This window comes from Jeotgalibacillus sp. R-1-5s-1, from assembly GCF_004405105.1.
In the GTDB taxonomy this organism is placed as follows: domain Bacteria; phylum Bacillota; class Bacilli; order Bacillales; family Jeotgalibacillaceae; genus Jeotgalibacillus.
Genome location: NZ_SORW01000005.1, coordinates 1 through 57671, shown reverse-complemented (window position 1 = coordinate 57671; position 57671 = coordinate 1). Strand labels below are relative to the sequence as shown.

Annotated in this window: 54 protein-coding genes (1 of these 54 running past the window's edge); 16 read left to right on the top strand and 38 right to left on the bottom strand. The window is 43.8% G+C overall.

Annotated elements, in window-relative coordinates; genetic code table 11:
• On the top strand, positions 1–186 hold the 3' portion of the coding sequence (locus tag E2491_RS03505) for a DUF3243 domain-containing protein (protein WP_134372725.1). The gene continues 123 nt to the left of window position 1, outside the view; 186 of the gene's 309 nt are visible here — the last part of the coding sequence; its start codon lies beyond the left edge, outside the window; its stop codon occupies positions 184–186.
• 46 nt (positions 187–232) lie between these two features.
• Here E2491_RS03505 and E2491_RS03500 read toward each other — a convergent pair whose 3' ends face one another.
• Complete coding sequence (locus E2491_RS03500) at positions 233–1411, bottom strand: GTP-binding protein (protein WP_208528029.1); 1179 nt, start codon at positions 1409–1411, stop codon at positions 233–235.
• Positions 1412–1618: 207 nt separating this feature from the next.
• On the opposite strand from E2491_RS03500, the gene E2491_RS03495 reads away from it, so the two are divergent.
• Positions 1619–1927 (top strand): PadR family transcriptional regulator, encoded by a 309-nt coding sequence (locus E2491_RS03495; protein WP_134372720.1) that lies wholly within the window; start codon positions 1619–1621, stop codon positions 1925–1927.
• Between the two features lie 13 nt (positions 1928–1940).
• Positions 1941–3113 carry a chromate transporter gene (locus tag E2491_RS03490; protein ID WP_134372788.1) on the top strand — a complete coding sequence of 391 codons (1173 nt, stop codon included), beginning with the start codon at positions 1941–1943 and terminating at the stop codon, positions 3111–3113.
• 42 nt (positions 3114–3155) lie between these two features.
• Here the strand turns inward: E2491_RS03490 and E2491_RS03485 are convergent, their stop codons facing one another.
• Entirely contained in the window at positions 3156–4070 is a 915-nt protein-coding gene (locus E2491_RS03485) for a F510_1955 family glycosylhydrolase (RefSeq protein WP_134372717.1), read from the bottom strand.
• Between the two features lie 315 nt (positions 4071–4385).
• Here E2491_RS03485 and E2491_RS03480 point away from each other — a divergent pair, with 315 nt between their 5' ends.
• Entirely contained in the window at positions 4386–5747 is a 1362-nt protein-coding gene (locus E2491_RS03480; RefSeq protein WP_134372714.1) for a copper amine oxidase, read from the top strand.
• Positions 5748–6207: 460 nt separating this feature from the next.
• Here the strand turns inward: E2491_RS03480 and E2491_RS03475 are convergent, their stop codons facing one another.
• Positions 6208–6741, bottom strand: a complete 534-nt coding sequence (locus E2491_RS03475; protein ID WP_134372712.1) for a YtxH domain-containing protein — start codon at positions 6739–6741, stop codon at positions 6208–6210.
• 61 nt (positions 6742–6802) lie between these two features.
• Positions 6803–7522, bottom strand: a complete 720-nt coding sequence (locus E2491_RS03470; protein ID WP_134372709.1) for a GNAT family N-acetyltransferase — start codon at positions 7520–7522, stop codon at positions 6803–6805.
• Between the two features lie 88 nt (positions 7523–7610).
• On the opposite strand from E2491_RS03470, the gene E2491_RS03465 reads away from it, so the two are divergent.
• Positions 7611–8099, top strand: a complete 489-nt coding sequence (locus E2491_RS03465; protein ID WP_371414450.1) for a metallophosphoesterase family protein — start codon at positions 7611–7613, stop codon at positions 8097–8099.
• An 11-nt stretch (positions 8100–8110) separates the two neighbouring features.
• Positions 8111–9064: a D-2-hydroxyacid dehydrogenase gene (locus E2491_RS03460; RefSeq protein ID WP_134372703.1), complete on the top strand. Its 954-nt coding sequence runs from the start codon at positions 8111–8113 to the stop codon at positions 9062–9064.
• Positions 9065–9193: 129 nt separating this feature from the next.
• On the opposite strand, the gene E2491_RS03455 is transcribed toward E2491_RS03460, so the two are convergent.
• Positions 9194–9481, bottom strand: a complete 288-nt coding sequence (locus E2491_RS03455) for a rhodanese-like domain-containing protein (RefSeq protein ID WP_134372700.1) — start codon at positions 9479–9481, stop codon at positions 9194–9196.
• 1 nt (position 9482) lies between these two features.
• Entirely contained in the window at positions 9483–9854 is a 372-nt protein-coding gene (locus E2491_RS03450; RefSeq protein ID WP_208528028.1) for a sulfurtransferase, read from the bottom strand.
• A gap of 117 nt (positions 9855–9971) precedes the next feature.
• On the opposite strand from E2491_RS03450, the gene E2491_RS03445 reads away from it, so the two are divergent.
• A complete protein-coding gene (locus tag E2491_RS03445; protein ID WP_134372697.1) occupies positions 9972–10334 on the top strand; it encodes a hypothetical protein in 363 nt (120 codons plus the stop codon).
• Here the strand turns inward: E2491_RS03445 and E2491_RS03440 are convergent.
• Both E2491_RS03440 and E2491_RS03435 read right to left on the bottom strand, forming a co-directional pair.
• Positions 10331–10888, bottom strand: coding sequence for a GNAT family N-acetyltransferase (locus E2491_RS03440; protein ID WP_134372694.1), 558 nt, complete (start codon positions 10886–10888; stop codon positions 10331–10333). The genes E2491_RS03445 and E2491_RS03440 overlap by 4 nt on opposite strands.
• 11 nt (positions 10889–10899) lie before the next feature.
• Positions 10900–11859, bottom strand: coding sequence for a Gfo/Idh/MocA family protein (locus tag E2491_RS03435; RefSeq protein ID WP_134372691.1), 960 nt, complete (start codon positions 11857–11859; stop codon positions 10900–10902).
• Between the two features lie 225 nt (positions 11860–12084).
• Here E2491_RS03435 and E2491_RS03430 point away from each other — a divergent pair, with 225 nt between their 5' ends.
• Positions 12085–12498 carry a GNAT family N-acetyltransferase gene (locus tag E2491_RS03430; protein ID WP_134372785.1) on the top strand — a complete coding sequence of 138 codons (414 nt, stop codon included), beginning with the start codon at positions 12085–12087 and terminating at the stop codon, positions 12496–12498.
• A 127-nt stretch (positions 12499–12625) separates the two neighbouring features.
• On the opposite strand, the gene E2491_RS03425 is transcribed toward E2491_RS03430, so the two are convergent.
• The 4 genes from E2491_RS03425 to E2491_RS03410 are packed head-to-tail and all read right to left on the bottom strand — an operon-like array spanning position 12626 to position 19187.
• On the bottom strand, positions 12626–15808 hold the full coding sequence (locus E2491_RS03425; protein WP_134372688.1) for an ATP-binding protein: 3183 nt from the start codon (positions 15806–15808) through the stop codon (positions 12626–12628).
• Positions 15798–16163 (bottom strand): response regulator transcription factor, encoded by a 366-nt coding sequence (locus tag E2491_RS03420; protein WP_134372685.1) that lies wholly within the window; start codon positions 16161–16163, stop codon positions 15798–15800. The genes E2491_RS03425 and E2491_RS03420 overlap by 11 nt, the downstream gene beginning before the upstream one ends.
• A gap of 14 nt (positions 16164–16177) precedes the next feature.
• Positions 16178–18037: an adenylate/guanylate cyclase domain-containing protein gene (locus tag E2491_RS03415; RefSeq protein ID WP_134372682.1), complete on the bottom strand. Its 1860-nt coding sequence runs from the start codon at positions 18035–18037 to the stop codon at positions 16178–16180.
• A 19-nt stretch (positions 18038–18056) separates the two neighbouring features.
• Positions 18057–19187 carry an HD domain-containing phosphohydrolase gene (locus E2491_RS03410; protein WP_208528027.1) on the bottom strand — a complete coding sequence of 377 codons (1131 nt, stop codon included), beginning with the start codon at positions 19185–19187 and terminating at the stop codon, positions 18057–18059.
• 118 nt (positions 19188–19305) lie between these two features.
• Here E2491_RS03410 and E2491_RS03405 point away from each other — a divergent pair, with 118 nt between their 5' ends.
• Entirely contained in the window at positions 19306–19650 is a 345-nt protein-coding gene (locus tag E2491_RS03405) for a DUF3307 domain-containing protein (RefSeq protein ID WP_134372679.1), read from the top strand.
• Between the two features lie 78 nt (positions 19651–19728).
• Here E2491_RS03405 and E2491_RS03400 read toward each other — a convergent pair whose 3' ends face one another.
• The 7 genes from E2491_RS03400 to E2491_RS03370 all read right to left on the bottom strand — a co-directional run bounded on the left by E2491_RS03400 (position 19729) and on the right by E2491_RS03370 (position 27400).
• A complete protein-coding gene (locus E2491_RS03400; RefSeq protein WP_134372676.1) occupies positions 19729–20610 on the bottom strand; it encodes an EAL domain-containing protein in 882 nt (293 codons plus the stop codon).
• A gap of 112 nt (positions 20611–20722) precedes the next feature.
• Positions 20723–21169: a DUF4385 domain-containing protein gene (locus E2491_RS03395; protein ID WP_134372673.1), complete on the bottom strand. Its 447-nt coding sequence runs from the start codon at positions 21167–21169 to the stop codon at positions 20723–20725.
• A gap of 101 nt (positions 21170–21270) precedes the next feature.
• On the bottom strand, positions 21271–22746 hold the full coding sequence (locus E2491_RS03390) for a glycoside hydrolase family 32 protein (protein WP_134372670.1): 1476 nt from the start codon (positions 22744–22746) through the stop codon (positions 21271–21273).
• A gap of 14 nt (positions 22747–22760) precedes the next feature.
• A complete protein-coding gene (locus E2491_RS03385; RefSeq protein ID WP_134372667.1) occupies positions 22761–24194 on the bottom strand; it encodes a PTS transporter subunit EIIC in 1434 nt (477 codons plus the stop codon).
• Positions 24195–24347: 153 nt separating this feature from the next.
• Positions 24348–25334, bottom strand: coding sequence for a LacI family DNA-binding transcriptional regulator (locus tag E2491_RS03380; RefSeq protein ID WP_134372664.1), 987 nt, complete (start codon positions 25332–25334; stop codon positions 24348–24350).
• A 534-nt stretch (positions 25335–25868) separates the two neighbouring features.
• Positions 25869–26420 (bottom strand): superoxide dismutase family protein, encoded by a 552-nt coding sequence (locus tag E2491_RS03375; RefSeq protein WP_134372779.1) that lies wholly within the window; start codon positions 26418–26420, stop codon positions 25869–25871.
• A 59-nt stretch (positions 26421–26479) separates the two neighbouring features.
• A complete protein-coding gene (locus E2491_RS03370) occupies positions 26480–27400 on the bottom strand; it encodes a proline dehydrogenase family protein (protein ID WP_134372661.1) in 921 nt (306 codons plus the stop codon).
• 159 nt (positions 27401–27559) lie between these two features.
• Here E2491_RS03370 and E2491_RS03365 point away from each other — a divergent pair, with 159 nt between their 5' ends.
• Positions 27560–27994 (top strand): peptidylprolyl isomerase, encoded by a 435-nt coding sequence (locus tag E2491_RS03365; protein WP_134372658.1) that lies wholly within the window; start codon positions 27560–27562, stop codon positions 27992–27994.
• A 600-nt stretch (positions 27995–28594) separates the two neighbouring features.
• On the opposite strand, the gene E2491_RS03360 is transcribed toward E2491_RS03365, so the two are convergent.
• Positions 28595–29098, bottom strand: a complete 504-nt coding sequence (locus E2491_RS03360; RefSeq protein WP_166805776.1) for a DUF1648 domain-containing protein — start codon at positions 29096–29098, stop codon at positions 28595–28597.
• Positions 29099–29111: 13 nt separating this feature from the next.
• Positions 29112–30125, bottom strand: a complete 1014-nt coding sequence (locus E2491_RS03355) for a S66 family peptidase (protein WP_134372652.1) — start codon at positions 30123–30125, stop codon at positions 29112–29114.
• A 334-nt stretch (positions 30126–30459) separates the two neighbouring features.
• On the opposite strand from E2491_RS03355, the gene E2491_RS03350 reads away from it, so the two are divergent.
• Positions 30460–31737, top strand: a complete 1278-nt coding sequence (locus E2491_RS03350; RefSeq protein WP_134372649.1) for a S8 family serine peptidase — start codon at positions 30460–30462, stop codon at positions 31735–31737.
• Positions 31738–31860: 123 nt separating this feature from the next.
• Here E2491_RS03350 and E2491_RS03345 read toward each other — a convergent pair whose 3' ends face one another.
• From E2491_RS03345 to E2491_RS03325, 5 genes are all read right to left on the bottom strand, one after another.
• Entirely contained in the window at positions 31861–33240 is a 1380-nt protein-coding gene (locus E2491_RS03345; RefSeq protein WP_134372646.1) for a Glu/Leu/Phe/Val family dehydrogenase, read from the bottom strand.
• Positions 33241–33351: 111 nt separating this feature from the next.
• The gene (locus E2491_RS03340) at positions 33352–34194 is read right to left on the bottom strand and encodes a DUF1206 domain-containing protein (protein WP_134372643.1); all 843 of its coding nucleotides are present in this window, start codon (positions 34192–34194) and stop codon (positions 33352–33354) included.
• 16 nt (positions 34195–34210) lie between these two features.
• On the bottom strand, positions 34211–36070 hold the full coding sequence (locus E2491_RS03335; RefSeq protein ID WP_244093870.1) for an LTA synthase family protein: 1860 nt from the start codon (positions 36068–36070) through the stop codon (positions 34211–34213).
• A gap of 334 nt (positions 36071–36404) precedes the next feature.
• A complete protein-coding gene (locus E2491_RS03330) occupies positions 36405–36881 on the bottom strand; it encodes an SRPBCC family protein (protein WP_134372640.1) in 477 nt (158 codons plus the stop codon).
• Positions 36882–37010: 129 nt separating this feature from the next.
• Positions 37011–38714 (bottom strand): methyl-accepting chemotaxis protein, encoded by a 1704-nt coding sequence (locus tag E2491_RS03325; protein ID WP_134372637.1) that lies wholly within the window; start codon positions 38712–38714, stop codon positions 37011–37013.
• Between the two features lie 216 nt (positions 38715–38930).
• Between E2491_RS03325 and E2491_RS03320 the strand changes: the two genes are divergently transcribed.
• Positions 38931–39203 carry a hypothetical protein gene (locus E2491_RS03320; protein ID WP_208528026.1) on the top strand — a complete coding sequence of 91 codons (273 nt, stop codon included), beginning with the start codon at positions 38931–38933 and terminating at the stop codon, positions 39201–39203.
• Between the two features lie 262 nt (positions 39204–39465).
• The gene (locus E2491_RS03315; protein WP_134372634.1) at positions 39466–39681 is read left to right on the top strand and encodes a hypothetical protein; all 216 of its coding nucleotides are present in this window, start codon (positions 39466–39468) and stop codon (positions 39679–39681) included.
• On the opposite strand, the gene E2491_RS03310 is transcribed toward E2491_RS03315, so the two are convergent.
• From E2491_RS03310 to E2491_RS03300, 3 genes are read right to left on the bottom strand one after another with little or no spacing between them, the layout of a single operon-like run.
• Positions 39678–40457 carry an alpha/beta hydrolase gene (locus E2491_RS03310; RefSeq protein WP_134372631.1) on the bottom strand — a complete coding sequence of 260 codons (780 nt, stop codon included), beginning with the start codon at positions 40455–40457 and terminating at the stop codon, positions 39678–39680. The two genes, E2491_RS03315 and E2491_RS03310, sit on opposite strands and share 4 nt — an antisense overlap.
• 3 nt (positions 40458–40460) lie before the next feature.
• Positions 40461–41375, bottom strand: coding sequence for a DMT family transporter (locus tag E2491_RS03305; protein WP_134372628.1), 915 nt, complete (start codon positions 41373–41375; stop codon positions 40461–40463).
• Positions 41376–41398: 23 nt separating this feature from the next.
• A complete protein-coding gene (locus E2491_RS03300; RefSeq protein WP_244093869.1) occupies positions 41399–42193 on the bottom strand; it encodes an MOSC domain-containing protein in 795 nt (264 codons plus the stop codon).
• Between E2491_RS03300 and E2491_RS03295 the strand changes: the two genes are divergently transcribed.
• Positions 42184–43602, top strand: a complete 1419-nt coding sequence (locus E2491_RS03295; RefSeq protein ID WP_134372626.1) for an NAD-dependent succinate-semialdehyde dehydrogenase — start codon at positions 42184–42186, stop codon at positions 43600–43602. The two genes, E2491_RS03300 and E2491_RS03295, sit on opposite strands and share 10 nt — an antisense overlap.
• A 439-nt stretch (positions 43603–44041) precedes the next feature.
• On the opposite strand, the gene E2491_RS03290 is transcribed toward E2491_RS03295, so the two are convergent.
• The 8 genes from E2491_RS03290 to desA all read right to left on the bottom strand — a co-directional run bounded on the left by E2491_RS03290 (position 44042) and on the right by desA (position 53955).
• Positions 44042–44854, bottom strand: coding sequence for a GNAT family N-acetyltransferase (locus E2491_RS03290; RefSeq protein WP_134372623.1), 813 nt, complete (start codon positions 44852–44854; stop codon positions 44042–44044).
• The gene (locus E2491_RS17435) at positions 44841–44978 is read right to left on the bottom strand and encodes a hypothetical protein (protein WP_166805775.1); all 138 of its coding nucleotides are present in this window, start codon (positions 44976–44978) and stop codon (positions 44841–44843) included. Before E2491_RS17435 ends, E2491_RS03290 begins: the two co-directional genes overlap by 14 nt.
• A 12-nt stretch (positions 44979–44990) precedes the next feature.
• Complete coding sequence (locus tag E2491_RS03285; protein WP_134372620.1) at positions 44991–47147, bottom strand: ATP-dependent helicase; 2157 nt, start codon at positions 47145–47147, stop codon at positions 44991–44993.
• 145 nt (positions 47148–47292) lie between these two features.
• The gene (cydC, locus tag E2491_RS03280) at positions 47293–49005 is read right to left on the bottom strand and encodes a thiol reductant ABC exporter subunit CydC (protein WP_134372617.1); all 1713 of its coding nucleotides are present in this window, start codon (positions 49003–49005) and stop codon (positions 47293–47295) included.
• A complete protein-coding gene (gene cydD, locus E2491_RS03275; protein WP_134372614.1) occupies positions 49002–50729 on the bottom strand; it encodes a thiol reductant ABC exporter subunit CydD in 1728 nt (575 codons plus the stop codon). Before cydD ends, cydC begins: the two co-directional genes overlap by 4 nt.
• Positions 50730–51125: 396 nt before the next feature.
• A complete protein-coding gene (locus tag E2491_RS03270) occupies positions 51126–51725 on the bottom strand; it encodes a response regulator transcription factor (protein ID WP_134372611.1) in 600 nt (199 codons plus the stop codon).
• On the bottom strand, positions 51722–52855 hold the full coding sequence (locus E2491_RS03265) for a sensor histidine kinase (protein WP_134372608.1): 1134 nt from the start codon (positions 52853–52855) through the stop codon (positions 51722–51724). The genes E2491_RS03270 and E2491_RS03265 overlap by 4 nt, the downstream gene beginning before the upstream one ends.
• A 56-nt stretch (positions 52856–52911) precedes the next feature.
• A complete protein-coding gene (gene desA, locus E2491_RS03260; protein WP_134372605.1) occupies positions 52912–53955 on the bottom strand; it encodes a Delta(5) desaturase DesA in 1044 nt (347 codons plus the stop codon).
• A 186-nt stretch (positions 53956–54141) separates the two neighbouring features.
• Between desA and E2491_RS03255 the strand changes: the two genes are divergently transcribed.
• Together E2491_RS03255 and E2491_RS03250 are read left to right on the top strand one after the other, a co-directional pair.
• Positions 54142–55107, top strand: coding sequence for a M23 family metallopeptidase (locus E2491_RS03255; RefSeq protein ID WP_244093868.1), 966 nt, complete (start codon positions 54142–54144; stop codon positions 55105–55107).
• A gap of 79 nt (positions 55108–55186) precedes the next feature.
• Positions 55187–56323 (top strand): NADH-dependent flavin oxidoreductase, encoded by a 1137-nt coding sequence (locus tag E2491_RS03250; protein WP_134372602.1) that lies wholly within the window; start codon positions 55187–55189, stop codon positions 56321–56323.
• A gap of 501 nt (positions 56324–56824) precedes the next feature.
• Here E2491_RS03250 and E2491_RS17430 read toward each other — a convergent pair.
• Positions 56825–57671: hypothetical protein (locus E2491_RS17430; protein ID WP_166805774.1), on the bottom strand; the 847-nt coding region annotated here is incomplete at its 5' end.

The window sequence follows — 57671 nt, the reverse complement described above, 5'->3', positions numbered from 1 at the left end:
AAGCTCGGTTTAAGTGAAGAAAGTCTGGCTAAGGGTGCTGAGAAAATAGGGGATTACCTGGCTAAAAACGAAGAGCCAAGAAACCGTGAAGAGAAGCTTTTACAGGAATTGTGGAAGCTTGGTGATAAAGAGCAGCGCCATCAATTAGCTCATTTGCTGGTGAGACTTGCACAATCGACTAACTAAAAACAGAAGCCCAAAGCATTCAAAACGCTTTGGGCTTTTATTATTTTTAACGTGCTGAAAAATCAGGAAACGGATCCTCTAATGTTGACCAGTCAGATGCAAGCTCCTCTTCTGTCAGTAGACATGCATCAAGTTCCGCAATGATCTCATCTTTTTTCAGATCAATTCCGATAAAAACGAGCTCATTGATACGGTCCCCCCATTGAGCATGCCATCTCTGCTTCAATTCAGGCTCTTCAGCAAGGGCTGCCCGCTGCTCCTCCTCAGACATTGATGCCACCCAGCTGCCCGCTGACTGAAGCTGAATCGACTTCCCAGCCTGTGACACGAGTCCTGCTGTGTGCTGCTTCGTCGCGAGCCAGAAGAAGCCTTTTGAACGGACAATTTCTTCCGGGAGTTCACTCAGCCACTCATAAAAACGTGCCGGGTGAAAAGGGTGCTGTCTTTTATATAGAAAAGAAGTGATTCCATATTCCTCTGTCTCCGGAATATGCTCTTCGTTTAATTCCTTAATCCAACCTGCAGAATGACTTGATTTTTCAAAATCAAATCGGTGTGTATTTAAAATATCAGCTGCTTCTATCTGACCGTAGCTTGCCGGAATGATTCTTGCGTCAGGATTTAACGTTGCCAGTAATGTGTTGATTTTTGATGCTGTTTCTTCTGATACAGCATCCATCTTGTTCAGAATGATCACATCTGCAAATTCCACCTGATCAATCAGCAGGTCCGAAACATCGCGCTCATCATTCACATCATCCGTCTGCTTTCGGTCAAGCAGTGTTTCCCCACTCTCCAGATCATCAGCAAAACGCATGGCATCCACAACCGTCACCATCGTATCCAGACGGCAGTGCTGTGATAAATCAATACCAGTTTCCTCATCTTCATAAACAAACGTCTGTGCAACAGGGATCGGCTCTGAAATACCCGTGGATTCAATTAATATATAATCAATGTCCCCTTTTTCAGCCAGCCGCTTTACTTCAATCATTAAATCCTCACGCAGCGTGCAGCAAATACAGCCATTCTGCATTTCAACCAGTGTTTCATCCGTTCTTGAGAAATAACCTTTTTTCAGCTGACCACCGTCAATGTTAATTTCACTCATATCGTTTACAATGACAGCCGCCTTCAATTCTTGTTTTGAATGCAGTATATGATTGAGAAGCGTCGTCTTCCCCGCTCCAAGGTAGCCACTCAGGACTGTTACAGGTATTGTCATGAAAATCCTCCTAATAAATCGTAATGATTTCGTTTTAAATAATAGTATAAACTTCAGCGGATGTCACGTTAAACTTTACCCATTTTGTTTTGTTAAGTTTTTGTAAACATAAGCTTTTTCAGTACACAAACGAAACATTCCCTGATAGAATCCACTATAGATTTTCGTTATCGGTTTCCGATATCGAATGACGAGGAGGGTCTTTCATTGGAAGATAAAGTGTTGCGTAAACTGTTTCTTGGTTTTATCCAGATCCATATCCTCCATCACGCTTCTGAACACCCCATTTACGGTGCATGGATGACGGAGGAATTAAGGGAACATGGTTACTCCATCAGTGCCGGTACCCTGTATCCGATTCTCCACTCAATGGAAACAGACGGTTTACTGATCAAGGAGGAACGAAATGTGGATGGCCATATCCGAAAGTATTACACTGCTTCCGAAAAAGGTGTCGCCGTTCTGAAAGAAGCACGCAGCAAAGCTTACGAGCTGTTTAAAGAAATCAAAGATTAGAAGGGAGATTATGATGGAACAAAAAAGAGGATCACTGTTAGAAATTTTAATGGTGTCAATGAGGCTTGGTTTCACATCATTTGGCGGCCCGATTGCACACCTTGGATATTTCCGTGATGAATACGTTCAGCGCAGAAAATGGATGGATGATAAAACGTACGCGGATCTCGTTGCGCTGAGCCAGTTCCTGCCTGGACCTGCCAGCAGTCAGGTTGGGATCGGGATTGGTGTCATGCGGGGAGGCCTATTAGGTGGATTGGTTTCCTTTATTGGGTTTACAATGCCCTCTGTTATTGCACTGATCATTTTTGCTATGATTGTCAATGTCTTTGACGTAACAAACTCAGGCTGGTTACAAGGGTTAAAAATTGTGGCAGTAGCGGTTGTTGCTCACGCAATTATGGGAATGGCTAAAAACCTGACGCCGGACCTTCAGCGAAAAGCCCTCGCATTATTAGCTTTATCGGTTACGCTGTTATGGCAGACAACAGTCAGTCAGGTAGCGGTTATTCTGATTGCAGGACTTGCAGGATTTTTATTATTTAAAGGGGACACGTCAGAGGAAAACCCGACATTCAAGTTTCCGGTTTCCAAGAAGCTTGGCGCTGTTTTCCTGACACTGTTTTTCGCTTTATTAATTATTTTGCCGATTGCAAGAGAATTCACATCCGCGAACTGGATTGCGATGTTTGACAGCTTTTACCGATCTGGTTCACTCGTATTTGGAGGCGGACACGTCGTTCTTCCTCTATTAGAAAGAGAGTTCGTACCAACCGGATGGCTGACTGAAGAACAGTTCCTTGCCGGTTATGGAGCAGCTCAGGCCGTTCCTGGTCCACTGTTCACGTTTGCTGCTTACATTGGAGCCTTCATTGGCGGATGGCAGGGCGGACTGCTGGCAACTGCCGCAATCTTTCTTCCGGCCTTCCTTCTGATTCTCGGTGCTCTTCCATTCTGGAATGCACTGCGTCAGAATCCTAAGATGAAAGCAGCGTTTATGGGCGTCAATGCAGCTGTTGTCGGTATATTGATTTCAGCTTTTTATTTCCCAATCTGGACCAGCTCTATTATTGAGCCGATTCATTTTGTGCTCGCTGCTTTTCTTTTCAGCATGCTTGTATTCTGGAAGCTGCCGCCATGGGTTGTTGTACTGTCAGGCGCTCTTGCCGGACTGATTTTTCTATAATGTAAAAAGAACACGCCGGAATTTCATATTCCAGCGTGTTCTTTAATGTTCATGTCCATCATCATGCGTCTCAGCTTCATTAGCAGTCTGATAAATGACTTCTTCGTTCCATGTCTCTCCACCGTCTGAAGAAAAAGCAGCATCTCCAGCTCCTGTAACAGCAAAAATCTCCTCCGGTTTATCCGGGTTTACAGCGAGATACATCACTGCCTCATCTAGAAAATCAATGCTGCCGATCTCCTGCTGATCTTTTTTCACAAGGTTTCCTTCAACCGTATATAAACCGTCTTCTGTGAAATAAGCTGCAGTGGTTCCCTGACTGTTATCGAGCAATGTAACGGTCTTACCACTGTCAGTTGACTGAAAGAGTCCTTTATCTGTCATAAGCACTAATTCTTCTTTATTAGAAGGGTGGGCTGCAAATCCGAACAGACTTTCAGCTTCGAGTCCCTGAAGCTCCATCGGAATCCAGCTGTCACCTTCATCGTCTGTATAATAAAATCCTGCATCAAGCTCACTGTTTCCTTCCATCAGACCGGTATAGAGCCGTTTTCCCTCCCGGCTGGCAGCCATATAATGATAGTCTGTCTCACCTGAAAAAACGAGCTGTTCCATAGATTCGCCCTGGTCCAGACTTTTAACCAGACCCAGTGGATTCTCCAGGTCAGTAGAAGGATCAGGATGACCACTCGCATAAAAACCGTCCCCGAAAGACGTAAATCCCATATAATCGTGATTATTTGAAGTTGAATGTAACCATTGATCCCCATCGCGCTTAAATAAGCCATAATGTGTAGCGACAATCAGTTCTCCTTCAACAAAGTCCATCCCATGAACATGGTGAGCGCCTGTCTGTTCATCAACCGGTTCATAAAACGAGCTACTTTCTTCAGTAGAGCATCCTGCAGCCATGATCACAGCAGCCAGAATCGTCAGGCCGCTTTTCACTTTTTTCATATCATTTACCCCCAGCACGTATTTCTTTCTCTTTTTTCTCATAAATGCATTCTCAAGTCAAAGTCTAAATCGTGAATATTACATAACTGTCCACGAATCGTCATGCAAAAAAACATCATCATCAAAAAAGTTTTTATTTTTGTGATCCTTTTTTGAAATCGTTCCGTTTCTCTATTTGAATGGCTCAACAGAAGATGAAAAAAAGACCTTTTTTAGAAAAATAAATCTTTTTTCAAAAAAAGTGATCCAACTCTTACTTCTTCCCGTTAGCCTGAACAGAACCAATACTTTTAAAAGAAAAAGGAGAGATTACACATGAAATTGAAGAAGAGTATGTTAGCTGTGCCATTAAGTTTTGCTTTACTTATGCCAACCGCCGCATTTGCACACGATCACGGTGAAGGCTCCGACCACGCTGAGTCAGGTATGGAAGCGAGCACAGCTACACCAGCTGCTGAACTTCGTATCACGCTTGACACTGCATTAACTGAGCACGCATTCCTTGCAATCGAAGCAATGAGAAAAGGAATTGACGGAGCTGAAGATTTCGATCAAGCTGCTGCTGCACTGACAGCTAACTCTGATGACATCGCTGCTGCAGTATCTTCTGTATACGGTGAAGATAACGGAGCTGCTTTCCTTGAAATCTGGAACTCTCACATTGGATACTTCGTTGATTACGTAACAGCAACTGCTGAAGATAATCAGGAAGGGAAAGACGCTGCACTTGCAGAGCTTGAAGAGTACAAAGTAGAACAGGCTGCATTCTTTGCAACAGCAACTGAAGACCGCCTGCCGGCTCCTGCACTTGAAGAAGGACTTCAAATGCATATTGATCAGTTACTACAAGTGTTCGATGCTTATGTAGCTGGTGATTTCGAAACAGCTTACACAGGTGAGCGTGAAGCGATTCACCACATGAGCATGTTTGCTGAGCAGCTATCTGTAGCAATCGCTGACCAGTTCCCGGATCAGTTTGAAGGAACAAACCCTGATACACCTGCAGTTGATCTTCGTGCTCAACTAAACTATGTATTCACTGAGCACGCTGGACTTGCTGCTATGGCGATGCAGGATGGCGCTGACGGAGCTGAAAGCTTTGACCAGGCTGCTGCTGCATTAACTGCTAACGCTGACGACCTGACTGCTGCTGTATCTTCTGTATACGGTGAAGAAGCTGGAGCTCAGTTCTCTGAGATCTGGAACTCTCATATTGGATACTTCGTTGATTATGTAGTTGCTACTGGTGAAGGTAATACGGAAGGACAGGAAGCTGCTAAAGCTGAACTCGATGAGTATATCGTAGAACAGGCTGCATTCCTTGACGCAGCAACTGAAAGCCGCGTACCTGCTGATGCACTTGAAGAAGGATTAACAGCACACGTTGGTCAACTTCTCACAGCATTTGACTCTTATGTAGCTGGTGATTATGAAACAGCTTACAGCTCAATCCGTGAAGCATGGGCTCACATGACAATGCCTGCTGCTGGACTATCAGCTGCAATCGTAGACCAGTTCCCGGATCAGTTCGGTGGCGGTGAAATGCCTGCTGAAATGCCAAACACAGGTTTTGGTGGCACAGCATCATCTGAACTTCCATACGTATGGATCCTTGCAGGACTACTGCTTGCTGCGATCACAACAACAGTTGCACTTCGCACTCGCAAACAGTCTTAATAGACTAAACAAGTGAAGCCGATTCCCTCAGGGGAGTCGGTTTTTTTTTATGTTTTTTGAGGTTATGCGCGCGGTTTTGATGGAGGGCCGGATAGGTCAAATGGTACTGAACTCATGAATTCATCCCCCAACCTCACGAATTACGCGCGCCAACTCACAAAAGCTCTTGGGGAACTGACGAATTCATGCCGGATCCTCACGAATTATCAGGACAAACTCACGAAGTTTTCCAACCCCTTTGTTTGTCCAGCGCGCGGTTTTGATGGAGGGCCGGATAGGTCAAATGGTACTGAACTCACGAACTCATCCCCCAACCTCACGAATTACGCGCGCTAACTCACAAAAGCACTTGGGATACTGACGAATTCATGCCGTATCCTCACGAATTAGCCGCACAACCTTACGTTATAAAGCATAAAAAACAGGATAAGCATCAGATGCCTATCCCGCTTTATTTTGATTACTGACGTCCAACATCTCCCGGAATATCTCCTTTAGGAGAAGCGTCTACTGTTTTTTGGCTTTCTTTTGATAGTTGAACAACATTGCTGTCATGTTGATCTCCTGTAGAAACGCTGCCTTTTACTTCAGACCCGGCATCAGCAACCTGTGATCCGATATCTTTCGCATCCTCCGTTACTTCTTTAGCCGTTTCAACGATTTCTGAAGCACTTTCACGGATTGATTCGATTTGAGGTACGACCTCTTCATTTACTTTTTCATATAGCGTCTGGGCTTCATTCATAGCGCTTTTCAGCGTGCTTACAGCGGATTTAAAACGTTCTGTTACATCGTTTTTGAATTCACCCGGATTTTCCTTTACATTCCGGACAAAACCGCCTGTTGATGATCCGAGATTTTTGCTGCCGGAAATGACCTTTTGGCGTGTTGAGTTGTCCAGCAGGGCAATCGCTGCGCCAACTGCTGCACCTACTACTACACCAAGAAGTAATTTACTGCTGTCATTATTGTTTGAATAATTATTCTGCGTCATATGAAAAGCCTCCTCGTTTTATCTAGTATGAAGGTTACCCTCATGACGTTTTTTTAAACCTTTATACCGACTCCTGAAGTCTTGCAAAAACCAGCCAGGTTCCCATTTTCGTCTGGTTCAGTCCTACTCCCACATAGCCTGAAGCAAAAAAGTCCTTTTGTCTTGAGAGCTTGTCAGTACGGATAAAAATGTAAGAATCTTTATCGATAAACAGCTTTTGCTTTAAAGGCATATAAAAAATGTACCTAGGCCGATCACCGTACTTTACTTTTACATCAAGCACAAACATCCCCTGCCTGAATTTATCCTTTATACTTGGAATGTTACCCGGAGAAACGGTACAGCAAAGGTGTTCAAAGTAAGATGTAGAAAACTTCATCTCCTGCATGATCACTTTTCCGAGAATACCCTGAAGGCCATTCCCCCGAAAATCAGGATCAACAAGTGAAATTTCCTGATGGACCACCTTCATTTGTTCTTCGTAGGAAAGCTCGAGATCCCGGCCCAGATTTTCTTCATCATCTCCTGGATACAACAGGACACGCACAGCGATTATTTTCCCTTCTACTGAAGCAGCAATCACGATGCCCCCGCCATCAAACACGTAATGAATTTCTTCATCTGTCAGCGGTTGCAGAGTTGCCGGATCCTCAAGTGTTTCCACAATACCTGCCTGAAACGTTTTAAATTCTTTTATTTGATCAGGATGAACTCTGTCAACAGTATACGAAACCTTCTGTTGATCAGATCGGCGTTCAGCCTCCCCCTGGTATAAATGCATAAAACGATCCCCTTTACTCAACGATTAAGTTACATGATAATTAATGTAAGTTTAACATGAAAATTTCAAAGAGGTGAATGTTTTGAAGGTGATTGCTTTATCTGATACACATATGCCGCGAATGGCGAAGCACCTCCCCCTTCCACTTGTAAAAGAATTAGAAGATGCAGATCTTATTCTGCACGCAGGTGACTGGAATACAAAAGCCGTTTTTGACGAACTGTCATCCTATGCGCCGGTGCATGGAGTAACCGGAAATACCGATGGCAGAGAGATCATGGAGCTGCTTCCCGACAAAACAATCGTGGAGGCGGGAAATAAAAAAGTAGGTCTCGTCCACGGACATGGAAAAGGACAAACGACCGAAAAGCGTGCGCTTCAGGCATTTGAACATGAAGATGTGGATCTGATTCTGTTCGGTCATTCTCATATCCCTGTTTTGCGAGATGACCAGAGACCCATCTTACTTAATCCCGGTTCAGCTACAGATAAAAGAAGGCAGCCGCACTATTCATTTGCAGTCATCACGATTCAGGAAGCAATCAGTGTGGAACTTGTTTTTTATAAAGAAAAATAGGAGGAGATCGAATGAATACAGTCGTTATTGCGCAAAACCTTGAAGAAGAGCTGGTTGAGAAAGTAAAACAAACGTTTAATGGGTGGAACATCATTACCGGAAAAGATGAAGAGCAGTGGGGACCATACATAAAAGAAGCAACGATCATTGCCGGCTGGAAAAATGCGATGACACCTTATCTGCAAGAAGCTCACTCCTTAAAATGGGTTCAGTCCTGGAGTGCAGGGGTCGATAAACATCCTCTGGACGAGTTCCAGAAGCGGGATATTATATTGACGAGCGCCAACGGTGTCCATGCTTACCCGATTTCTGAGACTATCTTCTCACTCATGCTCGGCTGGACAAGGAAAATCAACGCTTACACACGGCAGCAACAATCAAAAACCTGGCATCACGCCGGGCTGTCTCTTGAACTGCACGGTAAAACAGTTGGACTACTCGGTGCCGGTGCCATTGGAAAAGAAACAGCAAAAATCGCAAAAGCATTTGGGATGACGGTAAAAGGATTCAGAAGAAGCGGAGAAAACGAAGAATATTTTGATGAAATGTATACAGTCGACAATCTGTTAGAGATTCTCCCTGAGTGCGATTATGTAGTGATTACGCTGCCTTTGACTGATGAGACGAATCAGCTGTTTACGTCCGCTCATTTTTCAAAAATGAAGGAAAGCAGTTTTCTTGTTAACATTGGACGGGGTGAGATCATTGATGAATCTGCTCTTACTCGTGCCCTTCAAACAGGCGAAATTGCCGGAGCGGGTCTGGATGTCTTTGAAAAAGAACCTCTGCCGGAGGATAGTCCTTTATGGGAGATGGAGAATGTGATGATTACGCCTCATACGGCTGGTTCGACGGAGCATTATAACAAAAGGGTGATTGAGGATATTTTTCTGAAGAATGCGGAATCGTTTTTAGATCAGCAGTTGTTGCCTGTTAATTTAGTGGATTATGATAAGGGCTATTAAAATAACCGTGCCAGGAACATCCTAAGCTGGTGTCCTGCTTCGGAATGACCCGGCACTTTGTTTGATATTTCCGCTTTATAATGTTTTTTATAAGATAAAAAAATAAATACGAATGATTTATCAATGATATTATTCAACCGGCCCCTGCCAGTTGTTCATGCCGCCGGTCATGTTTGTTACTTGATAGCCCTGGTCCTCCATGTATTGAGTGGCTTGTGCACTGCGGCCACCAGCGTGACAGACGACTACGTACTCTTTTGATTTGTCGAGTTCCTGTTTACGGAATTCGAGCAAACCGAGTGGGATATTGACGGCTCCGGGAATTTTACCTGTTTTGACTTCATCTGTTTCACGCACATCAATTACGTTTAGTTCAGCATAGTTTTTTTCTACATCTGCCGGGGAAATGTTTTTCATGTTAATATCCTCCACACTTTTTCAGTTTGTATATACCTGACTTTGCAGGCATTAATAACGTCATTTTTTTCACCTGAAACCCTTTGCTTTTTAAAAAGCGGATGCCTAATTTCAGGTCCACTTCATCAGATGCGATGACATGGATTTCTTTTTGGGGAATTTCTTTATAGAAACGCTTTAAATAAGCGTAAGGAATATGTTGAAATGTTGTTTGAGTACGTGTGTCAGGATCGTTGTATTCACGCAGATCAATTACTTGATGATCCGGTTCAGCCAACTGATCTTCGGGTACACATTCTACGCCCTTTACTGGTGCGTATCGCCTGTAAAATGAAATACTGAACAATAGCAATAAGAGTAAAATCAGTTCCACTGCTTTCCCGCCTTTCGTTTGTACAAAATTAATATATACCCCTAGAGGTATGTAGTCAAGAGATTTGTTTACACTTTGTGACCCGTTCTTCTATACTGAACAGGAGGAGGCTGTTTCATGAAATTATGGATTAACCGTATTAGTTCATTGCTTACACTGGCGTCATTGACACTGGTATTTGTTATGTTTTTCTTTCCAGGCAGTACGCCATTTTCCATACCGTTTTTGTTTGTTTTATTTGGCCTGTTTCTAATCGTTTCTATTGTGACATTTGATCCTGCTATTTCAAAGCGGGACGAACTGACGGGTCTGCCGGTGACGATTTATTTTGCAGCACTGGTTATTTTTCTTCAGTTGATTGGCGGGGAGACGGAAACACCGCTGAGTATTGATCAGCCGTTTTTGTGGATTGCGATTGTGATCGGGATCTGGCTGGATTTTAAAAGAAATCGCAAAAGAAAAACGGAAACGAACGCTTAAACTGCGCTCGTTTCCGTTTTTGTTTTTACATAAATGACGTGATCCGTCCAGCAGCCGTTTTCGAAAAGAAAGTTTTTACGGACACATTCATATTCAAAGCCTGATCGTTTTGCTGTTTTGATTGAAGCTCCATTATCTAGATTGATCTGGGCTTCAAGACGATGAAGCTTCAGCCTTTCAAATGCAATGTCTGTGAGTCCTTTGAGGGCTTCTGTTCCAAATCCTTCCCCCCAGAACTGGTTGTGAAGCGCATAACCTGCGACACCCCATTGCGTATCTCCCCTGCTCAAAACCATCAGATCCGTGTGACCAATTAATTCTCCATTTTCTTTCTTAAATAGAGCCCACACATAAACGTGGTCGTCTTCTGCCCATCGCTGGAAACGATCAAGCTTTTCCTGAAACATCTCCTTTGTGAAGCCCTTCATGTCTATGTAACCTTCATCATATTGATGCTGAGAAGGCTTCCTCCGCTCCATTTGTCTGATGTATTCCTCATAATCATTGAGCGTATAAGGTCTCATAACCAATCTCTCTGTAAAAAACGGTTCCAAATTCTTCCCTCCTATTCCCTTCCTCTGTAAGCCCGCTCATTCACTTCAGTCAGTCTGAGCATATCTTCTCTTGTGATGAGTGGCTCTGCACCTCTTTTAACCTGGTTGACCCACTGCTCCATTGCACTTGATGCAGATGCTGGAAGCTCAGGTTCTATCCAATCACCACCGGTTTCAGCGTTTTGCATACGCGCCTTTTTACCTTCTACAAGATAATTCCCTTCCGTCCCCCGAAGCTCCAGATGGAACAGTCCACTTGAAACAAAATCGGTTTCGATCACGGCAATTAATCCGCTGTCATATGACACCAGAACTGCGGCAAGCTCGTCTACCTCACTGTCAAACACCGTGTGAAACAGTGCCTTCACTTCTTTTACTTCTCCACCAAAACGGTTGGCAAGATAAATAGGATGTGCTCCAAGATCAATCATGGCGCCACCTGCTGTTTCTTCTTTTTTAAGGAAAGCAGCCGGTAGCCATCCTTGCGGGTTCTCCTCTGTCGGAACAGCCCCATTATGAGACACTCTGCATCGAAATGAGGTCAGTCTGCCGAGCTTTCCTTCATCAGCAAGCTGCTGACCAAGCAAATAATAATCAGCTGAGAGCCTTGGCAGAGAAAGCATAAGATGAACATCCGCTTCATCCACAGCATGAAAAATCTCCTCACACTCTTTCACTGTAAGTCCCAGTACTTTTTCTGAGAAGATGTGTTTTCTCTTTTTCGCCGCTTTAATGATCACCTCTTTGTGCATAACAGTAGGAGTATCCACAATTACTGCTTCTATGTCACTGCGGTTAAGAAGATCGTCCAGTTTCTCATAAAAAGGTACACCTAATTCATCTGCCCATTCCTGACCTCTTTTAGCATCTTCGTCCCACACAGCACAAACGTCAATTTCAGGATGAGCCAGTGCTTCCTTCACATAATCGTCGGCATGTACATGCCATCTGCTTAACATGGCTGTTTTCATTGTATCCACTCCCCTTTTTCTTTTACTATGACAGACCACAGCCCGAAACGGAACAGGCATTTGCCAATCAGGCATATTCACTATCATAAAAGGATTTTATATCTTTTTGTCGAATCTCATTTTTAAAGAGAAGTCGTCCAGATCAAGTTTAATACTGATACCGGCACTTTTCTCTGTCAAAAACCATTAACCTGACTGTCCATGAAAGAAGGAGGACTGATGAACATGCTTTACCAGACATCAACAGAAGGCATTACACCTGCTATGCTGGAGGGCTTTTTTGACGGGTGGCCAAACCCTCCATCTCGTGAGAAACACCTGCAGATTTTACAAAACAGCTATCGCACAGTGATTGCGATTGAAGAGGAGACAAATCAGGTAACAGGTTTTATCACAGCAATCAGTGATGGCATTCTCTCTGCTTATATTCCACTATTAGAAGTACTGCCTGACTACAAAAAGCAGGGAATTGGAAAAGAGCTCGTTAAACGCATGCTGGATGAACTGGATGATTTGTATATGATTGATTTGATGTGTGATGAAGAGCTTCAGGATTATTACGATGCTTTTGACCTTAAGCGTTCAACGGGCATGATCAAGCGGAATTATGAGTTTCAATCAGGACGGAATACGCTTTAAGAACCTCCTGATCAGTAAAGTAAGGTGACGGGATGGAAAATCTGTTAGAAATGCGCTCTTAAAGACAAAAAGCCTTCCCCATATCAAATATGGAGAAGGCTTTACTATTTCACACTCCGGTAACGGGTCAGTCCTCCCGCTCCTCCGTTCTGAGTATGTCAGAAAGCACTTCAGGAGGATAAGGCTTCAAAAGATAATGCTCAATCTTATACTCTCTCATTTTTTCATAATCACGATCCAGCGCTGATGAAATGACAATAGGGATAGACGAGGTAGCCGGATCCTCTCTCAGCTCTTTAATGACATCCCAGCCATCGAGCTCGCCACTCAGAGACAGGTCAACCACCACAGACGTAATCCTGCCATTTCTCACATCATGGATCGCCCGTTTCGGATCAAGGTGATGAACCACTGAGTAGCCGTTTGACTTGAGTTCATCTGATAAAAGAAGCGCAAGACTCATATCGTCCTCCAGGATCAATACGCGTGCCTGCTGCCCATCATCAGTCAGCTCCACCGTTGCCGCTGCTTCTGATTGCTGATCAACAGGCAGAACAAATGAGAACGTTGAACCGGAACCATCACTCGACTCTGCCCAGATGGTCCCATCATGATGATTAATGATCTCTTTACAAATGGCAAGACCCAGGCCGGTTCCACCGATTTTTCTTCTTTCACTATTATCAATCCGTTTAAACTTCTGGAAAAGCCCCTGAAGCTGATCCTTTGGGATACCCAGTCCCTGATCCTGAATCGAAACCATTAATCCCGAAGGACTGCTTTTTGTTCTGATGATGACATCTCCGCCATCCGGAGAAAACTTAATCGCGTTGCTGATCAGATTGGTTAATACCTGTGTCAGTCTGTCCTGATCTGCATTAACAATAGTTGAAGGAGCTTCGTCGTTAAAAATCACATGATGAGACGATGGTATTTGAATACTTTCGATCGTTTTTAAGATGATCTCATTCATTTGAACCTGCTCCATATGATACTCCTGACGGCCCGACTCCATCCGTTGCAAATCAAGAAAATCATTGATAAGGTTTGTCAGCCTCCGAGCTTCTTTATGAATCGTTTGAATATAACGTTTCTGTTTCTCAGGCTTTACTTCTTTTGTTAATAGCAGCTCTGTAAATCCAAGCACACTTGACAAAGGAGTTCTCAGCTCGTGACTCACTGTGCTGACAAGCTCTGACTTCATCCGGTCGACTTCATAATCACGGGTGATATCACGATACACAAAAATGGTGCCGACTCTCTTGGTTCCCCTGAAAATAGTCGTCGCATAAATATCGATGACTTTCGGGTGCTCCTCATTTGTTGTGTAACGGATCGTCTTTACCCCCGTAATTTCTTCTGAAAAAGCTGTTTTAAAAAACGTCTGCAGCATTTCAGGTTCTTCTGCCATTCCGGTAATTTTATTAAGCCAGGCATCACAATCCACCTTCTTGTTCTCATAAGGTTCTCCCATCATGTCACAAAGAGGCTTGTTATGCTGAATCATGCAGCCATCCCGGTCTACAAGCTGCAATCCTTCTGTCATATTATCTAGAATCTCCTGATTCAGTTTACGGGAATATTCAATTTCCTCGTACGCAAGAATCCTGTCAAACGCAATCGAGATTCTGTTAAAAATACCTGTCAGCTCTTCGCACTCTTTCTCTGAAAATGAATTACCCGCACGTTCCGCCCTGAAAACTGCCAGCGTTTTTCCTTCGTTGTTGGCTACAACAGTCTTTAATTCGTAGGTATACTCAGGTACATCATTCAGCGTCTGGTCATAAGATGGAGATAACTTTTTACGAATCGTCAGCCCCTTAATGGTATTGGTAAAATCAAAGGGTTCTTTTAAAACTTCATTGATCCGCTCTGTTGTCACATTGTAAGCGGAATATACACTCCTGTCCGCCAGATAGAGCATACTGCGGTCAAACTCATACATTCTGTTTAAATACGCTATCGTGTTATCCAGAAATTCATATTTATTAAAAGTTGCTACAAGTGACTGATTCAGCTCATTATAAAGCTCCAATTGTTCCTTCGTTTCTTTCGTAATCTGAAGCGTCCTGTTCAACTCTTCCTCAGCCAGCTTTGAATGTGAAATATCCTGCGCAATCATGATAAATTCATACGCATGGCCCGTTTCATCCAAATAAGGAACCATAGCCATATTTGCGTAGACAATGCCTCCATCTTTTTTGCGCAATTGTACGTCAGCATTGAAAATCATGCCGAAATTCAACTGCTGCCACATTTGCTCAAAGTAAGAATCCGGACGGCTTCCTGTGCGAAAGATTCTCGTTGTTTTCCCTTGCAGTTCATCACTGGAGTAACCGAGTTTTTCACAAATGATCCGGTTGGCTTTCGTAATGATACGGTTTGAATTGACGGTAACTACCATAAGCGTTCTGTCGAGTGCCTGCGAGGTTGCCTCAATTTGCCGGAGCTGATCCCTCAATTGGTCCTGCTGTTCATGAAGAGCCAATTGTTGTGCCGTCAGCTCCTCATTCTGAGCACTGAGTTCATCTTCTTTATGAGAGATAGACAATTTCATATTATCAAAAGCCTTTACGAGTACACCTACTTCTCCCTGAGCACCCTGTAAAACAGGATCAAGCTCAAATTCCCTTCCCTGCTGTATTGCAAGAGAAGCTTCTGTCAGCTTTTCAACCGGACGAACGATAGACTTCAGAATCGTTCTCATCATGATGAATAAAATAATCATCAACAACAGCATTAATCCTCCAAACAGCAAAAATGTCATGATGTTATGCTGTATGGTTTCCTCAATGGATTGCTGCGTTAACATTCTGTTCCGGTCACGAAAATCTCCCGCAAATGTTAAAAATTCATTTACTGATACATTTACGCCACTTGCTGAATATGCCTGCAAACCTTCATAATCATCATTTTCCACAAACTCGAGTGCGTTCGGAAGCAGTTCATTGAAATACTGTGTCATAAAAGCATCCAGATCATTGATCAGCTGACGTTCATCCGGTTCAAGAGGCAGCTCTTTCGCTGCAGCGATAGCCCCGCCAAAGCGCTGTATTTCCTGATCCAGCTGCTCTCTTTCCACATCAAGCTGAAAAGCATAATAGCCTCTCGCTCTAAAGAAAATACCTCTAACACTCTCTTCAAGCTCTACTATTACATCACTTTTTTGTTGGAGCGCTTTATAATCATTTTCAATCTGCTGATTTTCAATACTTAAGAAAATAAACAGTCCTGCAGCTAAAACAAAAACAGGGATCAGAATTTTATATGTGAGGTTCATAAAGTTTTTTCTGATCGAGTTATTGTTCATTAAACAGCCCCTCCATAAAATCAGCCAGTTCAACCGGACTGAACGGTTTTGATATAAAATAATCAGCCCCGGCCTGCATCAGTGCCTCCTGATCCTCTTTTTGTGTTTTGGCTGTCAACATAATGATCGTTACGGTTTTTTTAATATCCTCTGACAGCTTCTCCAGCACTTCATAACCTGTCATTTCAGGCATCATGTAATCAAGGATCAGATAATCAAAGGGTTCTTCATTCAAACGTTCATATGCTTCCCTGCCGTTGGTCACTTCTGAAATCTCCACATCAAGATCCTCAAGCGTGTCCTCTATCAGCATTCTGAGAATATCTTCGTCATCTGCAATGAGCAGTTTTTTCATTCTTCATTTCCCCTTTATTGTTCACTGGATGCTGCAGCCATTTCCGCATAATCTGGAAGGTGGATTTCCGTCAACCTGACCAATTCCACTTCATCCTCTATACCTGACAGTCGTTCGGTAATCAATTCTTCTTTGTAAGTGTAAGATGTTGATGACACTTTTAATTCCTGCCATTCCGTTGCAGCGACCAGCAAATCATTACCGATGCTTTTTTGCTGAATCCGTGCAGCCATATTCACTGTCCGGCCAAAGTAATCAAGTAATTCATTAGCATTAACCGCAATTACCGGGCCTGAGTATAAACCCAATTTTATCGTCATCTTACTGTTTTGCTCCCGGTTAAATGTCTTCATGCCGTCCTGTATGGATAATGCTGTTTCAAAGGCATCTTCCTTTTTATAAAAAACCGCCATGACAGAGTCACCAATCGTTTTAACAATGGTTCCATTCCCCGATGCAATTTTATCCTTCAAATAATTGAAGTGAGTATGAACCTGATGATAAGCAGGTGCATCGCCAACTTCCTCATAAAGAGAAGTTGATCCCTTCAAATCGCTGAATAACACAGTCAATGATTCAATACCGATCTGTTGATCAGGTGAAAGAACTTCGTTTGAAAACAGATCCCGGTATAGCTGCAGAGAAGTTACTGATGCAGCTGTAACAGCAGCACCGTCCCATTCCGTATTCTCAAGCAATACGATGATTTCATTTTCGGATCCGTTTTGAATGATCAGCGAACCGCCATTACGATTTAATGATGTGACAGATGTTTCCCATCCATGATTCTGATAACTTAGCGTTTTATGACTTTCCGCTTCCAGATCATGTTTGATAACGTGATTGGACTTCAACAGTCTGAGCCTTACCTGTCCTGTAAATGCCGGGTAATAAAAGACCGTTTCATCCCCGGGGGAAACTCTTTTTTGAGAAAGAACATGTGGAGAACGAGCCGGCCCTGTCATACAGTAAACCTGATCCACCGCCTTGCGGACTGATGGATGAATGGAAAACTTCATTTCAATATAGCGGTCGAAATCAAGCTGATAATCCACTCCGCATAAATCACAGTGAACCTGGTTTTTCACATTCCTCATCGACGAAGAGGTACTTTTAGGAACGCGGCAATTCGGACACATCAGACTCCATTCCTGATTTAAAAGACCCTCTTTTACACTGTGAAGAAATAATTCAAGGAATTCTTGCCGTGAAAATCCCCACCTGTCTGCTAGAGCATACGGCTGCATATGAAGCACTTCATTATCTTCGGCTGTTGACAGGTGATTCAGCAGGATGCTGATCTGCTGATGATCATGATGAAGAAATTTCAATTTTTCACTAATACGGGATACTCTCTGCTGATCCACTTTCACATTGGATTGTGAGGGTAACGTTTCAAATCCGGCTGTATGATTCGCTTCCAGATATTTATCAATATATTTCATGATTTCTTTAATGGATTTCAGTCCAACTGTCGGAATCGCAGCATGTCCGATAAGGTTGGCAGGTATAAATCTTGCCGTTCCTGTAATTTCGGTTCCCGGCTGTCCATTTTCCAGTGTTTCATTGCTGTCTTTAAACGCAACCTCCCAAATTAGAAGCTTTATTGGGCCGCCCTCATATCGTCTTTCAACTGAATAAATCTGTTCCTTTACCCATTCAAAAGGGTGTTCTCTCCACTTTAATGGAACGAGCCCTAAAGCTTTTGCATTAGCGAATCGAAAAAGCTCCTTGTCACTCGTAACGGCATCTGAAAACTCCACGGGGAAAAGACCTGATAGTCGATTTAATTGTTCTGTGTCTGAAAGTAACGCCCACGCTTTTGTCCTTTCGATTGGATACGTTCGCTTGAACACATATGTCTTTTCCTTCATTACAGATCATCTCCTCTAATTATGGGCTGTCAGCATACTGTTCACTAATGCGGATAAATTCAGGGAGGTTTTCGAAAAATACTTCAACGATAAATGGATCGAAATGCTTACCCTTTTCCCGTCTGATAAGATCCGTGATTTCATCGTTCGTCCACGGTCTCTTATAAGGTCTCTTAGTACCAAGCGCATCAAAAACATCTGCTAAAGCAACAATGCGTCCGTACAAATGAATGTCTTTCCCTTTCAAGCCGTCAGGATATCCCGTTCCATCCCATTTCTCATGATGCTGCCTCGCAATAATCGCTGCCGTCTGCAGGATTTTCCTTTTTGAATTTCTGAAAATCCTGTGACCTGTTTCAGTATGCTGTTTCATGACATCAAATTCTTCATCCGTTAACTTACCAGGCTTGTTTAAAATCGCATCCGGAATAGATACTTTACCAATATCATGCATAGGGCTGGCTAATTCGATCAACCTTGCCTCTTCTTCAGACAAGCCCGCTCCTTTAGCGAGTATATAGGCATAACTGGCTACTCTTTTAACATGCTTCCCTGTCTCAGCTGAGCGGCTCTCGCCAATGGTACCCATCATATAAATAATTTCTTTTTGAGATTCGATCAGCTCTGAATACAAAATGGCTTTTTCCATGGATTGTCCGGTATACGTCGCTGCAAGAGAAAGGTAGGTTTCATCTTTTTCAGTAAACACGGGTGGATAGCTTTGTTTATTAACAGCCTGATAGACGCCAATCACTTCCTGATCCATATTACGAATGGGAATGCATAGAATAGATTTAGTGCGATAACCGCTGCTGCGGTCTACTTCCCGGTTGAATCGTTCGTCCTCATAGGCATCACTAATGGAAATGATCTCACCACTCTGATAGGCAGCACCAACGAGCCCTGTATGGATCGGAATCTCAATACGGTTCATTCCGTGTGCAATTTTACTCCACAGCTTTTGATTGGCTGGATCTGCAATCCACAATGTACAACGGTCTGCCATCGTCAATTTTTTCCCCATATCCGCCATCAGGATATGGAGCGTATCAAGGTCATTTTCATGTGCAATTTTTGACGCGTAATCAAAAATGATTTTAAGCAGTGTTTCTGCAGGCATTTCTGAAGTTGAAACAGGATTCACCCCCATTCCCTCACTCCCTTTCGATGTAAATTTAATCCGATTCTCCCTCTATCTATTAGGATTAAATATGATATAGTAATTCTATCATATTATGTTAGGTCTAAAGAATGATTCGAGGTGAAATATGACTCCTTTTTCATGGCTTTTTCTTTCTCACTTGATTGGTGACTTTCTATTTCAGACAGGCTGGATGGCTGCTAATAAAGCGTCAAAGTGGATTCCACTCCTTGTTCACTGTGCGGTATACACTTTAATCGTCGCTCTAATCAGCTGGATCGCCTTCGACGGACTGTCTGTGATCGCCATTTTATTTATTTTTATTACCCATGTTATCCTTGACCGGCAGCAGTTTGTTAAATGGTGGGTCAAGAAAGTTATGCAGACACCTGCAGGACCTGACAAATGGTTAACGATCGTAGTGGACCAGATTTTTCATCTCATCATTCTGGCTGCAGCTTTATATTTGTAAGGATTAAAAAAACTGTCCCGAACGAAAAGATTAACCAGGAGATTTTCTCCTCTTAATCTTTTTATCGGGACAGTTATTTTATTTCGAAAGGTATTTTGAAAAAAATTCATCTGCGGGTAAAGCAGCTTCATGATAAAAGCCCTGTGTCACTCTGCCCCCGAATTGTTTAATTTTCTCGAGCTGGCCAGCACTCTCCACTCCTTCTGCTATAGCCGTACACCCTAGAGATCCTGAAAGCTTTATGAGAGATTCTACAACAGATGCCGCTCTTTCTGAGGTCGTCATCTGCTGAATAAAACGCCGATCAATTTTTACAAAATCAACCGACACGTTAATCAGCTGGGGAAATGTATTGTATCCGGTACCGAAATCATCGAGTGAAATTTTTATACCAAGGTTCTTCAAGTCTGTAACTTGACGTGTCCAAACATCCAGGTCGACTTCTAGACGCTCTGTAAGTTCAATGGAGATGAATGCAGGATCTATTTTATAAACTTCAAGAAAATGGCTGACTTCACTGATCAGAGAGCGATTCACAAATTGAATCCCTGAAATATTCGTAGCGATGTTGATCAGTTCCGCCCCCTGGTCTTTCCACTTTGCCTGCTGATGAAAAAGTTCATGAAGTCCCCATCGTCCAACGTCCATGATCTGACCTGAATATTCCGCCTGTGAAATAAAATTCTCAGGAAAAAGGATCCCGCGGTCCGGATGATGCCATCGAATAAATGCCTCCGCGCCTGCTAATGCGCCGGATTCGACATGGAACTGTGGCTGGTAATACAGTTTAAATTCGTTATTGCGTATGGCTCTCCGGATTTCTTCACTAAAGGACAGCTTCAGCCTAGACAATATATCCTGATCACCTGTTTGACCTTCTTCAGGAGCAAGGGGAAATAACGTAATTTTCTTTTGAGATGACAGATTTTTCACCTTTGGCTGCATGTAAGCGACATTCATTCGGGCTCATTCCCTTCAACGCCATGCTGTAATACTTTCATTATAACGCATTTATATAGACCTCTGCACTATTTTTCAGAATTTTATAAATATTTTTAGTTCTTTATTCGTGCTATCCGTACTTCTTTTGATGGTGTTTCTTTTTCTCCAGATATTCCTCATCTTCTCTTACGATTTTCCACTTTTCTTCAAAGATTGAGGCGGACTGGGCTTTTTCATGATCTATTTCTCGTTCATTTATTTCTCCGCTCTTGTCGTATTTTCTGCCACCTTTGTAATTGGCATAACGTCTGGCTCTCGTATATCCCATCTGGATAAATTTCCTCGCCATATCCATACCGACAAAATCATCTTCTTTCTTATAGGTTAAAAACATTTCATAAATCTTTTCTGATGATTTTTTTGCCTCCTCCGGTGATTTAAAACGCCAGTGCGGCAGTATTTCACCTTTATAGGGCTCCACTAATAAAACTCCCTGCTCCCCTCGCCCTACTCTGTATAGCTCAGGATGTTCACGAAAATCAATTGAATCGAAATCCAGGTCATAATCAAATGGCATACGATCAACCTCCTTGCTTCTCTTTTCCCACTTTCAATATCCGGAAACAAAAAAAGACTGCCGGCAGTCAGTCTATCTGACTTGCACGACAGTCCTTATGATCAGCGGCTGATTCCGCGTTTCATCGAGTACACCTGATATGATGTTTTACTATTGCTGCTGATTGTCATATTTTTCTCTTCGTTTAATGGAAAAACACGGCATGTGAAGACTGCTTCTCCACCATTCACAAAGATCTCTGCAATACTGTGATCAACAAGAATTTCAATTTCAGAAAGATCGTTCTCGAGTGTGACTTCACGTGATGTCCCGAATTGCGCTTCCACCACATGCGTCATTCCCGAACGGTCCACCGTCACTTTTTTAGCATCATGATCGTAACGGATGGAGAAGTGTTCATTCTCCGATTCGAAAAGCTGCACGCTCATATCAGCAGGTGACGTGGTGCTGATCGACACTCTGAAGGCTTTTGCACTCGTATTGTACAGTAATACTTCTTGACCAGAGCCTTCCGTCGATCCCTCAGCAAGAAGCTTATCCTGAAGTAATGACAGCGAATCAGCAGGACGCTGAAGCAGTCTGTTTCCTTTACGGACAAGTTCACGCGGCAGGGTTAGACAGTGCGCCCAGGCATTTTCGTCCGTCGGGAAGTTAACCTCTCCAACACCAGCCCAACCGTAGAGCAGACGTTTCCCATCAGCTTCAAAGCTCTGCGGCGCATAAAAATCAAAGCCCTTATCAAGTTCATGATATTCTTCAACCTCAAACTGAAGCTTTTCAATATTAAGCGTTCCGGCAGCATACACCGTATTAAAAACGTTATGGTAGTTTTCACCGGAAGGATCGATGCCCTGTGGGGAGAAGATTAAATAGTCTTTCCCATCCAACTCGAAGTAATCCGGGCACTCCCACATATATCCCTCAAGTTCAATATTGACTGAGAGCTCACCATAAAATGACCATTTCAGTGCATCAGGTGACTGATAGACGATAATCGCACCTGTCTTATTTTCACGCTGAGCCCCTAAGAGCATGTAATACGTTCCGTCCTGTTCAAATACCTTCGGGTCACGGACATGTCCTGTGTATCCTTCAGGAACCCCTTTGATGAGGGGATTCTGATCATATTTACGAATCTCCCCGGCCTCATTCATGATCGCCAGACACTGATGGGCGTCACGCGCTTCCTTATCGTACTTCACATTCCCTGTATAAAATAAATACAGTTCGTCGCCCACCTGCAGGGAAGCCCCTGAGTATGCACCATGTGACTCATAGTCCTCAACGGGTGTAATCGCAACCGGGTGGCGTTCAAATTCAGCAAGATTCTCAGATGAAACATGTGCCCAGTGCTTCATTCCATGATAAGCACCATACGGGTACCACTGGTAAAACACATGGTAACGGCCTTTGAACCAGGCCAGTCCATTCGGATCATTCAGCAGTCCGTACTGTGGATGAATATGATACACAGGCTTCCACAGATCATAGGCTGATTTATTCGCTAAGGCTTCGAGCTCTCCCTCTTTCGCCTCTAAAATGGTCCGGTATTTCGGTTCAAAATAGCGGGTCGTCATAATGGTCCTCCTCTTTATACATCAAAGCTTGGTTTTTTCACCTTTCCGTAAATCGCGGTGAAGATCGCTCCTAATACAAGCGCAAAAACATTGGCAATTACATAGTGTAAGTGGCCGCCACCAGTCGTTGAAACAATGGCAATACCAGGTACTGCAGTTGCACCGAATCCAAGCGCATTAATATTCAGGAAGAATACGTAAGCACCTGCAAACGCACTCGCGATACAGCCTGCAATTAACGGGAATTTATAGCGTACATTAATACCGAATAGTGCCGGTTCTGAAATTCCGAATAAAATCGATCCAAAAGATGAGATGCCGATCTGACGCGCTTTTTTATCATTCCAGCGAAGGAACAGATAACCAAGTACGGCTCCACCCTGTCCCATAAGTGCAACAGACATCAATGGCATAATAAAGTTCAAACCAGTATCCGCAATCAATTGTGCCTCTACCGCACCAATGACGTGGTGAAGACCTGTAATAACGACAACCTGCTGAATTCCGGCAAAAATGACAAATCCGACAACGCCAAGATTTTCAGTTGCCCACAGAAGGCTTGATGTTAATCCATCTGCCAGGAAACGTCCAAGCGGACCAACAATCACAAATAACAGTAAGCCTGATAACGTAACAGTAAGGAACGGTACCAGGAAAAGCTTAATGATATCAGGTACAACACGCGTAAAGAACTGATCAAGCTTTGCCACAACAAGACCCATCAGAAGGGCTACAATGATTCCACCCTGGAACCCGACAAGCTCGATATTAAGTCCAAGAATATTAATATTTTCTGCTTCAACATTTCCAGCAGCAACCTCAAAGGCATTTCCGAGTTCCGGATGAAGCATGATCGCACCAATCACCAGCCCTAAAACTGGATTTCCTCCAAAGCGCTTTGTAGCTGACCATACGACCAGCAATGGTAAAATCGTAAAGATACCTGTCGCCATGATTGACAGGAATCGGTTAATCCCTGTAATAGCAGGGTACATTTCAACAACAGATTGTTCTGCAAATACGCCAGGCTGACTTAACAGACCTGTAATCCCCATTAATAGAGCTGCTGCGAGCAGTCCCGGGATGATTTGAACAAATACATCAGATAATGCCTTAATTCCGCGCTGGAAAGCGTTCTGCTTTTTAGCAGAGGCACCTTTTACGTCACTTAATGACATATCCTCCATGCCAGCTTCCTGCTGGAATACTTTATAAACGTCATTAACCGTACCTGCTCCAAAAATAATCTGAAGCTGGTCACCTGCAATAAAAGCTCCCTTAACATGATCGAGCTGTTCAATTTCCTTTAGAGAAATTTTCTCCTGATCGTTTGTCACAATACGAAGTCTCGTCGCACAATGGGCAGCACCCTGAATATTTTCCTTACCGCCAATTAACCGGATGACTTCTTTCACAGTTGGTTCGTATTTTTGAAGTTTCCCACTCATGAGGTTTCTCCTTTCAACAGATCCGGCTTTAATGTGGAACCGGTTCCAAATATAAGTATTTTTTAGGAACCAGTTTCTGAAGCGTTTTCATAGAACCGGTTCCACAAATGAGTCTAAAACATTTCGCTTAAAAATGCAAGCCTTTTGTAAGCGCTATTTTTTTCCTTTTACACTTTCCCCTTCACGGATGGAAAAGCTTGGTCTCTGAAGCTTTTCAACCTCTTCACCCTCAATAAGTTTCTCGATTGTAGAGGCAGCAAGGACACCCGTTTCCTGGTGATCAAATTCAACCGTTGTTAAAGACGGATGAATCATAGCCGACACGGTATATCCCCCAAACCCGCTGATCGAGATATCTTCCGGAATACGGTACCCAAGCTCTCTTGCCACTCTCATTGCACCAAGCGCAATCGTATCCGTCGCACAAATCAGCGCGGTAGAAGATGTGTTAGAAAAATTCTCTTTCGCAGCCTTCATCGCGCTTTGAAAATCAAAGCTCCCCCTGAAAAAAGACACGGTTTCCGCTCCATTTTCCTTACAGCCTGCAATGACGCCCTCTTTTCTCCTGACACCAACCGCGACATCCTCCTCCTGCACGCCCAGAAATGAAATCTGTTTATGACCAGATGAGGCAACGTAACGTCCCATCTCATAACCCGCCTTGTAGTCATCAAAAACAATGCAGTGAGTGCGCTTAGTTTCTTGTCCAATGATCAAAAATGGAATGGTCAGCTGCTCCATCAGCTCAAAATGCTGAGGTGTCAGCTCCGTCGCAAACAAAATCATCCCATCGACTTTTTGCCGCTGCAGATTCTGCAGACTTTCAAGTTCCCGCTCAATGGAATGACTCGTATTAATAATGAGCGTCGTATATCCCCGCTCCCTCAGCTCATCATCAATTCTAATTAACGTTTTTGACGTCACAAAAGAATCCAGTGCAGGTGCAACCACCCCGACAAATCCCGTTTTCTTCGACTTAAGACTTCTGGCAAACGAGTTCGGTTCATAATCGTGCTCCTCAATCACACGCTTAATCTTTTCACTCGTCGCCGCGCTGATTCTCCCCCCATTTAAATAACGCGAAACCGTACTTTTTGCCACACCCGCTCGGCTGGCAATATCATTAATCGTAACTTTCATAAAATCCTCTCCGGTAACAATGTTTGTATCATAATATCATATTTGAGATTTTGGCGTGACGCCAGGTTAACGGCGGAATTCGGCAGTTTATACCGGGAGTTCGTGAGGTTAGACGCGAAGTTCGTCAGCTTAGGCGGCGGGTTTGTGAGGTCCGATGAGAATTCGTCAGTTCAGTGTCTTATGGACTACGCCTCACACCACCAAACAGAAGCCGCCAACACTTCCTGGGGCTGCGGACAGGTTTGTGAGCTTCCCCAATGAATTCGTCAGCTCCGCCGATGAGTTCGTGAGGTTGGACGCGAAGTTCGCCAGCTTAGGCGGCGGGTTTGTGAGGTCCGGCGAGAATTCGTCAGTTCAGTGTCTTATGGACTACGCCTCACACCACGAAACAGAAGCCGCCAACACATACCTCCCGCGGAAGCCATAAATCTCTCAATGCAACTGTAATCGCGGCAAACAATCCACCATACACGACCACTCTGTCAAACCCGATAAAAAAAGCCGTTCAGCTCTATCCCCTGAACAGCTCTCCTGTTACGATCCCTTAATCTCACCGCAAACAATCCGTTTTCCTGCATTACCAGCCGGATCTGTGTGATAGTCATCAGCCTTTTCATGGATAACAATTGCACTCCCATCTTCATCAAGAAGCGAATGAGGACTTCCTTTTTCAAGCGTGACTGCTTTAACCGTCAAACTGAGATTAATGGTTCCATCTGCATCCACTTCAAGGTTCGACAGGTCACCTGCATGAAAACCTTTTGGATTATTAAAACCATGCTGCTTTTTCTCCGGATTAAAATGTCCGCCAGCTGATTCAAAGTCAGGCGGAACACAGCTACCTTTTTCATGGATATGAACCGCTTTTTCACCCGGCTCAATGTTTTTAGCCTGCAAATGAATTGAAACACCTTCTGCGGTTTCTTTCATCAGTGCCGTGCCCACTGATTGACCTTCAGCATTCAGCAATACTGATTCAACAGATTTTTCACTTAATACCGGCATTGCCTGTTCCATATTCATTTGACAGCCGCCGATAAACACAAAAATCCCACTTAAAATAAGACCCGCTGTATATTTTTTCATCATACTGAACCTCCTGCCATTTTTCATTAGCAGGATGTCCTGTTTTTCAGGATTCTATTCTATCGTCTGAACATGGACATGACAGTGAAGCCAATATTGGCTGGACGCTCTGCCAGCCTTTTCATGAAATACGTATACCAGTCCTTACCGAACGGTACATATACGACCATTTTATGCCCTTCTGCCGCCAGTTCTTCCTGCTTTTTTCCTCTCATACCCTGAAGCATTTGAAACTCGTACTGATCAGCAGGGATACGATGGTCCTTTACAACCTGTTTAACAAAATCAATCATGTCATTGTCATGTGTTGCAGCCTGTGTATAAAATCCGTTCAGCAGATGCTCTTTGACGAGCTTTTTATAATTTTCATCGACATGACTTTTATCATTAATATCAACATCCTCTGATTCCTTATAAGCCCCTTTAACAAAGCGGATCGCTGGTGACAGTGATTGCAATCTATTTAAATCCTGCTCTGTACGGAATAAATTCGCCTGAAGCGCAAGACCGATATTTTCATAATGAGACCTCAGCTCTTCAAATATTGAAACAATCGCCTCACAGTTTTTGTATTCTTCCATATTGATCGTGACAAATACATCACAGCCGGCCGCTTCATTCAAAATACTTTTCATATTTTGCATGGCAAGCTCCCGATCTAATTCAAGACCAACCGAATAGAGCTTCAGTGAAATTTGCCCATTCAGATGATGATCACGTATCGCGTGAATGGCAGCGATCGCGTTGTCCACATAATAGACCGTGTCTTCTTCCGTTTTGACAAATTCACCAAGACAATCAATGGTCACCGAGATTCCTTTTTCATTCAGCTCTTTTACCTGACTGACCATTTCATCGGTATACTCCCCTCCCACAAAATAAGATCCCCCAAGCTTCATCCCCGCCTTTCTTGCCGTTTTAATCAGCGGCTTACTGTGAGCAAGTGTTGTAAAAACCGTACGAAGTGTTTGTTCAACCATTCGAATCCTCCTCTGGATCGTGTTTCCATTCACTTTCCCTTTAACCAGCACCGGAAAACGCAGAGTCTATTTCATCCATAAAGGGTCTTTCTTTTCTTCTTTTTGGAGATCATGGTAAGATGAGAACTGTTAAACATTTAGAATAAGGGAGTGCTCACAATGGCAAAGACTGGTTACATCGATTTAACGAATGGACAGAAAATTTCATTTGAACTATATCCGGAAGAAGCACCTGGTACAGTTGCGAATTTCGAAAAATTAGCAAACGAAGGCTTTTACGATGGACTTAATTTTCACCGCGTGATCCCGGGCTTCGTAAGTCAGGGAGGATGCCCGAACAAAAACGGTACAGGCGGCCCTGGATACACAATCAAGTGTGAAACAGAAGGAAACCCTCACCGTCACATGCCTGGTTCACTGTCAATGGCACATGCCGGTAAAGACACAGGCGGCAGCCAGTTCTTCATCGTTCACGAATCACAGCCGCACCTTGACGGCGTTCATACTGTATTCGGTAAAGTAACAGAAGGACTTGAGCATGCTCAAACAATGGAGCAGGGCGCAGGCATCAACGAAATCCGAGTTAACGGGTAAACAAACACTAGAGACAAAATCCAGTCAGAATTAGTTTCTTCCAGCGTGTCAAATACACGTAAAGATTCATTTGTGCTCTTCTTCAATAGAATCACAGTCTTCAACGGCGGTTTGTTCTATTAGAAAAGAGGTATAATGAGTAAATCCACAAAAAGTGCCGGGTCATTCCGTAGACTCCTGCGGCAGAGAAGCGACAGGTGAGACAGCGTATTGCGAAGCAATAGCTGGCTCACCGCGCGGCCAACGAAAAGCGGAAACGGGCGTTTAGGGACGTACAAACTGGACCGGCCCCGACGGAGATAAAGGAAACACAGCGAACGGAGTGAGCTGATGTTGACTTATCGGACGAGGGGACGGGAAGTTTGCTAGTCCCTGCCCGACGGAGCTAGACAGCGGAAAGCGAAGGAATGACCCGGCACGGTTTATAAAACCATGAATAAAAGCAGGAGCAACTCCGACTAAGAGTTGACTCCTGCTTTTTTAATCTGTATCCGTCCAATGATAAACAAGCAACATAAACAAAATCATTAATATACCGGCTACGATATAAAACCCATCAGGAACTGCACTTCCGCCGAAAAACAGCTTCAACGCCTCCTTTTACTTATTTTTCACCATTTGAAACATTGCCCAGGCAATTGCGCCAAAGATCAAAACCAGGAAAGCCGGTAAGATGCCGGCTGTCAGCTGTTCTGATTCCTGTTTACCCATCATCACTGTTTCATAAATCAAATAAGCAAATAATAGCACAGAAAGGTTTTTGGTTACGTTCATCATCCATACGCCGATCCGATACTGCTTCTCCGCATTTTCTTCTGTAATTTTCACAAGATAATTATATAGATATGGTACACGCTCAAAAGCCGTCATACTTCCCCACATAAAAAGCCCCAAAATCGGCAGGATCACAACTGATGCCTTGCCTCCAAAGCGATCCGCCTCACCCAATGCGTTAAAATGAAGGGGAACCTGCTCAGGCAGCTCCTGCCAGGACAACATTAAGTATCCTACAGCCAGTAATAAACAGGCAAGCGATACCGCGCTGAACAGCTTTTCCCCTAATGATTGTTTAATAGTAACAATGGGTCTGTTTTGATGTAACAAACTCATACCACCTCTATTTAAATGTTTGACGCACTTTACCTTTTCCATTTTCCACTTCAACATCAGCCCATGCACCATTAATAAAAGTCACCTGAGGTGGAACATGTCCACAGTCAATGTCATACACAACTGGAATGGAAAGCTCTTCGCTTAATGCTTTATAAACATCTTCAATTTCATAATTGTCAACCGGATCATTTGCACTGCTTCTTCCGAAAAGAATACCGGAGCAATTGTCAAACCATCCTGCAAGCCTCATCTGAACCATTGCTCTTCGGACACCGGCCGTATTCAATTCACAGTTTTCAAAATACCAGACGATTGGATCATCACTAATAAAGTTCTTTCTGAACCCTTCCACATCGCCAAATGGTGTGCCGACCAGATGCTGGATTACATCTATGCATCCGCCAAGCAGTCTACCCGAAAATGATTCACCCCGGCAGGCAATTGATTTCCACTCTGTCGGTTCGTTCAGGTTATAAACCACTTCGGTTGGATTTTCATAATCCCATTCTCTTTGATATTTCTCAGATGAATATTGCTCAACCGTTCCACCTTCTTCAGTAGATAAGACGTCACGCCATTTAGCCGTAATATCATCTGTTTTTTTACCACGAAGATCAACAAGGTTGACACCATGCGCCGTTGCCATGCCCGTTTTCAATGTTAGTGCCAGTAACAGAACGCTAGTATCTGAATATCCGAGGATCCACTTCTTATCTATTTTCTTCATGTCAGTATATTCAAGAATTTCAATCAGCAGTTGTCCACCCCATGGCGGGATAATCAGGTCGATGGAAGGATCTTTCAGCATTTGATTGAGCTCCCTGGCTCTTTGAGCGGCCGGAGCGGAAGCAGATTTGTCCTGTGTCCAGACCGTCTCACCGCATACCACGCTGAAACCACGCTCTTCCATTCTTTCAATCGATTGATCAATCAGATGGTGTAATTCTTCCTGTACACCTGATGATGGTGCAGTAATGCCAATAGTCGCTGAAGACTTTAGTCTTGGATAATGTATCAATTAAATCTCTCCTAACATGTTTACCTGACTATTATTGTACCATTTATTTACTTATCAAATTATTTATTCTTGAAAATTAGCTGTTTTAATAGAATGTTCGTCATTTTTCCCAAAATTATTTCGGGGTATTATGTAAAATGATTGACCTGTCCTATTAGAAAAGATCTATAATTTACAGAATATTCAATTTTAAACACCCATTAGGAGGCCATATTTATCATAAAGTGCTGTTTGCTGTCTGAAAAAGCATCAGAATTTTCCCGATAACCAAATGTTTAAACCTTTGATAGGATGAAGTTGTTCACAAAATATTAAGAAAAAAGGAGTCGAAAGAATGAAAAAGTCTAAAAGTGTTGCGTTAAGTTTATTGCTTGCAGCTAGTTTGGCTTTACCTGCAGGCGCGAGTGCTGCTCCGGCAGACAACGGAAATGGGGGAGAAAAGTTCCGTGTGTATGTTGAAGCAGTAGGTAACAATGCTGCTGCCAAAAGTTCTGCAAATTCTTTGAAGGGCCAGTATGAGGTTCGCTGGGAGCTTTCAGAAAACGGCTTCTCAACTGAAATGAACGAGAAGCAGTTCCAGGCACTTCAGAAAAACAAGAATTTCAAAGTTTCCAAGGTTCAGGAATTAGCGCTCGATACAGATGTCCGCTCTTCTGAATTCGAAACAATGGCTGGAGAGTATCCTACTCAACAGACGCCTTGGGGAATTAAAGCAATTTATAACAATCCAAATCAGACAACAACTTCCGGTGGAGCAGGCATTAACATTGCAGTATTAGACACTGGTGTATTTACTTCACACTATGATCTTGTCAATACTGTAGAACAGTGTAAAGACTTCACGACTGCATCAGGTCTTGTAAATGGAAGCTGTAACGATGTAGATGGTCACGGTACTCACGTAGCAGGTTCAGCACTTGCTGACGGCGGTAGCGATGGCGCTGGAATCTACGGTGTTGCACCACAGGCTGATCTGTGGGCATACAAAGTACTTGGAGATGATGGTAGAGGTTACTCTGATGATATCGCTGCAGCGATCCGTCACGCAGCTGATCAGGCAACTGCTACAGGGACTAAAACAGTTATCAATATGTCACTTGGTTCAGCAGGACAGGATTCTTTAATTACAAACGCAGTAAACTACGCATATAGCAGAGGCGTTCTTGTCGTAGCTGCTGCTGGTAACTCAGGTCCTAACCAAGGTTCAATCGGATATCCGGGTGCACTACCTAACGCAATTGCTGTAGCCGCTCTTGAAAATCGCCAGCAAAACGGTACATACCGTGTAGCTGACTTCTCATCACGCGGATATGCTGCAACTGATGGTGACTATGTGATCCAGCAGGGCGACGTTGAAATCTCAGCACCAGGTGCAGCTATCTACTCTACATGGCCGGGTGGCGGTTACAACACAATCAGCGGTACTTCAATGGCATCACCACACGTAGCCGGACTTGCTGCAAAAGTTTGGGCAGCTAATCCAGGCTGGTCAAACACTCAGCTTCGTGCTAATCTTCAAAACCGTGCACGCGCTAACGATATCCTTGGTGGATTTGGCGCAGCTGCAGGAGATGACTATGCATCAGGTTTTGGTTTCGCGAAAGTTAACTAATTTGTCTTTTACAGGACTGGTAAGCCTGTAATATCTGTTTCCCCTTTCATATACCTTGAAAAGTAAAGGACTTTTCAAACCCAACTTTTAAAGGACAGCCATCCGACCCGGCTGTCCTTCTTTTTAATACAATTTACCCTGTTTATATAAAATCAGTGAAAGCTTCATGACTGAATGGATATAGCAATTTTGTCGAAGAGAATGCGGATCCCCAAAAAATTTAGGCAAAATCGTCTCCATTGTTCCTTCCATCTTTTCGAATAGCTTACGATAAATCTCATCCTCATTATAGAACTGTGTTTCACGTCCCTGCAGCCACTCAAAGTAAGACACAATCACTCCTCCCGCATTGGCAAGAATATCAGGAATAACGATTGTTCCTTTTTCGTTCAGATAAGTATCTGCATCTGCTGTGACAGGTGCATTCGCTCCCTCAACGATCACTTTCGCTTTGATCTGCTCTTTATTAGACTGATGAATTTGATCCTCCAAAGCCGCCAGCATAAGCACATCACAGTCGATACTTAAAACTTCATCCCTATGAAGAATTTCGGCTGTCACGCCACTCTCCATCAGCATTTCCTCTGTATACGGAAGATCACCGTTGTTTTTAACTGTAAATTGCACGAGTGACGGAATGTCCAGCCCGTCCTGATGAAACAGCGTACAGTTCCGGTCGCTTACTGCGATCACTTTATTTTGAAGCTTTTGACACTGATACGCTTCAAGAGCAGTGACGGAACCAACATTTCCAAACCCTTGAACAGCAATACTTAAAGGCTTTTCATAAAGATCAAGCGCTGTTCTAGCAAAAGTGTTATCTGTTTTTTTCAGCCATTCCTTGTTGGTCTGAATAAAATCATGCATCATGTAACGGAAAGTAAAATAGACGCCTTTTCCTGTTGCTTCTCTTCGCCCCAGAGATCCTCCGTTAATCACGCTTTTCCCTGTAAAGCTTCCTCGATAAGGTTCACCCGGCTTAATATTTTTGTATTCAGCCATCATCCAATCCATCTCACGTTCACCGCTCCCCATATCCGGGGCAGGAATATCTTTATCCGGGCCAATGACATCGGCAAAATATTGAACATATTTTTTAGAAATCAGATTCAATTCCTTTGGCGTGTGTTCTCTTGGATTCACGATCACGCCTCCCTTTCCACCGCCAAACGGCACATCATGCAGGGAGTTTTTCAGCGTCATCAGAAAGGCGAGGTTGATGACCTCTTCTTCGTTCACGGATTCATGGAAACGAATCCCGCCCTTATAAGGCCCAAGGGCATTGTTATGCTGGACACGAAAAGCCGGGATTCTGACGATTTCACCTTTTTCAAGCACGATCCTGAGAAAGGACTTATGTATTTTATTCGGAGTGGATAAAACAGCCGCGAGAGATGAAAACGCTTTCTCTCTGGGCCCGTTTGTAAGCTCTGGCAGAAAATTTGTGTCCTCCATCAGCGCGTCGAGTGATTCCTGTACAATGGCACGAGTTTGAGATTGCATGTGAATGTCCCCCTTTTGGTTTCTTCTACCACCTTATCATAAAAGAAATCATATCCGCTATTGAAGTGACGGATATGATTTTTTCTACGATAGTTGATTAAAAAATCCGTTTTACTCATCTTTCCCAAAATTCATTCTGGCATAACGCCCTCGAATGATTTCATAAATGCCGTATAAAATCAAACCGGCTGCCGCCAAACCAAGCAACACCATTCCGTATGGCTGGGAGGCTATTTCACCCAAAGCGCCATCAAGTCCTTTCGCTTCATCCGGGTTCGCCGTATAGGCTGTCTGTATAAAGAAGAATCCGACCATCGCAAGTACAATCCCCCTGGCAATCAATCCTAACTTCCCGGCATTTTTCGCCACTTTTTTCTCATGCTGATTCATGTCTTTTAAAATAAACTTCCGCATGAATTTTTCTTTATAACCTGCGTAAAGCTGATAGACCCCATATCCAATGACGCCGACACCAATGAGACCAATAATCCACTGACCGAATGGCTGACCAAGCAGCGTAGCAGACAGGGTTTGTTCAGAATTCCCACCACCGCTTTCAGCATGCATAGCAATCTGAATAGCCGATGTTGCCAGACCGCTATAAATCACTGCACTGATCACATAACCTGCACGAATACCTAAACCTTTGGCGTCTGTTCCTTTTTGTTGAGGGTCAAAAATCGCACGAATCAGTTCCCATATAATATAAAAAAACAAACCGATCCCTACAACCCACAATAGCATTTCACCAAACGGAATCGTTGCAACCTGTTGGAGCGCACCCGTGGTATCTGTTGTTTCACCACCACCGACTCCAGTGGCCGCCATCAATGCAAGAATTCCCACAATCATGTAAACCGCACCTTTAGCCATATAACCGAATCGGCCAAGACGACGGACCCATGGTTTTACTTCTTCTTTCGTGCTGTTAGCTTTTAACGTTGCCTGTCCCATGATGTTTTTTCTCCTTTCATTCCACTGTTTCTCCTTTCAACTGACCAACTGCATTTTTCTTTATAATCAAATCAGACATCCGAAGCTGAGAAGCTGCTTCATATAAAACAGGCGAACAATTTGCACGTTCTGTCTGTTCCTCAGTTTCGAGGCTGTAACACGTGCCGTTCTCTCTTTCAGTAGTCAGATCAGCCTGATAGTAGTATCCATCATATAAGTAGGATCCATCGCGAAAAACAGTCAGATTCGCTTTATCATCTAACAGATTATCACCAATCATGTAACCTTTATCTTCACCAAGCAATGACAGAATCGTCGGTGCAATATCAATTGTTCCGCCCGTTGTACTGATCACTTCCCCAGTATCCATATCCGGAAGCTTCATAAATAGAGGCACTTTTCTACCAAGGTTCAAATAGTCTACGGCTGACTCTGCTTCAGCCATTTCAGCCATATCTCTCCCAGGCTCCTGCAGACCGCTGTCGTGGTCCCCATATGCGACAACCAACGCATCATCCCAAAGATCCTCTTCTTTTAAACGATCCACCATCGCACCAAATGCCTGATCAACAAAATGGATATTATGATAGTAATTTTGAATAATTTCTTCTTCCAGACTGTTTAGATTCAATTCTTTTTTATCCTCAGGAAAATCATATGGTGTGTGACTGGTCAGTGCCACAAGAAACGAATAAAACGGCTCCTCCATTTCCATCATTCGGTCCACTGATGATAAGAAGAAATCCTTATCATTTAGTGTCAGGCCGATGATATCTCCATCAGGAAAATCATCGATACTGAAGAAATGGTCAAAACCGAAGTTACTGTATACATCATCACGATTCCAAAAATCCCGTTTGAATGCGTGAAAGGCTGCAGTTTCATACCCCTGACTATCCATTTTTTCAGGCAGAGAGTCATAGGAGTGATCCGGATATCTCGTATAAACGGATCCTGCTTTCAGCGGATAAAAAGACGTATTTAACAAAAATTCAGCATCAGATGTACGCCCCTGATGAGTCTGATGATAAAAGTTCGGAAAATAAAGCACTTCTTCTTTAAATTTATTGATAAACGGTGTGATCTCCTGACCATCAATTTGCTGATCAATGACTGATGTTTGAAACGATTCCAGCTGAATAACAATCACATTCGGCTTGTCCTGAAACGTTTCATCAACAGGCTGATCACGGTTGCTATCGAAGAATTGCTGCAGCTCCCTTTGCTGAGCGGCTGTTAATTGTTTTTCCTCAATCCACTGATCATTTATTTCCCGGCCTATATCAATCACATGGTGCCCCATCATTCCAGCTTTAAAATACGTGCGCATATTTGAAAGCGAATCCTGAACCAGCCACTCATCTCTGTCTCCAGCATTGATCGCCAGAGGAGTAACCAGAAAAAACAGTCCCGCCACTACTCCCATCACCACAAAACGATTTCTTGATTTACGTGGTAAGTCATTAAAAGATTTCTTACGATTAAACACCAAATAAATGCCAAACAGAACAATATCCGTAAATAACAGAAAATCAGCAGGATAAATTAAATCCCTTAATCCACCGCCGACCTCTCCCATCTGAGGAATCTGAATTAAAAGTGCTACAGATAAAAAATCACTGAAATAGCGGTAATACCAGACATTCGAGAGTATCAGCACCGTAAATCCAATACTGAGAAAAAATAAAATCCACCTGCGTTTTGAAGGACTGATCCACAGTGTCCATGCAGTCATCAATAACACGGATCCCAAACTGACAAAAAACAGATGGACACCAAAGTAGGTGCCTGTCATCATGCCTACAAGAGACATCTTCAATATGAGCATAAAAACAAAAATAAAGTAATCAACTGACTGAAACTTTTTGATCTTCACGGCACCCCTCCTCCCGGAAATATCTCACTATTATTTACCCTGTGTAATTTGCGGTTAACCCGTACAAGTAAAAATCCGCATAAAAAAAGCTCTATTTGTTTTTTGGCACAAAAAAGCACCATGGGGGAAACCATGGTGCAGGATTTTTGATTTTACAAACCGTGCTGTAATACTCCTTTCCATTGTCTAGCTGCGTCAGGCAGGGACTCATGGATTTTTACGCTCACGATTGCTTATGACTAAATAACCAAACTCAATTAAGTACAGAAACAAAAGAGATCATACCTTCTTACAATTCTCTAAAATGAACGTCAGATGAAGTCTCACAGTTATTTTAACGGTATGTCTCTTCTTTGGAATCCTCGTATTCTTCCTCCGCCACAAATTTAACACGCTGTATGAATTTACTTACTGAGCGATCCGACGCAAATAGTAAAAACATACGTACATACCATTTTAACGGCTCATTAGTTGTTGTATAACGGAAGTATGTTGTCTCTTCATCAATTTTAATTAATTCATATAAAGCCGTGATCTCAAACATGGAGCCTAATGTAAAACCGACTTTTAAAAGCTTTTTGTCTTCACCATCTTCAAGGTTAAGTGTTTCAACATCATATTCCATGACCCGCTTGCCTTCTTTGTACTTCTGCCTGTACACTGAACCTTTTCCATCTTCTGTCTTTTTGATCTCGACGTTCTCAACGACCTGCGGCATGATTTTTTTCATGTCTTTATCTGATCCATTAAAGTACTTCCAGACAAAGTCGATCGGAGCCTTGATTTCAATCCCTTTTGTCCATTCACCCATTCCGGTCACCCCAATGATTATTTTGATATGATTGTAACATTTTTAGCGAAAAAAGTTGGCTTGGAAATGGATAAAATAAAAAGCAAACCGACTGCAGTTAAAAAGCCGGTTTGCTTTTTTCTGACGAAGTTATGCTAATTTAAATTGACCAAGCAATGTGCTTAATTCCACCGCTTCATCCTTTAATGATTTCGCACTCTTTGAAACCTCTTCCATGGAAGCACTGGACTGCTGCGATGTGGCAGAAACCTCTTCAACACCTGCAGCAGACTCCTCAGAAACAGAGGCAATGCTCTCAATAGAAGAATTCATTTCTTTAGTTGATTCAATCACCGTTGTAATAGAGTCAGACATATTCGCCACCTGATCGGTCACATTGGCAATCGTCGTTTTCAGCTCACCAAAAAGTTCTCCTGTATAGGAGATTTTGTCAGTTCCGTCTGATACCATCTGATATCCTTCTTCAAGTGACAGCACCACATTTTTCGCTTCACTCTGAATTCCGCTGATAATGGAGGTAATGTCAGAAATGGATTGAGCAACTCCTTCTGCAAGCTTTCGGACTTCATCGGCAACGACAGCAAATCCTTTTCCATGCTCACCAGCCCGCGCGGCTTCAATCGCGGCATTTAGTGCAAGAAGGTTTGTCTGGTCTGCAATTTGCTGAATGACTTCAGTCAGTTGTGCTATATCATTCGTTTTTTCGTCCAGTCCCTTAACCATGCTAAGCGAATCTCTCATCTTCTGATCAATTTCAGACATTTGACCGACAGATTCCATCATTGCCTCACTACCCTTGCTGGTAATACCCAGCATTGAAGCAGAGCTTTCCTTCACTTCCATCTGGCTGAGCTCAACGCGGTTAATGACGGCAATAAACTCATTCATTTTTTCAGCGAGCCCTGATGCTGCATGTGCCTGCTCCTCAGCGCCGCTCGACATCTCCTCCATCGTCGTAGCAATCTGATGACTTCCTTCCTGAACCTCAGAAGAATATTGATTAAGCATTTCGCTTTGATCCGTAACGGTTCCGGCCACTCCGGATGCTTGTGACAGAAGCACATGCAATTTTTCTTTCATTGTGTTAAAAGCCAGACCTAACTGACCCACTTCATCTTTGCTCTGATAATCAATATCCTCAACAGCCAGATTTCCATCTGCAATTTCTTCTGCCATGACGACAGCACTCTTAAGATTTCTTTTCACCTGACGGGTGATCAGCATAAGCAGCGTAAGACTGATAAGAATAGATAGTCCAACAGCTGCCAGCATGACTGTTATCCCCGTAGCAACAGAGGATTCCGCACTTTCAGAAGCAGCCGTACTGTCTGCAATGACCAGGCCGGCAAGCTCTTCCAGACTTCCTGTTACAGTAGCTCTGAGTTGCTGTGAAGTCTGCCTTGCTGCCTGTAAAGCAGCACTCTCTTCACCTGTATAGTTGGGTATAATCTCATTTTCAAAGTTGAGATCCATTTGTGCCTTACTGGCAATCACGTCATTTAATATGGCGAGCTGGTTTTCGTTTGTTGTCGTTTCCAATACAGAAGCAGCATAAGAATCAAAAGTTGCGCTCTCTTCCTGATATTCCTCTATGTAGGAATTATTACCCGAGTTCACATAATCCGCGACCCGGACATCCATTGCTCTGAATATTCCTCCAAGATAAACAGCCGTTACTGCCCGTTCACTGCGCCGGTCCATTGCTGCTGTATCTTCTTCGATACCTTTCATCTGAACAAATAAAACGACTGCTGTGATAACAAATAATAAAACCGCTGACAGAACTGCTACCGAATACTTTCCGCCAATCGACAAATTGCGATACCATTTCATTTTTAACCACCCTTTCAATTTTCGGAATAATATAAAACTTTCGAACTAAAGCTATATTACCCGTACATTTTTTAATGAAACCAAAAGAAAGAAAAAATTTAGTTCTTTCGGTCTATGAAATATATCATTTGAAAGGATTTTTTATCTTTGTCATATATTGAAAAATATTTGGAAGTAGAGGATAATGAGTCAATCTGAAAGAAAGGAGTGAGTGTGATGAATGAACATACGATGACTGACCACCAGACCGGGTATCAGCAAAAAGAAATGCGCACGAAGGATTGGCTGATTACTTTATTACTGCTGGTGATTCCGATTGTGAATATTGTGTTGTTGTTTGTGTGGGCTTTTGGTGGGGATACGAGTCAGAAGAAGTATTATTCCAGGGCTTCGCTGATTTTGGCTGCTATTTTTGTTGGACTTTATATTCTTTTATTTGTTTTATTTATGATTCTTGGAATTGCGTTTTCTTCTACTTCAAGCTATTGAAATAACAGGCAAGGGCCAACCTTCGCTTTCCACGGCCGCAGGAGTCTTCGGTTGGCCCTTGCACTCTAAATTTTTTATAGAATACAATACATATATGAACCGTACTTATCACCAACTGGTGATGACTACGGTTCGTTTTTTGTGAAAATGCCTGTGTTGAATGTATCAAAGAGTCCCTATTAGAAAGACTCTTTTACTTAAAATGAATCCTTCGATCAAGTAAAATCGTATATTTACCAAATTTAATCAAAGGAGGTTAACTATGCTATTTTTTCTGTGTGTGCTAATTGCGGTCGGACTTGCTTTAATGGTGTTTATTTTTCCTAAAGTGGAAGAGTCTATGCGATCGTTTATGGGCGGCGGGTTCAGCGGGATGGGTAATCCATCTGATCAATATATTAAGTGCCCTCACTGTGGAAAGGCTGTGCGCCGAACGACTGGCGATGCTTATTGCAGTCCGTGCCGAAAGTATTTTTAATACTTTAGCGGAAGCCACTTTAAGACATCCTGAATTTTTTTGTCCCAGTAATCCCAGGAGTGGCTTTCTCCTTCGTTTTCTTCATAGTAATGAGCTGCATTCTTTTCCTGCAGGAGCGTGGAAAATGTCTGATTCCCATCGAATAAAGGATCAGCTGTGCCACAACATTGATATAAAACCGGTAATTGATTTGCGTCCGCCTGTTTTAAAAGATGAATCAAGTCATCATTTGTATTGCGTGGACCTTTTTCTCCAAAGATCAGCTGGTAATCGTTTATACCAAAAGAGTTTGCACGATCTTTATAGACGTTGATATCCAGCACACCGGATAGACTGGCTGCAGCTGCGAATTGCTCAGGTTTTCTAAGGGCCAGCTTAAAAGCCCCGTATCCACCCATAGATAATCCAGCCACGAAGTTTTCCTCCCGTTTCGCTGACAGTGGAAATAATGACCGTGCGATAGCCGGCAACTCCTCACTAATAAAGGTCCAATACTTCATGCCATAATGCATATCCGTATAAAAACTGCGCTGAACCTGTGGCATGACAACAGCAATCCCCATTTCAGAAACATACCGTTCAATGGATGTACGGCGTGTCCAGATCGAATCATCATCTGAAAGACCGTGCAGTAAGTACAATACAGGATGCCGTTCGCTCTCTTTGGCATCAGACTTCATGCCAATCTGATTGTGTGTTTTTTGAGGTAAAATGACGGTCATTGTTGTCGTCATTCCGAGTACATCTGAATAAAAACGGCAAGTAATCAATGCCAATATCTACACTCCCCTTTTTAACTGTCGGCTTCGAATCCAGTGATCAACCGCTCCACTGCCGCTTAGTACACCTGCTACAATTAACAAAAATCCGACGATTTGGCCTACGAACACTGGTTCATTCAGTAAAATCGCAGCTCCGGTAATCGAAAACAGCAGATTGAGGTTTGTGAATACCGCTGCTTCACTCGGACCAATCAGGCGAATCGCATTATTGTAAATCATGTGACCGATCCCTGTAGCGATAAAGGCTGATGCAAAAAATACGGCATAATGAAAGCCTTCACCGGTCAGCACTGACGCGTAACCAGAGGGCTCTGTTAACAAACTGATAATCCCGAGAATAATAGAACCGGTGATCATCATCCAGCCGGTTAACACGATCACATTTAAATCAACCGTCATTTTTTTAATTAGAACAAAACTGATCGCCTGCGTGACGGCTGCAAGCAGGATAAACCAGTCTCCCGCAGCAATTTGGAATTCGCCTGTACTCCCTGCCATCATGACAAGCGCCACTCCGCTAAACCCGACAAGAATTCCGATTATTTTCAGTGGCGTCAACGCGGCCTTTAGGAAAATCAGTGCCGCAATGGCGGTCAGAATCGGAATGAGACCAAGAATCAATCCGGTATTTACCGCGGTCGTTCCTTTAAGTCCTACTGATAAAAAATAATGATGTCCCACAATATTGAACAATCCAATCAACACGATAATACCAAGCTGCTTCGTCGAAGGGATTGCCAGCTTTTTCTGAATAGCAAGCACCGCCATGACAGCAAGTCCTGCCGTGAAAATTCTTAATGAAGTCATGGCAACCGGGGAAAATGCCTCGACCAGCACTTTTAATGCCACCACATTCAGTCCCCATGCCACCATAATTGAAACGAGCCAAACATACGCATTGGATTGCGTCATACCCTCACCTGATTTCTCTCTGTTTAATGTAATTCTGAAAGCTTTTTCTCGAGTTTAGGACGGAGCGTTTTGGATAAAGCTTGTGCGCTCAGAACCATCTCATATTGTTCTTTTGTCGGCTTTTTTGCAAATAAAAGATCATTTACATGCTGAACCGTTACACCTGCCGGATCACGCTGAATCAGCTTCAGGTCATCACCCGGCTTTACCGTCCCTTCTTTTAATACACGGAAATAAAATCCTGTATAGCCTGAATCGCGCATTCGGACAATAAGTTCCGGCTTATCGTATTTAGCGGCAATTTTAAAGCAAGGCTGTCGCGGCTCCGTTACCTGAATGACCGCTTCACCAAATTGAAACTGGTCACCGATACAAGTTTCACGTTCAAGAAGCCCTTCTGTCGTCAGGTTTTCACCAAACATAGACTCCCCTTCCTTCACCTTCATCCAGTCACGCCAAAAATGATGATGATCATACGGATACAGGCAAAGTGCTTTTTCCGTTCCACCGTGATGTTCGGGCGTCTGTTCATCAGAAGTCAGGCCGGTTTTTGTTACAAACATTTCTTCTTTTATCGGGCTTTTTAACAATGCACTTTCAAAGGTTTTACTGCCAAACGTTAAGGTTTGCACACGAGCTGCATTAATTGATTTAACTTTATACGTTTCCACCATCATCATCCCTTTAGCGAAATAAATAATTCGTCCTTCTAAATTATAACGTATTTTATCAGATACGAGATTTAAGATTGAAGATAAAATGAAAAGGGTAGAGTGGAAGAACAGACTATAGACAGGAGTGATCAAGAGTGGATACATATTCACACATCATTAACGGACAAAAAACAGGGCAGGAGCTGGATACGATAGAGGTTATCAATCCGGCAACCGGTGAAACCATTGCGACGGTCCCACAGGGGGGCAAAGAAGAAGCTGGTCGGGCAGTCGACGCGGCACACGAAGCCTACAAAAGCTGGTCGAAAAAATCTGCCTATGAACGCAGCGAACTATTGATGAAATGGGCTCATCTCATTGATGAGAACACGGATGATCTCGCACGCACGATGACGATTGAACAGGGTAAGCCGCTGAAGGAAGCAGCCGGTGAAATCGCTTATGCCAACGGGTTTATCAAATGGTTTGCAGAGGAAGGAAAACGTATCTATGGAGAAACGATTCCTTCTTCAAAAGATGGCAAGCGTTTATTCGTTCACAAGCAGCCCGTTGGTGTAGCGGCAGTTATTACACCATGGAATTTCCCCGCCGCCATGATTACGCGCAAAGTCGGCCCGGCACTTGCTGCAGGATGTACCTGTGTGATCAAACCAGCCGGAATGACCCCCATTACCGCGATCAGACTAGTGGAGTTAGCTAAAGAAGCTGGTATTCCGGATGGTGTGATCAATGTCGTCACCGGAAAATCTTCTGATATCAGTGAAGCGTGGCTGTCAGATGAACGCGTGCGCAAACTGACCTTTACCGGCTCAACCGAGGTCGGTAAATCGCTTATGAAAGGCGCAGCGGATACGATGAAGAAAATTTCACTTGAGCTTGGCGGACACGCACCTGCGATTGTAATGGATGATGCTGATCTTGAAAAAGCGGCAGCAGGTGTGGTTGCAACGAAATTTCGTAACGCCGGGCAGACATGCGTAAGTGCGAATCGCATTTATGTGCATGAAGATGTTGCAGATGAATTCACAAAAATCTTCACTGAAAAAGTGGCAGCTTTAACGCTTGGTGATGGTCTTGAAGAAGGTGTTGATCTTGGGCCTCTGATCAATGAGGATGCTGTGGAAAAGGTCGATGAACATATTCAGGATGCTGTATCAAAAGGAGCTGCCGTGGAGACAGGAGGAGAGCGCCGTGACGGACTGTTTTACAAACAGACTGTTTTATCCGGTGTGACAGACGATATGCTTTGCATGAAGGAAGAAACGTTTGGACCGGTCGCTCCGATTACAACGTTTAAAACAGAAGAAGAGGCAATCGAACGGGCCAATGATTCGATCTATGGACTCGCAGCGTATGTGTTCACAGAAAACCTTTCAACCGGCATCCGGCTGTCCGAAGCACTGGAATACGGAATTGTCGGTCTAAACGATGGACTGCCTTCCGCACCGGAAGCTCCATTCGGCGGATTCAAGCAAAGCGGACTCGGCCGCGAAGGTGGTCATCAGGGCATTGAAGAGTATCTTGAGACGAAATATATTTCTGTTGGGTTATAAAATGAGTGGTGGTTCTTGAGCCGTTGCTGGTTTGGGACGATGTATGTTTCTTCGGTTAGATAAGGTCATCTGGCTGGTGAGATTTAGGAAGGGTCTTGTCTTAAATGACAGGGCCTTTTTGGTGTTGGGTCGATCTTTTCAGATGGTCGTGGTGTTTGATGGAATCAAGCTGTGCACTGAGGGAATTGTGGTTGGGAAGTGATGGAATCCAAACCGTTTTTGAAGGAAAAAGCTGCTCTAGTGGACCTAGTGATGGAATTATTTTTTCAAACGATCGAAATTTTTTCCAGAAAGAAGGGATAAAAATCTGAAAAGAAGGAATAACTTAACATTGCGAAGGAATGCTGGTCACCCGAAATTTAGAACCCGATTCCTTCTCTGGTCATCAAAAAAGTCAAAAAACTGTGAACACACCAGCCGGCGCATTCACAGCCTTCATTTATACCTTCATCACATAAAAAAAGAGTTCTTTTTCCATCTCAAACCCCGCCTTTTTATACAGATGAATCGCTGTCTGATTCTCTTTAGATACACACAATTGCAGTTGCCCGATCTTCTGCTTGCTCATTAACTTATCCATCGCCTGCCGGAGAAGTGCATAGCCGACTCCTTTGCCGCGTGATTCAGCTGCAGTGCCCAGAAACTCAATTGTCCCTTCATTGAACTCAGCATCTGATTCCGCATATACATAACCGACTGGTGCATCGTCCAGTGTTGCGATCAACAATGGTCTAAACTCATTCGTTCTCCCGAGGATTTCTTCAGCTGAATAATAAGTATTAGGAAAAATACTGTCATGAAGTTGAACAAACGCACTTTTATCCCCATCATGATAGAGACGCACTACTACACCTGACTGATCATCCCGTTCATTAAATTCACAGGCTGACAAGACGTATTCCTCACTTGTTTTCTCGCCGCCGTGTTCAAGAACCCATTCACCTGCGCGTACATTGTCTTTCCCGTAAAAACCGTGCAACGTTGTCCCTGTAGGAACCTTCTCCAACAGACGGTCTGCCATATGCGCCCAGTCTTTTCCTTCCTTAATAAACGGACCCCACATATCTGCTGTGCCGTCCTCGTAATCAAGTGCCAGCACATTGTCCCCATCAAAAAACAGGTACTCATCCGCAATGTCTTCCTTTAAGGATTTCAAAATCTCCTGTTCATCGACTCCGCAATACCCGACATGATGGGCAGGCTTTTGATTCAGCTCCGCAATCACACCAGCTGCTTTTTCAAATTTCCCCATCTCCTGCTTCCTCCCCACACTCCATACAGTAAAGCTTATTTTCCTCTGTCACACCGTTTAAAAATCCATTTTCACAATACACGGTTTTCCCGCAGTGCACGCACTGGCCCACTTCTTCGCGCATTCTTACACCCCTTTAGTCCGACGGTTCCAGCAGTCCCATCGTTAAGCAAAGATCCAGTGCCAGCCTTTTTGTTCCCTTCGCAAATTTAATTTCGAGTCCGTCTTCTGTAAATCCTTCAATTCTGCCTTTTCCAAATACACGATGCTTCACAAAACGGCCTACTTCAAGGTCTGAAACTTTTCTGATTGCATTTGGATTTTGCGGAATGCGTGACTCTTCGATTTGCTGTTGTTCCTCCGGTGGATGAATGATTTCGTTCACCCGCAGCAAAAATGGTGACGGCTTTGTTGCATTACCAGCCCGGTTTCTGTAGGAGAGCAGCTCAAGCTCCTCCTCCGCACGGGTCATACCAACATAAAACAGGCGTGCCGCTTCTTCAATCGGCTCGCGATTTCCTGCCTTCTGTTCCTTTTCATCATTTTTTGAAGGGATGACATCACTGATTAAATCAAGCATATACACCTTTTTGAACTCCAAACCCTTTGAGCTGTGAAGCGTAGATAAGGTTACCGCATTCTGATGCTTGTTGAATTTAGACGTCTTTAAAAGCGACTCCAGATGCTTGAGGCGATTCGCAAAGGCGACCATCCCGGTTTCTTTACGGGCAATCTGTTCAAGCGTGCCAAGTACATCATGCAGATATTCCAGTGAAAAACCGAGATTTTCACTCATTTTTTCAAGCGCGCGGTCATATCCCGCCTGCTCACGGATCATCCGGATCACGCGGTATGGCTCTCCCCCCTTCATTCTGTCAAACGCACGTTTCAATCCATTCAGCTGCTTTTTCTGGTAATCCTTCAGCGACTGAAGTTGAAGCAGCCGATCAAAAACCGATCCTTCCTCAGGCTGTTTTTTCAATTCAAACAGCTGCTGACGGGTCACATAACCGAGGCATTTGGTCGAGATTTTTTCAAACAGTTCCACTTTTGTATCGTTAAAAGTCAGCCTCATAAAGTTGAGGATATCCTCCACAATCCAGTGGCTGAAAAAACGGACATCCGAATCCTTCATGTAAAAGGGGATCTGAGCTCTTTCAAGCTCATTCATAATTAAAATTGAGGAGCTGTTAGTGCGATAAAGTACAGCGGCATCACGGTAGTTTTCAAGCTTGGCAAGCTCCTGGGCCAGATACGCTGCCTGATCCTCATAATCCGGAAACACTCTGATCCGGACCGCTTCTCCCTCTTCATTTTCAGTGAACATATTTTTTTCATACCGGTTTTTATTATGTTTAATAAATTCATTAGCTGCATTGACCACTTCAGGTGTGGAGCGGTAATTTTGCTCCATCATCAGCACTTCTGCCTGCGGATACACCTTCTTAAAATCCAGCAGATACTGTGGCTCAGCTGCTCTCCACGTATAAATCGACTGATCATCATCAGCCACCACACACAAATTCTGATGCGGCTCCACCAGCTTTTCCACGATCGCGTGCTGAACGAGTGAAGTGTCCTGACTTTCATCAGTCAGAACGTGATCAAAGCGGGACTGGTAGCTTTTCAAAAGCGCAGAATCCGTTTTAAATGCCTCTAAGGCAAGCGTTAGCATATCATCATAATCCAGCATCAGCTGGTCAGGATTCTGCTGCTTCACCCGCTCATATTCTTCTGCAATGTCCGCTGCCTGCTTTACCTCGCATTTCACGGTGTTCCATTTTGCACGGGGAACCAGCTTATTTTTGATAAAGCTGATATAGTTCGTCAGCTCCTCAAGCTGATCATCTGTAATCGATTCTTTATTAAAACGCTGAAACAGATTCCTCAGCAGCATCTTCTTATTTCCTGTAAAATCTGCCGGATCCTCTACTGGGCCTTCAATCAGCTGCCATGAGCGGCGCTGTTTCTTTAAATAATCCCGCACGACTGAAAACGCAAGGCTGTGAATAGTTGAAAAATCGACTTCCGGAAGGGCTGGGAACATTTTATTAAAACGCTGCTTCATGTCATCTGCAGCGGCTTTACTGAATGTCACTCCCTTTATTCTTGATGGATCCACTCCACGCTCTTCAATCAGGTGACCGATTCTCATCATAATCGTTGTCGTTTTTCCTGATCCCGGTGACGCCAGTAAAAGTAATGGTCCATCTCCATGAAGAACAGCCTTTTTCTGAACTTCATTTAGATTTACGCCAATTTCCTTCCGCTTTCTCTCAAAATAATCTGCCATAATCCGTTCGTCTCCTGTTCAAATCTTCTATGCGGTTATTGTAACATTGATCGCTTTGTACAAGGAGTTCATGCTGAAGAAAATGCCTCTTGTACTAGCCGCACTACAAAAAAAGGAACAACAGCCCCCGCCGTTGTCCCGCATTTTATAGAAACACTTCCTGCTCAATCTGCTTCATTTCATAAAATATACCCTTTTTCTCCATAAGCTCCTGATACGTACCCGATTCAACGAGCCTGCCGTGATCCATAACAAGAATCCGGTCCATATGCTCAAGTCCTGTTAAGCGGTGACTGATCAGAAGCAGTGTGCCATTTTCAGCTTTTTCAAATAAAGCGGACATGACACGACTTTCCGTGACACTGTCTACAGATGAAGTCGGCTCATCCAGCAGCCACAGACGATCACCTTTCAGCATCGCCCGGGCAATGGCCAGCCGCTGACGTTCTCCGCCCGAAAGATTTTCCCCTTTTTCAAGAACGGGATCATCAAGTTCAAAACGGTTCAGATCTGTTAGACGAAGTGCTTCACTCAGTTCAACATCAGAAAAACTCTCTCCTGCAATTAAAAGGTTATCCCGTATTGTCCCAAAGAAAAAGTGATTTTCCTGCATCACGACGTTAGCGTGACGCCAAATATCTGAAGATGGAACATGCTTCAGGTTCTTGCCGCCAATTTCAATTTCTCCATCCTCTGTTCGAAGAATGCCGAGAATCAGCTGAAAAATCGTAGACTTACCCGATCCACTGGCTCCTACAACAGCCGTTTTTGAACCTGCCGGAAGTGAAAAGCTGACAGAATCAACAACCGGACGCGACTCCCCTTCAAACTTGTAAGATACCTCTTTGAACTGAATATCCAAAGTATTTTTATCAAGTGACTGAAACGGTTCTTCTGCTTCAACAGGCTTCATATCTGTCACTTCATTTAATCGCTGAGCCGCATGGCGACTGTCTTCATAGTGATTAGCCAAAAGGGCCATCGGAGTCGCATTTTCAAAAACCGTTAACGCAAGCATCACGAGCATCGCAAGGAACAGCGCATCCAAATCTCCGTTTACCGCCAAATACACACTCATCGCAAGCACGCCCCACGACACAAGCAATCCGGCAGACTGGTTAAACGACTGATTCAGCATCCCCTGACTGCCCGTTTTTTCCTGATTATTGACGTAGGAAGCAGCTGACTGTCTTAATTCCTCTTCTTTCTGATCAAGCTGCTGATAAATCTTCAGGTCTCTGAATCCATATAATACTTCCGCCGCATCAGTTGATAAAGCAGCACGCGCCTCACGCACCTCTTCTTCAAGCTTCTTTCGCCTCACTGCAAAAAGTGCCGGAAGAATCAGACCCGTTAAAAGCAATCCGCCCAAAAACAGCAACGGAATCCAGATCGAATAAAAAGCGGTGAAAAACATCGTACTGAGGAAGATCAGCACAAGCACTACCGGCGGATAATACACCCTGAGGAAGAAGTTCTGAAGACTTTCCACGTCGCCAACAATTCTTGCAAGCAGATCTCCGCTCCGGAACTTCTGAAAGATTCCCGGTGCAAGCGGCTCCAGCTTTTCAAAGAAATTCACGCGGATTCTGGCTAATATATTAAATGTCGCACGGTGAGAGTATATGCGCTCCCCGTATCGGCTACCGGCTTTGGCCAGACCGAACACCTTTAAGAAGGCAATCATTAAAGCCAGGGTATACACCGGCGGAACAAGTGCCGCTTTGGAAATCAAATAACCACTGGAGGCAAACAGACCAGCTGTCGTGATACCCCCTAAAAAACCAAACAGCACTGAATACCATACATCCTTACGTTCTTTCGCAATTTCCTTTAGAACGATTTTCAGGTCATTCATTGAGGTACTCCTCCTTCCTGAACATCGACCATTTCACGATAAGAAGCTGATTTCAGCAGTTCATCATGCTTTCCTTTAGCTGATAATGTTCCGTCCTCAAGCAGTAAAATCTGATCAGCCTGACGGATCGTATACAATCTGTGAGCAACTGTAATTACCGTTGCGTGCTCTCCCAGTTCCTTCATGGACGAAGTCAGAATCTTTTCCGTTCTCAAGTCAAGTCCCGTTGTCGGTTCATCGAAAAGAATAACTGATGGTTTTTTCAAAAAGGCTCTGGCTAAAGCAAGACGCTGCTTTTCTCCGCCTGAAAGCCCTCTGCCCGCTTCACCAACAGGCGTATCAAGACCTTTTTCAAGTGACGAAATCAATTCGGCCAAGCCCGCTTTCTCAGCTGCGGCCTCAATCTCTTCACGGGTTGCATGGCGGGTGCTTCCAATCGCAATATTTTCTCCAAGCGTTCCTGAAAATATAAATGGCTGCTGTGAGATGTAGCTGAGCTTAGAAAACCAGCTTTCCTCGGTATATTCACTTAAGGGCCTGTTATCAACTAAAATCGTCCCTTCAGATGGCGCCATCAAACCGCTTAACAAATGGAGCGCCGTTGTTTTTCCTGATCCACTTTTTCCAATCAGCGCAGATTTTTCAAATGGTGATATTTCCGCGTTGAGAGGGCCGAGTTTAAATCCATCTTCTCCATACTTAAACTGAACATCCTTAAAAGCAATTTCAGGTGGCTGATCACTGCTTAAAACACGCTCCCCCCACTGCACCCGGTCCTCTTTTTGATCAAGCTCAGACGTAATAAGGGCTGCTGCTCCTATACTTCCCCGACCTGTATGGAACGCACTGCCAAGCTCACGAATGGCCACATAAAATTCCGGCGCCAGAACAAGCAGGAAAAACGCCGTTAAGAAGGTCACGCTTTCAAAAAGAACGAGCCGCAACCCAAGCTCAAGCGCAATCAATCCAACCCCAAGCATTGAAATATACTCAAGCATCAATGACGAAATAAAGGCAACCTTTAACACCTCAAGTGTGGCATCTCTGAACTTAAAGCTGCTGTCCTCAATCGCATCACGCTGCTTTTTTGATTGTCCGAAAAGCTTCAGTGTCGTAAGCCCTTGAAGCGTATCTAAAAAAGTTCCGGAAAAAGCAGATAACTGCCCCATCTGTTCTTCAGATTTCTTCTGGGTTTTAATCCCGATAATCACAAAAAACAGGGGAATAAACGGCGCCGTCACCATCAGGATCAGCGCTGAAATTAAATCCTGTGTAAAAGCAGCAATCAAAATCATGAGCGGAACAATCGACGTCTGGATAACCTGCGGAATATAGCGGCTGAAATAACTGTCTACCTCATCCACCGCATCGAGCATCACACTGATCTTTCTGCCCGACTGTCCCTGCAAAGAAGCTTGCACAGGATTTCTCGTATATTTAGCTAGAAGCTGCTCGCGGATCGTCTGCTTCACCTTCGCTGACATCCACGCACCCGTCCGGCCACTCGCGAACGTAAGCATCGCCCTTGCTACAAGCGCAACAGCAAGCCAGCCAAACAACGGCAGCACATCATTCCACACGGCATCCTGCAGAAAAATCTGATCTACAATCCGCACGATAAAATAAGCCTGCGCAATAATACTCGCACCAGACAAAATCGCAATCGTAATCAGCAGAATAAGCGTCCCTTTATATTCTCTCGCATAACGAGCCAATTCGTTCATCAATGCTCTCTCCATTCTTAGAAATGGCTTGATTTTTGTAAATGTGAAGTATTTCACAATTATAGTTAGTCTTATTATAACGAATTATACGTGAAATTTCACCTCATAGGGATTCGCAGCATGTGTGCAGTGTTCAGACAGCTTTTTTTGTTAAAATCCAGACTCAAACTTGTAAAACTCCCCATATGACAAACAGGTCAAATGACCTCATCCTGCGAAAGAAAACCAAAATCTTGCGAACCTCCAACAAAATCTCACGAACCACACACCGAATCTTTCGAAACAACATCAAAACTCCATGAAACCGGGGTAAAATCCTTCGAACCTCCTGCTGAAAGCGGAGGATGATCCCGGCGCGGTTTTTCAAGTAAAAGAAAAACGCCCCCTCAGAGACGTTTACTTAAACCAGCCCTTCTCGCGAAAACGCGAAATCGCTTCAATCCGATTTGATACCTCAAGCTTATCCAGTATCACCGAAATATAATTCCGCACCGTACCATTCGTAATAAACAGCGTACCCGCAATTTCCTTCGTCGTTTTCCCCTCCGCAATCAGCTCCATCACTTCCTGCTCCCGCTCTGTCAGCGGATTAGGTTCAGTCAGCGCCATATCAACGAGCTCCGGTGCATAAATTCTCCGACCATCCATAATCGTCCGGATCGAACGCGCCAGCTCCTCACTCGGGCTATCCTTCAGCAAATATCCGCTGACACCCGCGTTGCGTGCCCGTTCAAAATAACCCGGTCGGGCAAATGTCGTCAGAATAATAATTTTGCACGGCTCATCCTTCAGCTCTTCAGCCGCATCAAGCCCGGTTTTTAAAGGCATTTCTATATCCATAATACAAATATCCGGCTGAAGCGAACGGACCATTTCAATGGCTTCTTCCCCATTTTTCGCTTTGCCGACAACATCGAGATCCTCTTCTAAATCAAGCAGAGAACCAAGTGCGCCCAAAAGCATCGTTTGGTCTTCCGCCAGTACAATCCGAATCATCCTGTTTCCTCCTTAGACGAGTGCTTCACAACTGTTGGAACACTGATAATCACTGAAGTTCCCAGTCCATTTTTTATATCCAGCGATCCATTCACAAACTCCAGACGTTCCCGCATACCGCGAATCCCGTTACCTTCAGAGAAACGGTCAGTAGAAAAACCACTTCCGTTATCCTCCACTGTAATACGCAATTCCTTTGGAAGCTGTTGCACCTCCAGGTGGCACTGCGTAGCGCTGCTGTGTTTTACCACATTTGTGACGGCTTCCTTTACACACATGCTCACCACATTCTCCACTAAAAGCGGAACATTTTTCAAAGCAGGATCTCCTTTGACCTCCACTTTCATTCTGGCAGCATTTAGCAGTTCCCGTATATGATAAATTTCATCTTCAAGCTTTGTTCCCCTCATATCAGACACGAGTTCACGCACTTCCTTTAAAGCAGTACGGGCTGTCTGATTAATATCCTTCAGCTCATTTTTCGCAGATTCAGGGTTTGCTGTTAACAGCTTACTCGCGAGGTCGCTTTTTAAACCGATTAATGACAGCTTTTGTCCTAGCGTATCATGCAGATCCCTCGCAATACGCTGACGCTCCTCCATTACCATTAAATCCGAAATCCGCTTCTGGGCGTATTCCAGCTGGCCTTCAAGCTTCTGCCGCTTCATCCGGTTATACGAATTAATCGGCAGCAAAATAACCCCGATCACACTGATAAATACAAAAGGAAATTGCGTGAAAAACAGCTGATCCTGCGTGAAGAAAGCAATATTAACCGTTACAATTGTTGAACCGACCAGAATACCGTAAAGCGTAAAAAAACCAGCCTTATTCTGAACCGTTCCAATCATAAACGAAAGAAAAATCGCAAAATAAACAAAACCGAACAGCACCGTCATCGCAATACTGATCGCAATCGCAATTCCTACCCAGACATAATTCAGCCAGCCCTTCGTCAAAAAAGTCAGCCGGTAGGAAACAAAGAAAATCAAAATCATCAAAACTCCGACCGAAATCTCAAGCCAGGTAGAAGACCTGAAAATAAAATAAAACGGCAGCATACAGAAAATAATCCATATATAAATATTCAAGCCTGTATTTTTCGGAAAAATGTTATACCAGTTTTGCATGATGCTCCGTCCCCAAAAAAACCGCATCCTAAAACAGGACGCGGTTTCAAAAGCTATTATTGTTTTGTCTGCATCCTTCTCATTTCAAGGCGCATTTTTTCTTTTTTCAGCTGCTGTTTGACTTCGTTAAAGCTGACAAAGGTTTTGCGCGTTTCGTCGTAAAGACGGAAGCGGATGGATTCCAGACTTGATTTCATTGTAATAGTTGTTGCTTTTTGTAATGGCGGTGTTGATTCGTGTGCTTTTTCAAGATGGTAGTTCGGCACTCTCGGGCTCAGATGGTGCACATGATGGTAGCCGATGTTGCCCGTTACCCACTGCAGCACTTTAGGAAGCTTGTAATAGGAGCTGCCATCGACCGCTGCTTTGACATAATCCCATTCAGATTCGTCTTCAAAGTAAGAATCCTCGAACTGGTGCTGTACATAAAACAGCCAGATGCCAAGCATCCCTGATACAAACATAATTGGTCCATGTACGAGAAGAAACGCTTCCCAGCCGACCAGGAGAATCATCAATGTATATAAAACAACAATAGAAACATTAGTCAAATACGTATTTTTACGCTCTTTTTTCCTTGCGTCACTACGATTCATCCGGTTCGTAACAAGGAACAAATACACAGGCCCAAGACCAAACATCACGAGTGGATTACGGTACAGGCGATAAGATAAACGTTCTTTCCATGATGCTTTTTTATATTCTTCGACTGTCATGATCCAGATGTCACCTGTTCCACGCTTATCAAGATTTCCGCTTGTCGCGTGGTGGATTGAGTGTTCACGCTTCCACTTTTCATACGGAAACATCGTAATGATGCCGGTAATCGTACCGACCAGATTGTTAAGCTTTTTATTTTTGAAAAATGAGCCGTGACAGCAATCGTGGAAGATGATAAAGATTCTGACCACAAACCCTGCAGCAATGATCCCAAGTCCCAATGTCAGGAGATAAGAAATTTCAAGGCTCTGATAGGCTAAAAACCATAATATAAAAAACGGTGGAATTGTATTAATCATTTGTCTGACGCTTGCTTTTAAGTCTGTTTTTTCATAAGGAGAGACACTTTTACGCAGCTCGGCAATCTTTTGTTTCGTCATGATTTCCTCCTCTGTTGCTCTTATGACCTCATCATAAAGCTTTCCCCATTTAAAAATAAGTCATGAGTGTAAGGGATCATTCATGACAGGTGTCATGTTCTATTTAGCAGGATCAGGAATATAAAAAGCATTCTGGTAAAAGACAGGTCAATAATTCTTTTTTGAACGGGTCATACTACCCGAGAGGTGATTTTATTGAAAATTGGAGTATGGCTTATTGTATTCATTTTATTATTCCCTGCCTCCGCGCTGGCTGAAGAAATGAAGCGGGATGATCTCTTAAAAGAACGACTTAGCTATTACAGTCTTTATCAGCATCAAACGGTGCCGTGGTATTATCTCGCTGCTGTCGATCAGTTCGAGCGGAATATTCAGCCGGTGCGATCTGATCTTCAAAAAAAAGAGGGACCTCTTTCTTTAACCATCCCTGACGAAAAATGGTTCGGTCCCCTGCACCCTGATCCAAGTAATCTTTCCCCTTACTTTATTTCTTTTTTTGGTGGTATCGGGCTGGATGCAAATGGTGATGGGAAAGCTGATCCGAATGATCCGGAGGATATCTTTGGGTCAATGGCTGACTTTATTCAGCAGTTTGACTCCTTCGAGCAGGCTATGACCTATTATTATGAAAGAAAAGAAAGCATCCGGCAGGTCATGACCATTTCTGAGATCTATCAGCACTTCAATTCACTCGATCTCTATCAGCACGTATTCCCTTTAGCTAAAAACTATGAATACAGTTACCGGAGTACATGGGGCGATAAACGGGGCTGGGGTGGCAGGAGAATGCACGAAGGAACGGACTTATTTGCCGGCTACGGGACACCTGTTCTTGCCACCACCTATGGCAAAATCGAAGAGCTGGGCTGGAATGATTATGGCGGCTGGCGTGTCGGCCTCCGTGATATTCACAATGTCTATCACTACTACGCCCACCTGTCCGGTTTTGAAAAGGGGTTAAAGAAAGGGAATTATGTAAAACCGGGTGATCGGTTAGGATATGTCGGCAGCTCCGGTTACGGGAAAGAAGGAACAAGCGGCAAATTCCCTCCTCATATGCATTACGGACTGTATATGGAAAACGGCCGCACACAATGGGCATTTGATCCTTACCCGTCTTTAAAGGTATGGGAAAAGAATGATCAGCCTTAGTTGCACATTCCGTGAGCATCTTTCTTTAGTGAGTCGAAAAGAACCCGTATAATGTGGAGCAGATTGACTCAACAGGAGGATGATTCAAATGAGTAAACCATTTTTAGATTCATTTACCTTTAAAAACGGAGTAACGTTAAAAAACAGATTATTCATGGCACCGATGACGAACTTTTCGTCTAAAGATAATGGTGAAGTAACCCAGGAAGAGCTTGACTACTACCGCGTGCGTTCAGGCGGCGTCGGCACTGTACTGACTGCTGTGGCAAACGTAACGGATGACGGGAAAGGCTTCCACGGGGAAATCGGCGCACACCGTGATGACCTCGTTCCAAGTCTGAAATCACTTGCTGACACGATCAAAGGAGAAGGCGCAAAAGCGATCCTGCAGATTTTCCACGCAGGCCGTATGGCACCGCCGGAATTGCTTCCGGATAACCAGACTGTCAGCGCAAGTGCAGTCGCACCGGAACGTGAAGGCGCAATGACACCACGCGAGCTGACAAACGAAGAAATCGAAACGATTATTAAAGCCTTTGGCGATGCAACACGCCGTGCGATTGAAGCAGGCTTTGACGGTGTTGAAATTCACGGAGCCAACACCTACCTGATTCAACAATTCTTCTCACCACATTCAAATCGCCGCGAAGATAAATGGGGCGGATCCGTTGAAAAGCGCATGACGTTCCCATTGGCGGTTATTGATGAAGTCAACAAAACCGTGAAGGAATTTGGAAATGAATCCTTTATTGTCGGTTACCGTTTATCACCGGAAGAGCGTGAAAACCCTGGTATCACAATGGAAGACACGTTAACATTTGTAGACCGTCTCGCAAAAGAAGACCTTGACTATCTCCACGTATCCGTACAGGACTTCCATCAGGGCTCTATTCGCGACGAAGCGGATACAGCATCACGCGTTCAGCTTATCCACGACCGTGTAGGAAGCCAGGTTCCAATCATCGGAGTAGGCTCACTGCACACACCGGACGACGTAACCAAAGCCATGGCAGGAGGCGTGCCACTCATCGCACTCGGCCGCGAAATCATCGTCGAGCCGGACTGGGTACAAAAAGTCGAAGCAGGCAAAGAAAGCGACATCCGCACCTCCCTATCTGTTGACGACCGTGAAACCCTTACCGTCCCAGAACCACTATGGAACGCAATCGTCAACACAAAAGGCTGGTTCCCGGTGAAAGAACACCAAAACGCTTAGGGGACGGAGCGCCTGTTCCTTTTTAAACATGAATATGCTAATCAACCGGCCTTCCACTTAGGAGGCCGGTTTTTTGGGGACGGAGCGGGTGTTCATTTTGCCGGAAATGAACACCCGCTCCGTCCCCCTGATTCTTTGATTTAAAAGGGCCGAACGGGATTCCTTCACTACCGATGGTTATTCCGTCTTTTCAAAAATCAATCCCTTCTTTTGAAAAATGAATTCACTCTTTCCGGAAAATGATTCCATCAAACAGCTGTCAGATCCAATTAATCCCTTCATTCTCAGTTCAGATTCCTTCTAATCAACCTTCTCATTTCCTCCTTTCAAAATATAATTCCATCACTCCAAAAACCCCTCATTCCCCTCCTGCACTTAACCAACAAGCCTTTCAACACCTCCTGTCCCGCCGCACTAAAGACAGCGAGACATCCACCCATCACTTATCACCATCTAAACCTCAAAAAACCGGACCTCCATCAGGAAGTCCGGCCACTTTTCTTATCGAAGGCTCAGGAATGAACCGTTGTGGTTGTTGTTTTCATCAACAAGCATCAGGTTTAGTCCAAGGCCAAGATCAAGATTTGATGCAAATGAATTGTCATCATCTTCAGATGAAAGTCCTGTTGCTACTCCAAGATCAGTGGCAAGGCCAAACTCATCTTCAGAAAGACCAAGATCAAGTGCATTTGTTACGTCAGCAAATAGTGAAGAACGATCTTCTTCATCTTCGTTAGAAAGATTCAGACCAAGGTTTGTGTCGTTTGAAAGAGAAGACATGAAATCTTCATCCTCTTCACTTACGAAAGAACCTGACAGATCGTTAACCAGGATACCATTTAGTCCAGTTTTTGAATCTTCATCTTCAAATCCTGCACCAATTGTTCCGCCAGTCACTGCATCTAATGAACCTGATGTCATATCATCATTTGACTCAAAAGCACCATCAAGGTTGTTGAAAAGTTCTCCGCCAAGGAAAGAGCTGCTTTCTTCATCTTCAGCTTTCACACCAAAACCTGCAGTTGTATCGTTAGAAACATTTGCTTTTACTTCGTCTTCATTCACAACGAAATCTGAATTCAGATCATTTGAAGCATCCGCCATTACTTCTGCACTTTCTTCTTCACCCTCAGCTGTTAGACCAAGTGATGCGTCTGTTTGTGCGTCTGCATTCGCTTGTACTTCATCTTCGTTTACCACTACATCTGTGTTCACATCATTTGAAGCATCCGCCATTACTTCTGCACTTTCTTCTTCACCTTCAGCTGTTACACCTACTGATGCGTCTGTTTGTGCGTCTGCTCCAGCTTGTACTTCATCTTCGTTTACCACTACGTCTGTGCTCACA

What these genes read in the sequence shown, in the direction of transcription:
- E2491_RS03380 (WP_134372664.1), bottom strand. Translation starts at nt 25,334, where the DNA reads ATGAAAGTTACGATTAATGATATTGCCAGCCGAGCGGGTGTGGCAAAA.
- E2491_RS03435 (WP_134372691.1), bottom strand. Translation starts at nt 11,859, where the DNA reads ATGAAAACAGCCATGTTAAGCAGATGGCATGTACATGCCGACGATTAT.
- E2491_RS03345 (WP_134372646.1), bottom strand. Translation starts at nt 33,240, where the DNA reads ATGCAATCTCAAACTCGTGCCATTGTACAGGAATCACTCGACGCGCTG.
- E2491_RS03445 (WP_134372697.1), top strand. Translation starts at nt 9,972, where the DNA reads ATGAAATTATGGATTAACCGTATTAGTTCATTGCTTACACTGGCGTCA.
- E2491_RS03485 (WP_134372717.1), bottom strand. Translation starts at nt 4,070, where the DNA reads ATGAAAAAAGTGAAAAGCGGCCTGACGATTCTGGCTGCTGTGATCATG.
- E2491_RS03405 (WP_134372679.1), top strand. Translation starts at nt 19,306, where the DNA reads ATGACTCCTTTTTCATGGCTTTTTCTTTCTCACTTGATTGGTGACTTT.
- E2491_RS03475 (WP_134372712.1), bottom strand. Translation starts at nt 6,741, where the DNA reads ATGACGCAGAATAATTATTCAAACAATAATGACAGCAGTAAATTACTT.
- E2491_RS03490 (WP_134372788.1), top strand. Translation starts at nt 1,941, where the DNA reads ATGGAACAAAAAAGAGGATCACTGTTAGAAATTTTAATGGTGTCAATG.
- E2491_RS03265 (WP_134372608.1), bottom strand. Translation starts at nt 52,855, where the DNA reads ATGCAAAACTGGTATAACATTTTTCCGAAAAATACAGGCTTGAATATT.
- E2491_RS03370 (WP_134372661.1), bottom strand. Translation starts at nt 27,400, where the DNA reads ATGGTTGAACAAACACTTCGTACGGTTTTTACAACACTTGCTCACAGT.
- E2491_RS03305 (WP_134372628.1), bottom strand. Translation starts at nt 41,375, where the DNA reads ATGACGCAATCCAATGCGTATGTTTGGCTCGTTTCAATTATGGTGGCA.
- E2491_RS03460 (WP_134372703.1), top strand. Translation starts at nt 8,111, where the DNA reads ATGAATACAGTCGTTATTGCGCAAAACCTTGAAGAAGAGCTGGTTGAG.
- E2491_RS03400 (WP_134372676.1), bottom strand. Translation starts at nt 20,610, where the DNA reads ATGAATGTCGCTTACATGCAGCCAAAGGTGAAAAATCTGTCATCTCAA.
- E2491_RS03270 (WP_134372611.1), bottom strand. Translation starts at nt 51,725, where the DNA reads ATGATTCGGATTGTACTGGCGGAAGACCAAACGATGCTTTTGGGCGCA.
- E2491_RS03500 (WP_208528029.1), bottom strand. Translation starts at nt 1,411, where the DNA reads ATGACAATACCTGTAACAGTCCTGAGTGGCTACCTTGGAGCGGGGAAG.
- E2491_RS03415 (WP_134372682.1), bottom strand. Translation starts at nt 18,037, where the DNA reads ATGAAGGAAAAGACATATGTGTTCAAGCGAACGTATCCAATCGAAAGG.
- E2491_RS03300 (WP_244093869.1), bottom strand. Translation starts at nt 42,193, where the DNA reads ATGTATCCACTCTTGATCACTCCTGTCTATAGTCTGTTCTTCCACTCT.
- E2491_RS03250 (WP_134372602.1), top strand. Translation starts at nt 55,187, where the DNA reads ATGATTCAAATGAGTAAACCATTTTTAGATTCATTTACCTTTAAAAAC.
- cydC (WP_134372617.1), bottom strand. Translation starts at nt 49,005, where the DNA reads ATGAATGACCTGAAAATCGTTCTAAAGGAAATTGCGAAAGAACGTAAG.
- desA (WP_134372605.1), bottom strand. Translation starts at nt 53,955, where the DNA reads ATGACGAAACAAAAGATTGCCGAGCTGCGTAAAAGTGTCTCTCCTTAT.
- E2491_RS03320 (WP_208528026.1), top strand. Translation starts at nt 38,931, where the DNA reads ATGAATGAACATACGATGACTGACCACCAGACCGGGTATCAGCAAAAA.
- E2491_RS17435 (WP_166805775.1), bottom strand. Translation starts at nt 44,978, where the DNA reads ATGCGCGAAGAAGTGGGCCAGTGCGTGCACTGCGGGAAAACCGTGTAT.
- E2491_RS03480 (WP_134372714.1), top strand. Translation starts at nt 4,386, where the DNA reads ATGAAATTGAAGAAGAGTATGTTAGCTGTGCCATTAAGTTTTGCTTTA.
- E2491_RS03430 (WP_134372785.1), top strand. Translation starts at nt 12,085, where the DNA reads ATGCTTTACCAGACATCAACAGAAGGCATTACACCTGCTATGCTGGAG.
- E2491_RS03425 (WP_134372688.1), bottom strand. Translation starts at nt 15,808, where the DNA reads ATGAACAATAACTCGATCAGAAAAAACTTTATGAACCTCACATATAAA.
- E2491_RS03395 (WP_134372673.1), bottom strand. Translation starts at nt 21,169, where the DNA reads ATGCCATTTGATTATGACCTGGATTTCGATTCAATTGATTTTCGTGAA.
- E2491_RS03340 (WP_134372643.1), bottom strand. Translation starts at nt 34,194, where the DNA reads ATGGGACAGGCAACGTTAAAAGCTAACAGCACGAAAGAAGAAGTAAAA.
- E2491_RS03410 (WP_208528027.1), bottom strand. Translation starts at nt 19,187, where the DNA reads ATGGGGGTGAATCCTGTTTCAACTTCAGAAATGCCTGCAGAAACACTG.
- E2491_RS03365 (WP_134372658.1), top strand. Translation starts at nt 27,560, where the DNA reads ATGGCAAAGACTGGTTACATCGATTTAACGAATGGACAGAAAATTTCA.
- E2491_RS03315 (WP_134372634.1), top strand. Translation starts at nt 39,466, where the DNA reads ATGCTATTTTTTCTGTGTGTGCTAATTGCGGTCGGACTTGCTTTAATG.
- cydD (WP_134372614.1), bottom strand. Translation starts at nt 50,729, where the DNA reads ATGAACGAATTGGCTCGTTATGCGAGAGAATATAAAGGGACGCTTATT.
- E2491_RS03470 (WP_134372709.1), bottom strand. Translation starts at nt 7,522, where the DNA reads ATGCATTTATACCAGGGGGAGGCTGAACGCCGATCTGATCAACAGAAG.
- E2491_RS03390 (WP_134372670.1), bottom strand. Translation starts at nt 22,746, where the DNA reads ATGACGACCCGCTATTTTGAACCGAAATACCGGACCATTTTAGAGGCG.
- E2491_RS03285 (WP_134372620.1), bottom strand. Translation starts at nt 47,147, where the DNA reads ATGGCAGATTATTTTGAGAGAAAGCGGAAGGAAATTGGCGTAAATCTA.
- E2491_RS03290 (WP_134372623.1), bottom strand. Translation starts at nt 44,854, where the DNA reads ATGGGGAAATTTGAAAAAGCAGCTGGTGTGATTGCGGAGCTGAATCAA.
- E2491_RS03455 (WP_134372700.1), bottom strand. Translation starts at nt 9,481, where the DNA reads ATGAAAAACATTTCCCCGGCAGATGTAGAAAAAAACTATGCTGAACTA.
- E2491_RS03385 (WP_134372667.1), bottom strand. Translation starts at nt 24,194, where the DNA reads ATGAGTGGGAAACTTCAAAAATACGAACCAACTGTGAAAGAAGTCATC.
- E2491_RS03330 (WP_134372640.1), bottom strand. Translation starts at nt 36,881, where the DNA reads ATGGGTGAATGGACAAAAGGGATTGAAATCAAGGCTCCGATCGACTTT.
- E2491_RS03375 (WP_134372779.1), bottom strand. Translation starts at nt 26,420, where the DNA reads ATGAAAAAATATACAGCGGGTCTTATTTTAAGTGGGATTTTTGTGTTT.
- E2491_RS03325 (WP_134372637.1), bottom strand. Translation starts at nt 38,714, where the DNA reads ATGAAATGGTATCGCAATTTGTCGATTGGCGGAAAGTATTCGGTAGCA.
- E2491_RS03420 (WP_134372685.1), bottom strand. Translation starts at nt 16,163, where the DNA reads ATGAAAAAACTGCTCATTGCAGATGACGAAGATATTCTCAGAATGCTG.
- E2491_RS03350 (WP_134372649.1), top strand. Translation starts at nt 30,460, where the DNA reads ATGAAAAAGTCTAAAAGTGTTGCGTTAAGTTTATTGCTTGCAGCTAGT.